34 protein-coding genes, 1 tRNA gene and 1 pseudogene are annotated in these 47,452 nt (G+C 60.3%); 13 read left to right on the forward strand and 23 right to left on the reverse strand.

Annotated features, from left to right (window positions below; all coding sequences use genetic code 11):
• Positions 1–58: 58 nt before the first annotated feature.
• The 8 genes and pseudogenes from ACROHD_RS15945 to ACROHD_RS15980 all read right to left on the reverse strand — a co-directional run bounded on the left by ACROHD_RS15945 (position 59) and on the right by ACROHD_RS15980 (position 10,633).
• Complete coding sequence (locus ACROHD_RS15945) at positions 59–319, reverse strand: hypothetical protein (protein ID WP_432679267.1); 261 nt, start codon at positions 317–319, stop codon at positions 59–61.
• Between the two features lie 71 nt (positions 320–390).
• Positions 391–1,566 (reverse strand): nucleotide sugar dehydrogenase, encoded by a 1,176-nt coding sequence (locus ACROHD_RS15950; RefSeq protein WP_432679269.1) that lies wholly within the window; start codon positions 1,564–1,566, stop codon positions 391–393.
• A 390-nt stretch (positions 1,567–1,956) separates the two neighbouring features.
• Complete coding sequence (locus ACROHD_RS15955; protein WP_432679271.1) at positions 1,957–2,937, reverse strand: glycosyltransferase family 4 protein; 981 nt, start codon at positions 2,935–2,937, stop codon at positions 1,957–1,959.
• 10 nt (positions 2,938–2,947) lie between these two features.
• On the reverse strand, positions 2,948–4,786 hold the full coding sequence (locus tag ACROHD_RS15960) for a glycosyltransferase family 2 protein (RefSeq protein ID WP_432679273.1): 1,839 nt from the start codon (positions 4,784–4,786) through the stop codon (positions 2,948–2,950).
• On the reverse strand, positions 4,783–6,903 hold the full coding sequence (locus tag ACROHD_RS15965) for a glycosyltransferase family 2 protein (RefSeq protein WP_432679274.1): 2,121 nt from the start codon (positions 6,901–6,903) through the stop codon (positions 4,783–4,785). The genes ACROHD_RS15960 and ACROHD_RS15965 overlap by 4 nt, the downstream gene beginning before the upstream one ends.
• Positions 6,904–7,527: 624 nt before the next feature.
• Complete coding sequence (locus tag ACROHD_RS15970; RefSeq protein ID WP_432679311.1) at positions 7,528–8,979, reverse strand: mannose-1-phosphate guanylyltransferase/mannose-6-phosphate isomerase; 1,452 nt, start codon at positions 8,977–8,979, stop codon at positions 7,528–7,530.
• Positions 8,980–9,290: 311 nt separating this feature from the next.
• Positions 9,291–10,162, reverse strand: a pseudogene (locus ACROHD_RS15975) (IS5 family transposase); the annotation flags it as partial.
• Positions 10,163–10,546: 384 nt separating this feature from the next.
• Positions 10,547–10,633: transfer RNA gene (locus ACROHD_RS15980), tRNA-Leu, on the reverse strand.
• A gap of 178 nt (positions 10,634–10,811) precedes the next feature.
• Between ACROHD_RS15980 and ACROHD_RS15985 the strand changes: the two genes are divergently transcribed.
• Complete coding sequence (locus ACROHD_RS15985; protein WP_432679275.1) at positions 10,812–11,798, forward strand: complex I NDUFA9 subunit family protein; 987 nt, start codon at positions 10,812–10,814, stop codon at positions 11,796–11,798.
• Here ACROHD_RS15985 and ACROHD_RS15990 read toward each other — a convergent pair.
• Together ACROHD_RS15990 and ACROHD_RS15995 are read right to left on the reverse strand one after the other, a co-directional pair.
• A complete protein-coding gene (locus ACROHD_RS15990; protein ID WP_432679277.1) occupies positions 11,795–12,598 on the reverse strand; it encodes an undecaprenyl-diphosphate phosphatase in 804 nt (267 codons plus the stop codon). The genes ACROHD_RS15985 and ACROHD_RS15990 overlap by 4 nt on opposite strands.
• Complete coding sequence (locus ACROHD_RS15995) at positions 12,595–12,750, reverse strand: hypothetical protein (protein WP_432679279.1); 156 nt, start codon at positions 12,748–12,750, stop codon at positions 12,595–12,597. The genes ACROHD_RS15990 and ACROHD_RS15995 overlap by 4 nt, the downstream gene beginning before the upstream one ends.
• 80 nt (positions 12,751–12,830) lie before the next feature.
• On the opposite strand from ACROHD_RS15995, the gene ACROHD_RS16000 reads away from it, so the two are divergent.
• The 3 genes from ACROHD_RS16000 (at position 12,831) to gltB (ending at position 19,719) form a co-directional block, all read left to right on the forward strand.
• Positions 12,831–14,264, forward strand: coding sequence for an NAD(P)-dependent oxidoreductase (locus ACROHD_RS16000; protein WP_432679280.1), 1,434 nt, complete (start codon positions 12,831–12,833; stop codon positions 14,262–14,264).
• Positions 14,265–14,390: 126 nt separating this feature from the next.
• Positions 14,391–15,116 carry a hypothetical protein gene (locus tag ACROHD_RS16005; protein WP_432679281.1) on the forward strand — a complete coding sequence of 242 codons (726 nt, stop codon included), beginning with the start codon at positions 14,391–14,393 and terminating at the stop codon, positions 15,114–15,116.
• 64 nt (positions 15,117–15,180) lie between these two features.
• Positions 15,181–19,719 carry a glutamate synthase large subunit gene (gene gltB / locus ACROHD_RS16010; RefSeq protein WP_432679282.1) on the forward strand — a complete coding sequence of 1,513 codons (4,539 nt, stop codon included), beginning with the start codon at positions 15,181–15,183 and terminating at the stop codon, positions 19,717–19,719.
• Between the two features lie 94 nt (positions 19,720–19,813).
• Here the strand turns inward: gltB and serB are convergent, their stop codons facing one another.
• Both serB and ACROHD_RS16020 read right to left on the reverse strand, forming a co-directional pair.
• Positions 19,814–20,692 carry a phosphoserine phosphatase SerB gene (gene serB, locus ACROHD_RS16015; protein ID WP_432679283.1) on the reverse strand — a complete coding sequence of 293 codons (879 nt, stop codon included), beginning with the start codon at positions 20,690–20,692 and terminating at the stop codon, positions 19,814–19,816.
• A 66-nt stretch (positions 20,693–20,758) separates the two neighbouring features.
• The gene (locus ACROHD_RS16020; protein ID WP_432679284.1) at positions 20,759–21,607 is read right to left on the reverse strand and encodes a c-type cytochrome; all 849 of its coding nucleotides are present in this window, start codon (positions 21,605–21,607) and stop codon (positions 20,759–20,761) included.
• Between the two features lie 266 nt (positions 21,608–21,873).
• Here ACROHD_RS16020 and ACROHD_RS16025 point away from each other — a divergent pair, with 266 nt between their 5' ends.
• From ACROHD_RS16025 to ACROHD_RS16040, 4 genes are all read left to right on the forward strand, one after another.
• Positions 21,874–23,028 (forward strand): phosphoserine transaminase, encoded by a 1,155-nt coding sequence (locus ACROHD_RS16025; protein WP_432679285.1) that lies wholly within the window; start codon positions 21,874–21,876, stop codon positions 23,026–23,028.
• Between the two features lie 112 nt (positions 23,029–23,140).
• Complete coding sequence (gene serA / locus ACROHD_RS16030; RefSeq protein ID WP_432679286.1) at positions 23,141–24,736, forward strand: phosphoglycerate dehydrogenase; 1,596 nt, start codon at positions 23,141–23,143, stop codon at positions 24,734–24,736.
• A gap of 96 nt (positions 24,737–24,832) precedes the next feature.
• Positions 24,833–25,279: a MarR family winged helix-turn-helix transcriptional regulator gene (locus ACROHD_RS16035; RefSeq protein WP_432679287.1), complete on the forward strand. Its 447-nt coding sequence runs from the start codon at positions 24,833–24,835 to the stop codon at positions 25,277–25,279.
• A gap of 67 nt (positions 25,280–25,346) precedes the next feature.
• The gene (locus ACROHD_RS16040; RefSeq protein ID WP_432679288.1) at positions 25,347–26,522 is read left to right on the forward strand and encodes an acetyl-CoA C-acyltransferase family protein; all 1,176 of its coding nucleotides are present in this window, start codon (positions 25,347–25,349) and stop codon (positions 26,520–26,522) included.
• 118 nt (positions 26,523–26,640) lie between these two features.
• Here the strand turns inward: ACROHD_RS16040 and ACROHD_RS16045 are convergent, their stop codons facing one another.
• From ACROHD_RS16045 to ACROHD_RS16055, 3 genes are all read right to left on the reverse strand, one after another.
• Entirely contained in the window at positions 26,641–27,021 is a 381-nt protein-coding gene (locus ACROHD_RS16045; protein WP_432679289.1) for a hypothetical protein, read from the reverse strand.
• A 181-nt stretch (positions 27,022–27,202) separates the two neighbouring features.
• Positions 27,203–29,248, reverse strand: a complete 2,046-nt coding sequence (gene pbpC / locus ACROHD_RS16050; protein WP_432679290.1) for a penicillin-binding protein 1C — start codon at positions 29,246–29,248, stop codon at positions 27,203–27,205.
• Positions 29,245–34,662, reverse strand: coding sequence for an alpha-2-macroglobulin family protein (locus ACROHD_RS16055; protein WP_432679291.1), 5,418 nt, complete (start codon positions 34,660–34,662; stop codon positions 29,245–29,247). The genes pbpC and ACROHD_RS16055 overlap by 4 nt, the downstream gene beginning before the upstream one ends.
• 158 nt (positions 34,663–34,820) lie before the next feature.
• Here ACROHD_RS16055 and ACROHD_RS16060 point away from each other — a divergent pair, with 158 nt between their 5' ends.
• Positions 34,821–36,944 (forward strand): ATP-binding protein, encoded by a 2,124-nt coding sequence (locus tag ACROHD_RS16060; protein ID WP_432679292.1) that lies wholly within the window; start codon positions 34,821–34,823, stop codon positions 36,942–36,944.
• A gap of 66 nt (positions 36,945–37,010) precedes the next feature.
• Here ACROHD_RS16060 and ACROHD_RS16065 read toward each other — a convergent pair whose 3' ends face one another.
• Positions 37,011–38,021, reverse strand: coding sequence for an asparaginase (locus ACROHD_RS16065; protein WP_432679293.1), 1,011 nt, complete (start codon positions 38,019–38,021; stop codon positions 37,011–37,013).
• 179 nt (positions 38,022–38,200) lie between these two features.
• Between ACROHD_RS16065 and ACROHD_RS16070 the strand changes: the two genes are divergently transcribed.
• Together ACROHD_RS16070 and rlmN are read left to right on the forward strand one after the other, a co-directional pair.
• The gene (locus ACROHD_RS16070; RefSeq protein WP_432679294.1) at positions 38,201–38,728 is read left to right on the forward strand and encodes an invasion associated locus B family protein; all 528 of its coding nucleotides are present in this window, start codon (positions 38,201–38,203) and stop codon (positions 38,726–38,728) included.
• A gap of 74 nt (positions 38,729–38,802) precedes the next feature.
• The gene (gene rlmN / locus ACROHD_RS16075) at positions 38,803–39,990 is read left to right on the forward strand and encodes a dual-specificity RNA methyltransferase RlmN (protein ID WP_432679295.1); all 1,188 of its coding nucleotides are present in this window, start codon (positions 38,803–38,805) and stop codon (positions 39,988–39,990) included.
• 80 nt (positions 39,991–40,070) lie between these two features.
• Here rlmN and ACROHD_RS16080 read toward each other — a convergent pair whose 3' ends face one another.
• Positions 40,071–40,250 (reverse strand): hypothetical protein, encoded by a 180-nt coding sequence (locus ACROHD_RS16080; RefSeq protein WP_432679296.1) that lies wholly within the window; start codon positions 40,248–40,250, stop codon positions 40,071–40,073.
• A gap of 152 nt (positions 40,251–40,402) precedes the next feature.
• Entirely contained in the window at positions 40,403–41,005 is a 603-nt protein-coding gene (locus tag ACROHD_RS16085) for a L,D-transpeptidase (protein WP_432679297.1), read from the reverse strand.
• 174 nt (positions 41,006–41,179) lie between these two features.
• On the opposite strand from ACROHD_RS16085, the gene dalA reads away from it, so the two are divergent.
• Positions 41,180–41,734 carry a divisome-associated lipoprotein DalA gene (gene dalA / locus ACROHD_RS16090; protein WP_432679298.1) on the forward strand — a complete coding sequence of 185 codons (555 nt, stop codon included), beginning with the start codon at positions 41,180–41,182 and terminating at the stop codon, positions 41,732–41,734.
• Between the two features lie 62 nt (positions 41,735–41,796).
• Here the strand turns inward: dalA and ACROHD_RS16095 are convergent, their stop codons facing one another.
• From ACROHD_RS16095 to arsC, 5 genes are all read right to left on the reverse strand, one after another.
• Complete coding sequence (locus ACROHD_RS16095) at positions 41,797–42,666, reverse strand: SDR family oxidoreductase (protein ID WP_432679299.1); 870 nt, start codon at positions 42,664–42,666, stop codon at positions 41,797–41,799.
• Positions 42,663–43,694: a tRNA epoxyqueuosine(34) reductase QueG gene (gene queG / locus ACROHD_RS16100; protein ID WP_432679301.1), complete on the reverse strand. Its 1,032-nt coding sequence runs from the start codon at positions 43,692–43,694 to the stop codon at positions 42,663–42,665. Before queG ends, ACROHD_RS16095 begins: the two co-directional genes overlap by 4 nt.
• Entirely contained in the window at positions 43,691–44,356 is a 666-nt protein-coding gene (gene fzlA / locus ACROHD_RS16105) for an FtsZ-binding protein FzlA (RefSeq protein ID WP_432679303.1), read from the reverse strand. Before fzlA ends, queG begins: the two co-directional genes overlap by 4 nt.
• 53 nt (positions 44,357–44,409) lie before the next feature.
• On the reverse strand, positions 44,410–45,126 hold the full coding sequence (mtgA, locus tag ACROHD_RS16110; protein ID WP_432679305.1) for a monofunctional biosynthetic peptidoglycan transglycosylase: 717 nt from the start codon (positions 45,124–45,126) through the stop codon (positions 44,410–44,412).
• Positions 45,127–45,216: 90 nt separating this feature from the next.
• The gene (gene arsC / locus ACROHD_RS16115; protein WP_432679307.1) at positions 45,217–45,567 is read right to left on the reverse strand and encodes an arsenate reductase (glutaredoxin); all 351 of its coding nucleotides are present in this window, start codon (positions 45,565–45,567) and stop codon (positions 45,217–45,219) included.
• A gap of 108 nt (positions 45,568–45,675) precedes the next feature.
• Between arsC and ade the strand changes: the two genes are divergently transcribed.
• Positions 45,676–47,452: adenine deaminase (ade, locus tag ACROHD_RS16120; RefSeq protein WP_432679309.1), on the forward strand; the 1,777-nt coding region annotated here is incomplete at its 3' end.

Raw genomic sequence — 47,452 nt, forward strand, 5'->3', positions numbered from 1 at the left:
AAACTCAATCAAGGATGAGCCAGAGCCTCCAAAACAAAACCCGCTCTGATGTCCCAAATTATCTGACGACGGACAATAAAGAAACAATCGGGCGTGTGAGCCAATCCGCTCTTCCCTGAAGAGGCAGGCTTTCCGCAAATTCAATAGCGTCTTCGATGCGATCTAATTTGCGAAGTGCATTGATCTTGACCAGCCCAAGACCAAGATGAGCCGGATGATCCAGCAGGCCCAGTTCGGCGGTCTGAAGTGCGTCGCTAAAGTTTTTTGCCTGCAGAAGAGCATTTGCCCTATCACTGAAGTCTTCCGGTTTAGTGCTCATTGATACCGTGCTCCAAAATTCGACAATGGCGTGGTTTCCTCAATCAGCATCGGCATTCAACATGTCTGTCATTAGTTGGAGCCAAAGAGATCGCGAGAGAAAACCTTGCTTGCGTCGAACTGTAGGTCCTGCGTCAACCGGTTGGCAATGATGAGATCTGCGCGCTCTGCAAAGCTGCTTAGGTCACGGCAGACCTCCGATCCAAAGAACACGTCTTCCTCCATGGCCGGTTCGAAGATGATAACCTCGATCCCCTTTGCCTTGATGCGCTTCATTACGCCTTGGATCGAGCTTTGGCGGAAGTTGGCTGATCCCTGTTTCATGATCAGGCGGTAAATCCCGACACATTTTGGGTCTCGCAGCAAAATCTGCTCTGCTATGAAGTCCTTGCGCGTTCGGTTCGCATTGACGATCGCTTCGATGAGGTTTTGCGGGATGTTGGAGTAGTTGGCCAGCAGCTGTTTGGTGTCCTTGGGCAGGCAGTATCCCCCGTATCCGAAGGACGGGTTGTTGTAGTGCGTGCCGATCCGGGAATCGAGCCCGACACCTTCAATGATCTGACGAGAGTCCAACCCATGGCTAAGGGCGTAGCTGTCCAGCTCGTTGAAATAGGCCACGCGCATGGCAAGATAGGTATTCGCGAAAAGCTTGATGGCTTCTGCTTCCGAAGAATCTGTCAAAAGCACGGGCACGTCTTCCGACAGGGCTCCGTTGCTCAGCAGGCTTGCGAATTCCCGCGCCCGGTCAGACCTTTCCCCAACGATGATCCTGCTTGGATATAGGTTGTCATAAAGGGCGCGGCCTTCGCGTAGAAATTCGGGGCTGAAGATGATCTGTTCGGTGCTGAGTTTTGACCGCAGCGACTTGGTGTAGCCAACCGGAACCGTGGATTTGATGATGATCGTCGCGGTCGAGTTCAGCGCAATTGCCTGCTTGATGACTGCTTCAACCGTCGAGGTATCGAAGAAGTTGGTTGAAGCATCATAGTTTGTCGGAGTGGCCACAATGATGAAATCGGCGTCTGCAAAGGCGATGGCGGGATCTGTTGTGGCGGTCAGATTCAGCTCTTTCTCCGCAAGATAAGTCTCGATCTCCGTATCCGAGATGGGGCTTTTTCTCTCGTTTAGCATCGTGACGCGCTTGGCGTCAATGTCGAGCGCACAAACCTCATGATCCTGTGCCAGAAGCACCGCGTTTGACAGGCCGACATAGCCAATACCGACAATAGCGATTTTCTTATCAGACATACAAAGTGCCTTCCTTACATAGCCTAGAGGACCGTGTTTGACCTTGTGTGTGCGGCAGCAGTGTCTATGCATCGCGGGCGTTTTGAAAGAGAGTCTGCCTGCATTGCGGCGCAAGGACTTCGCCGTTTTTGATAACCCATCAGACCTGCAGATTGGATCGAACCCGACCAGGCAGAGTGTCCAGTATGAATGGAAAAGATCATCATGGTCACAAAGGGTTCTTCAAAGAATTCTACACGTCCGGCTCCCCGTGCCCGCCTATCCCATCAGTGCCTTCTGTGCAATTCACAACGCGACAGGGTGGCTGCATCATGCCTACTTATCCAGCTTCGTGTTGTGCGTTTTTTGCAATGTGCCTATTGGATGGGCAGGTGTCTGTGTTTTGAATCTCTACAACGCTGCATCCGGGCCGCTCGCTCTCAGCTCTCTTGCCCGTTTTCGCGCCGCATTGCTGATGTTGTGCAATCCAATCCGCGCGCAAGAGAAAGCGAGGACAGCCCTTGTCACAGCAGCAAGATCATCCGGTGGAACCGAGAATCCGGTTTTTCCACTGACGATCAGGCTGGCTGGCGTGCCCCGATCATAGCAGATAACAGGTCGCCCGGCGGCCATGGCTTCCAATGCGGTCCGTCCGAAGGATTCCGCGAATTTGGACAGGATCAGAACCACATCTGCCTTTTCCATCGCCGCAACGGGACTGGGCGCATAGCCTGCCTTTTCGACATTTGCAGGGAGCTGCCCAAGCGCCTGAAGATCCGCACTGTCGGGGCCAATCAGAACGAATTTGCAGCGTGTGTTGTGAGGAATCCGGGCGTGTTCTTCTTCCTGGGCTACCAGCTTTGCGATTTCGATGAAGTCGCCAATGCCCTTCTTGGCAATGTTGCTGCTGACAAGCGCTATGCGCAAACTGGCCAGAGGCGAAAATTCGAGCCCGGATAGATCATCGTCGATCTCGTTCAAGCGCAATGTCACCCGGTCCGGAACGTCTAGCCAATCAGCAACTGCCGGAGAGTTGGCGATGAACCGATCCGCCTGTGCAAGAATCCTTCGGCGCAGGCCACGGGCGCTGTCCCCCAGAATCCGGCACAGCATGGGGTCTTGCGCGGGCAGTTCACGGACATGAACGACGGAGGGGCATCCCTCTGATCTTGCTGCGATCAAGGGCGCATCCAGAACCAAGGTGTTCACATGCACCTCTGCGGGTTGATAGCGGCGGATCATATTGCGAACGGCCCCTATCGTTTCCTTCGACACGTCGCGAAAGCGATGCCGCCAAAGTTGCGGCAAGATCTCGACGGCGGCGGATTTGGATCGAAATTCCTCCAGATACTCATTGTTTGCGGCTGAGGGCAGAACAGTGACGGGCGTCATTGCTACGCCATCAGTGCCGTTGTTCAGCCGATCCAGTGCGTTCAGCCCCTAAGATCTGCCGTTCCGCGGCATGGGCAAACACAAGGGCAACCGGGCGGCCCGTATCCGAAAGCGCCCCGTCAAAGCGAAACGGAAGATCTTCGGGGTCGGTGTCGGCGCGTTCCCAATCCAGCAGAGGAACCGCCTCTGCATTTAACGATTTCAGCTTTCGCCAGGCAGAGTCTGAAAACAGCGGCCCGGGATCCCGGTTCTCGCTACCTCCCGCCTTTAGATAGTGCTGAATGGGGTCTACATCGGCCGCCAGCACGTCCCTATTTCGAGTCAGATACCACAAGCCATCAAAACGCGAAGAGTTGTTGATGCTGTTGTAGTCACTGCTCTTGGTTGTCGTCTCTAATGGTCCAAGTGCATCGGGCGCCGGGAACGATCTTTGCTCCGGGAACTGCGGCATGTGCAAGGCGGCCGCTCGTGCAGATTTGTCATCTGGGTGGTCTATCTTGGACAGACATGTCTGATGCCAGTGAAGCGCAGCGTCCAGATAGGATCGTCTTGGCCCTCGAAACTGGGTCGAAAGATGTGTGGCGGAGGACATCGTAAGTGACTGAGGCGAATTGCGGCCGAAGGATAGCGGTACGCCCGGCATCTGTTCGTGCACAGCATCCGACCCATAGACCGAGATCAGACGGTGATAGTATTCTGTATCCGCATTCACCCTTACCCGGTCCCAGTATCCGAGCGTCTCTCGCACCTCCATGCGCATCATCAAGGACGACACATTGCGATAGATCCAACCTTGATCCATCCGCCAAAGTGTCATCGAAAGATCAGACCCAGCCCGAACCCAGTGGGAGGTACATGCAATAAGCTTTGAATTGGAAAGAAGCGCATTGACCTGCTGTTCGATCTTCTGTGGATGCGACCAGTCATCGGCATCATGGACGGTAAAGAACGACCCCTGCGCAACAGAAAGACCGGCATTGCGGGCAGCATAGGCACCGCTGTTCTGCGGTTGCCGGATAACGCGTATCCGAGCGTCCGCCCGCGCCGCGTCTTCAGCAACATCTGCGGTTCGATCTGTGCTTGCATCGTCAACAACGATGATCTCGAGATTCATCCAGGACTGGTCGATTAGACCGCGCAAACAGGTTGAGATCGTGGATTCAGAGTTAAACGCAGGAACGATGACGCTAACCAGTGGCCCTTTGTCTTTCGCAGAGGCAGTGCGAGAGGCCGTCAGCCTATCGAAGCGTGCATCAGTACCCGCGGACAACTCAACTGGAACCAGCTGCGATCCTTGATATGCGCGCTTCAAACAGGCGTTGAAGGCTGTGTCGGATGAACCCGCGGCCACTTCAAGATCAAGCTCTGACAGGGCAAAATCGGGATGAAAGCCAAACCGGGCTTCGGCCCTGCTTAGAATATCCTTTGCGACTGTGATCTGGCCGCAGGCTGCTGCGGCCTTGATGCCCAATAGCCAAGGCCCTTTGTGCGATACGATCGCGGTCCCGAGCGTCTCTCTCTCAAAGAACGCAAGGATGCCCGCCAGGGCCGTTTTCCAACGCGCTTTGCTTGCCGCATGACGTGCGATGATCCATCCAGCGACGGCTTTTTCTCGTGCAGTGCCATTTTTTAGAAGAAGCCGGAGCTCTACGGTGGCTTCCTTCTCGAAGCCTCGCCAAAGAAGTTGGTCAAGTTCCAGGGCGCGAACCGGTCCACCCAACCGGCCTTCTTTGTAACCATATGTCTTGTAGTGATCCCAGGGATCGACCCCGGCATCGCGCACATCGCCATAGGTGCTCAGGTACCATTGCGGGTCGAACTCGTCCTTTGAAAAAGCGGCGCTGCTCATCTGACGAGTTCCCAGGGTTTGGTATTTTCAAGCAATCGGCGGGATAACGAGGTGGCGCCAGCCTTGGACAGCCCCGACCGGACCCCGTGATTCAGCGCAAACCACTCAGCTGATCCATCAGTCAGGCGACGAAGGTTCACTTCGCAGGTTGCCGGGCTATACCTGACGAAATGGCGTCCTGTTCCGGGTAAGATGCTGACCGGCGGGCTAAACGCCAGGACGCGCGAAGTCGTTGCCTCGATCTTTGGCAGCGGGCCAGGAAGTTCAATCAAACTCTCCGGGTCCGGCACGATCAGCAAAGGGGTGGAGGCGGCTTCACCAGGGCAGATCTGAACGACGGATTCGCCATTCAGAACGTCCCGAATAGGGTTGCAGAGCCTAAAGGGCAGGTCGGAATAATCGGGCGCCAAGGGCCGCGCAAGTGGAAGCAGACCCACAGGACCATCAGCAGCGGCAATCAGTCGAATACAGAATTCCGTCACTTGGTCAGAGCGCCGAAAATCGGCCGCCAGGATCAACGATAGCGCATATGGTTCCGCTGATCTGCCTTGCATGAGTCGAGGCGCAGGAAAGGGCCTTTGCCCGGGTTGATAGCGTAAATCCGATGCATGGGCACGTCGATGATGGTTTTCCTGTGTATCCAGATAGGCGAGCCGCGCACCGGTGACATAGCCGTCGATCGCAAGGGGACCGGTGCGCACGGCTGATCCTTCCCTATCTCGGAGCATGGCGAGAGGCCCCGTTTTCAAGGATTTCACGGAGTCAGCGCCGAATACCCTACGTATCCTGCGAATAAGTTCATTGTCTGCCGCAACCCTCACCTCGTCCCAGCATCCAAAGGCATTAATCACCGGCTCGCGTCTGAAAAGAAGCGAAGCAGTGTTTTCCGTCAGGAAATGTGCTTCTGGACTGATCCTGGTCACGGAAAGGTCAGAGTGAATCCGCACATGCTCAGATGTGCAGGCGATGGCATCTTGAGACACCTTCATGAAGTCCATTTGCTTTGCGATACGCTCCGGATGGCACCAATCATCCGCATCGTGAAGCGTCACGAACTCTCCCCTTGCGATTGCCAAGCCAGCGTTTCGGGCCCCATACGCTCCGATATTTTGGGGCAACTGCAAAAGCTTGACGCGTGGGTCCGTCAAGGATGCATGTTCAACTAGTTCAGCTGTGCGATCCGAGCTGGCGTCATCAATCACCAGAATTTCCAGACTTCGCCAGCTTTGTTCCGCCATCGCCCGAATGGCTGTCTGAATCGAGTCCTCGGCCTGAAAGGCTGCAATCAAAACGGATACAAGCGGGCCCTCGACGTTTTCAGGCGCTGTCAGCGGGCCAAGTCGATCATAAGTGGTGTTGGCCGGTTCCGAGCCCAGTGTCAGAGGTGACAATTCATCAACGGCGAGGGCACGGTTGATCATGTCGAGACGAGCATCTGGTGTCGGCTCGAACGCCGCAAGGGCCAGCCAGGTATCTGCCGATATCAGCCTATTTGCGTTCCAGTCCTCCAGGCTTTCATCGGAAGGCTTGGCCTTGCCCAAGATCGCGTCCGCGATCAGCATTACCGTCAGTAACCGGCTTTGAAGCGTGGGGTCAGTCGCGTCTTTTATGGCTGCTTGGGCCCAATCGCCCGCGTTCCTCGCGCAGTCTTGCTGCCCGGTCTGCCGCCATTGTCTAAGGTACCAAAGAGCAACATCGCGCCCGGCGAACCCTGCCGGGTTACCTGAATGGTCCGTGGCAAAGTCTTGCAGCTTCTGCAATGCGGACTGCTGGCCAAAGACGTTCAACCGGGAACGCAGAATATCGCTGACCACTCGGTCAGCATCGCTGAGCGGAATCGGTTCCCGCCCCTCGGCAGCGCCATGAAACAGAAAGTGCGACAGGCCATCCATATGGCTTTCAGAAACATCGGCATAGCGCGCAAGATACGCCCGGGTGTCAAAACCTGGACCGGGATCCCGGCCCAATGGCCAACCAACAGAAAGAAAATGTTCCCAAGGGTCCTTACCGCAAAGTCCAGAAAACCCGTGTCTAGCCGTGTACCAGGCAGCATCAAACAGCCCCGAGTCTGCTAGCAAGCGCGACGGTGCCTTGGTGCTTTCTTGATCGCGGGGCATCAGACTCAGTCTCCCGTGACGAGGCCTTGGTGCCGACCCTCCGAGCTACCGTGAAGAACGTAGTGGGCGAGAGCCGGCCAACCGCCTGCTGCGACATCCGGATTGGCGTGATAATATGCACTCGTATCGAATTCCGGTCCCGGATTGTTCCCCGAAAACGCTCCTTCCTTCAGATAGTGCGCGATTGCTTTCTTTGGCCCCCCGCATTCCGGGTAGTGTTCGAAATACCAGTCACTGTCAAAGAGCGGGCTTGCAGATAGGGCCGCTGAATGCTTGCGCCGTGCAAGGCGATGGCGTAACCGCCGGACGCGCATCAGGAACCAGCGCTGTACGGTCCCGTGCAACTCGGATTCGACAACGCCATTTATGGCTTCGGCATCGGATTGGCGCAAAAGAGCTGAAATCTCAGCTTCCCGCTGAGCGAGCTCGGTTCGAAGTTCCAGTATCTCAGCCCGGAGCATCGCTTGAAGTTGTGCGTCAGTCCGGTTTTTTCAGCCTGATCCATGCGCAATACAACTCGGTTCGGTTTCAACTGGTTACTCGGGCGTTCGATCCGATAATAATCGGCCCCCACCTCGCTCTGCTAGCAGAAAAGAGGCGGAGGCCGGGAATGTCACCGACGGACTACCCTTTGGCCCCTTGTCCGCGCGAGTATACATCTTCGTAGCGAATAATGTCGTCCTCACCCAGATAGCTGCCAGTCTGAACTTCGATAAGGACCATGTCCACTTTGCCTGGGTTCTCCATCCGATGGACGGCCCCCAGGGGAATGTAGACAGACTCGTTTTCAGTCACCAGTTTGATCGTGTCATCGATTGTCACCTTTGCGGTGCCCTGCACAACGATCCAGTGCTCGGATCGATGATGGTGGCTTTGCAGGCTGAGACTGGCGCCCGGTTTCACAACGATCCGCTTAACCTGGAATCGATCGCCAAGAACGAGGGTTTCGAAATGCCCCCAGGGGCGATGGTCGATGGGAAGCGACTCCGCTTGGCGGGCTCCCTTTGCAGCCAGGCTTTTGACCGCAAGTTTCACATCTTGGGTGCGGCTTGAATCTGCCACCAGAACGGCGTCTGGCATGGCGATGGCAACGATCCCGTCCAGACCCAGCCCGACAAGTTCCAGATCCGGGTGTTCAGAGCGCAGCAGAGAGTTCTTGCAGTCAATTGTTGTGACCTGACCCGATGTTGCAACCCCATCAACGTCCAGGCCGCTTTGTTCGCGAACGGTGCTCCAGCTGCCCAGATCGCTCCAGCTGCCATGGAAGGGTACGGCGCTCAGATTGTCAGCTTTCTCCATGACCGCGTAGTCGATGGAGATATCCTGCACAGACTCCCAGGGCTCTTCAGCGAGGCGGAAGAAACCCAAATCAGGCTTGCCCTGTTCTACGGCCTCTTTGACTGGCACAACTACGCTTTCTGGCGCGTGCTGTTCGAAAGCGGCGATTATGTCTTGGGCCGTGAACAGGAAGATGCCCGCATTCCAAAGATAACTGCCGTCAGCGACCATCCGCTTGGCATCTTCCAGATCCGGTTTTTCGACAAAGCTTTCCAGCTTGCAGGCACCGTTATCAGCACTCTTTTCAAGCAGTTTCAGATAGCCATAGCCCGTTTCCGCTCGGTCGGGGGTGATCCCGAATGTCACAAGCTCACCGCTCAATGCGGCCTCGGCGGCCTTTGCCAGAGCCTCTGAAAAGGCAGTGGAATCGGGTAGGATGTGATCGGAAGGGGCCACCAATAAAAGTGCATCCGGGGAAGTCTTTGCAATGTGCAAGGCTGCGGCCAGAACCGCAGGGGCCGTGTTGCGCCCTTCGGGTTCAATCAGAATTGCACCGGGATCAACGCCCAGATCCTGAAGCTGCTCGGTTACAACGAACCGGAAGTCAGAGCCGGTCAAAATCGTCGGTGCAGCAAATTTCACGGCTCCCTGTGTGCCGGTCATTCTGGTCGCGCATTGCTGATAGAGAGAGTGTTCACCGATCAGTTTGACGAACTGTTTTGGGTAGCTCTTACGCGAAAGCGGCCAAAGCCGCGTCCCGGAGCCGCCACATAGAATGAGGGGAAAAATCTCAAACATCGTCTGCATCAAAGAAAGTCCTACTGAGTAGAGAATGAAGCCTTGCTGTCGTGAATAGCACGATCGAGCGTCGGTAAACCATAAGTGCCCTATGTTGAGAAGGGTCAAATTCGCATTCTGTCTCGCTGTCATTAGACCGGCGAAAGTATGCGCAAATGTGGAAATCAATGCCCAAATTCCCGACTGGGTAAGACCGTGTGGGCTGCGCTAAGAACATTCAGAGTTCGCAGAAGACGCTGGTTGCGCCAGAAAATCCGATTGCCTCATCCAACTGAGGAGGGAACAGAATAAGCTGTGCGCGGATAAGGTCAGATGAGGGATTGGCCGAGTAACTTGATGCAGTTCATCTTTGCCTCGACACGGCTCCGACGGTGGTATCCGCTCCAACGTCGCCACAACGTCTTTCCCAGATACTGGGACGCACGTACCGCCTCGTTTCGGGCGATGGCGCCGGTGCTTGTGGGCTTCCAGGGCTTGGCGTTTTTACGGGGTGGGATGACGGCATGTGCGCCACGTGCGGCAATCGCGTCATGGCATTTGCGCGTGTCGTAAGCTCCGTCGGCGGTAACGCTACCAATCTCCTGACCAGGCGGGATCTGGTCCAACAGTTCTGGCAGCATGGGCGCGTCACCAATGTTGCTGCCGGTGATCTCGACGGCCCGGACCTCCAGTGTTTCCTCATCGATCCCGATATGTATCTTGCGCCAGATGCGCCGCTTGGGGCCGCCGTGCTTGCGCGCGTTCCACTCGCCTTCGCCCTCGGCTTTGATGCCGGTGCTGTCCACTGCCCTGCAGGGCATCACGCAGTGATGTCCCGAGAGGGGATCAGCAGGTTCAGCGGGCCCATGCCGCAACGGTATGGGATGGCCACGTTCAACGTCCGCTGGCGGCGGCACAAGGTGCTGAAGTCCGGCACCCGCCAGTCCAGCCCGACCAGGTGCAAAAGGCTTTCGACGAACCCGGTTGTCTGTCGCAACGGCATGCCGAACAGCACCTTCATCGTCAAACACGTCTGGATCGCAGCGTCGTTGAAACTCGGCTGTCGCCCGCGCTTCCCCGTCGGCGCCGGTCTCCACACCATGTCGGGATCAAACCAGATCGTCAGCGATCCGCGTTGCCGGAGTGCTTCATTGTAAGCCGACCAGTTCGTGGTCTTGTACTTCGTAGGTGCCCAACTGCTCATGGCCTCCAGCTATCATGCTGGATTCACGCCGTGAATCCTTCACTCGATTTGTGCAACAAGGCCGTTCCGAGCAGAACATCTCTCTGGACAACATCTACAAGATTTCTGCCGCGCTGGGCACACCAGTATGTAAGTTGCTTTCCAATCCTCTTGAATAGGATCTGACAAGCGTGATCAGCCTCATGTGAAATTCCGAGCGCAATTGGCTAGCCGAGAGCGCATCTCAATGAATGCAGTCTTCGACGAAGGTCAACAGACGAGCTTGCGCACCGGGTGCGCATGAGTACCACGCCAACAAGTGTGAGATAGGGTGGACACAGGGGTGGATAGACACTTCACAATTCGTGCCAAGTATTTGAGAAAAATAAATTTTTCATGAAAACTTGGTGCCCAGGAGAGGACTCGAACCTCCACGACCTTGCGGTCACTGGCACCTGAAGCCAGCGCGTCTACCAATTCCGCCACCTGGGCAGGTGTCGTGACGGGGCAGATATCGCCACTGTCAGGGACTGTCAACGGGCCTTGATGCAAAAAGTGCATTCTTCTGTGGCGGGCGGTTCTGCCGCCCCGAGCCGGGACGAATTGCGCCTTGTCCTGCAAGGTTTGCGCGCGTATCACGGGCGCTAACTCGAGACCGGAGGGACAAGGCATGTCGAAACTCGTGACCATTTTTGGCGGGTCTGGATTCGTGGGTCGCTACATCGCGCGGCGCATGGCCAAGGAAGGCTGGCGCGTGCGCGTCGCCGTACGCCGCCCGAACGAAGCGATCTTCGTGCGTCCCTACGGTGCCGTAGGCCAGGTAGAGCCGATCCTCGCCAATATCCGCGACGATGCGTCGGTTGCCGCCGCGATTGCCGGGGCTGATGCGGTGGTGAACTGCGTCGGAGTCTTGACCGAGCGGGGCAAGAACAAGTTTGGCGCGGTTCAGACCGAAGGCGCGGCGCGCATCGCGCGATTGGCTGCCGAGGCTGGCGTTGATCAGCTGGTGCATCTGTCTGCCATTGGTGCCGATGCCGAATCCGACAGCGACTATGCCCGCAGCAAGGCCGAAGGTGAGGCCGCCGTTCAGGCGCATTTCCCCGGTGCCGTGATCTTGCGCCCCTCGGTCATTTTCGGAACCGAGGACGAATTCTTCAACCGTTTCGCCAAGATGACCAAGTTTGGCCCGGTACTGCCGCTTGTCGGCGGTAATTCGCGCTTCCAACCGGTCTATGTCGACGACGTGGCAAAGGCGGCGGTTGCCGGTGTGCTGGGTCAGGCAGAGGCAGGCATCTACGAACTGGGAGGCCCTGACGTCGAAACACTGCATGACCTCATGGTCAAGATGCTCGGCGTGATCCGCCGCCGCCGCCTTATCCTGAACCTGCCCTTCTGGGTTGGATCTGTCATGGCCTTCGGCTTTGGCGCCATGCAGGCGCTGACTGTGGGTCTGATTCACAACGGTGTTCTGACCCGTGACCAGGTGCGCCAGCTGCGCCGTGACAATGTGGTTGCTGAAGGGGCCAGGGGATTCGCCGATCTGGGGATCGAGCCCACGGATATGGACGCGGTTCTGGCTGAATACCTTTGGGTCTATCGCCCCGGCGGTCAGTATTCCGCTTTGCAGGACAGCGCCCGCAATCTTCGCAACACCTAAGTGTAGGCGATAATCAGCAAGATCACGCCAAGAATCACCCTGTAGATCACATATGGGGTGAAGCTGACGCTGCGCAGCAGTCGCATCATTAAGGCAAGCGCCGCCAGTGCTGCGACGAAGGCCATGGCGGCCGCAATCGCACCGTTCCTAGCGGCTTCCGCATCTGCCGATGCAATAACTTCGGCACCAAGCAACACGCCCGAAGCAAGGATCGTCGGGATCGACATCAGCATCGACAGACGTGCTGCATCATGGCGTTCATAACCCAGATACCTGGCTGCCGTGATGGTGATACCCGACCGCGAGGTGCCAGGAATGAGGGCAATCGCCTGCCAAAGGCCCATGATAATGGCGTGGCGCAGGCTCCAGTCCTTCGCTTCAAGCTGCTTTGTCCCCTTCTGGTCCGCCCAGTAGAGCACCAGTCCAAAGCCCAGCATCGTCCAGCCGATCACGGTCATGGAGCGCAGCGAGTCGTCCAGCCCGGTGAGTTTTAGTGCCAGCCCAAACAGAATGACGGGGATTGTCGCAATGATCAGGCCCAGCGCCAGCCGGGCCTCGACCGTGTCGCGCCGTGCTGTGGCCAGATGGCCAAGGCCAATCACCGCGGCTCGAACATCGCGCCAGAAATAGAGAACCACCGCGCCCAGTGTCCCGACGTGAACGGCCACGTCAATCACCTGCCCCTGATCTGTCATCCCGGTAAGCTCTGGCAGAAGAATCAGGTGTCCGGAGGAGGAGATCGGCAGAAATTCAGTCAGGCCTTGAATCACCGCGACGATAAATAAATGAAAGAGTGTCACAGTTGCTGCCTGTGGGTGTCGTCATAATATTCTGTGTAAGATTTTGAATAAAAACAATAAATACAAATAATAGTCAGCATTGCTGCCATATTTTGCCACTCCCTTCCTGCAATGAAGGCGCTGGGCACGCTATTTTCAGAATAATAGGTCATCATTGCTGTCTTTTCATGTCCCGAGAGCGGCGTTATAGGGGCGTTCCTAGCTGATCCCAAAGGAACCGGAAAGGCACGCCATGGCTGTTGAGAAGATGCTGAAGTTTGTCACCGTGGGCAAGTCCATGCCTGAAAAGCGCTCTGCAGACGCGCGGGCGCAGGATTTCAATGAAATCTATGGTGAATACGCTGCGGCCAAAGCCGAGGAACAGGCGAGCCGCTGTTCCCAGTGCGGCGTGCCCTATTGCCAGTCGCATTGCCCGCTGCACAACAACATCCCCGACTGGCTGCGCCTGACCGCGACGGGCCGGTTGCAGGAAGCCTACGAGATCAGCCAGGCGACCAACACCTTCCCGGAAATCTGCGGCCGAATTTGCCCGCAAGACCGACTGTGCGAAGGCAATTGCGTGATCGAGCAATCAGGCCACGGCACCGTGACCATTGGCTCGGTCGAGAAGTACATCACCGATACCGCGTGGGAACAGGGTTGGGTCAAACCGATCAGCCCGTCGCAGGAACGTCCCGAAAGCGTGGGCATCATCGGCGCGGGCCCCGGTGGCCTTGCTGCCGCCGACATGCTGCGCCGCGCTGGGCTACAGGTCACGGTCTATGACCGCTATGACCGCGCAGGTGGGCTTCTGACCTACGGCATTCCCGGCTTCAAGCTTGAAAAAGACGTGGTCATGCGCCGCAACCAGCAACTGGAAGCGGGCGGGATCACTTTCGTGATGAACTGCACAGTGGGACAGGACATCAGCTTTGCCGAGATCCGCGAAAAGCACGATTTCGTAGTTATCGCCACCGGCGTCTACAAGACACGTGAATTGCAGGGTCCGGGCTCGGGGGCCGCTGGCATCGTGCGGGCCATTGACTACCTGACCGCCTCGAACCGTCTGTCCTTTGGCGATAGCGTGCCGGAATTCGAATCCGGCGAGCTGAACGCCGAGGGCAAGAAGGTTGTCGTCATCGGTGGTGGCGATACCGCGATGGACTGTGTGCGCACCGCGATCCGTCAAGGCGCGGAAAGCGTGAAGTGCCTCTACCGTCGTGACCGCGCCAATATGCCCGGCTCTCAGCGTGAGGTTCAGAATGCCGAAGAGGAAGGCGTTGAATTCGTCTGGCTGACTGCGCCCAAGGGCTTTGCAGGTGATCCTGTGACCGGCGTCATGGTGCAGCAGATGCGCCTTGGTCAGCCCGATGCATCCGGTCGCCGCAGCCCTGAGGTTGTCGAAGGTGCCGATTATTCGGAAGAGGCCGATCTTGTCGTGAAAGCCCTGGGTTTTGAACCCGAGGATCTGCCCGCGCTGTGGAACACTCCGGAACTGGAGGTGACCCGCTGGGGCACCGTCAAGGCCGATTTCCAGACGCATGAAACCAACCTGCCGGGTGTCTATGCGGTGGGCGACATTCAGCGCGGCGCGAGCCTTGTTGTCTGGGCCATTCGCGATGGTCGCGAGGCGGCAGAAGACATCCTTTCCAAGCTGGCGGCACGTGCGGGGGTAGCAGCGGAATAAGCCAGATTTTCGGGGTGACATGCGTGCACCCCTGCGCACCGCCCGTACACCACGCGTGCAGACAGGGTAAGGTATTTGACGACAACTCGGTTTGGGACCGATCGGATTTAGGGAAGGACTGCTGATATGGTATGCTTGATCAATCGTTACCTCCTCACCACCGCGTTTACCGTTTCGGTCGCGGCGGGAGCCCTCGTTCTGACCCCCACTCCGGTTCAGGCGCAACAGGGCCCGACGGTGACTCCTCCGCCTGGATGCACTGCCTTTCTGACGACGCAATCGCGCGGCTGCGTGGTGTCGCACAACTGGACCTGCGAGGGCGATCCTGAAGGCACGCATTGGCGGCTGTCGATGGATGAGGACGGGCCGTTCTACCTGTCGTTCACCGATGCCGAATTCCGCTGGCTTCTGTCCTATGAATTGCGCAGCGGCGCGCAGAACACGCTGATCCAGCCCGAGGATGATCCGGCGTCGATCACTGACCTATTCGCGACCGGTACCGATTCCATGTCGTTCTCGACGATCCACGAGGCCGGCAGCGGCCAGCGCATTCAGCGCGACTACACCGGCTTTGACCGGCTGACTGGGGAATTGGTGGAAATTGACGGGCGCATCCTGAACCGCACTGAATTTTCCTATGAGTACGACTTGGGCGAGGGCCCCCGTCGCGTCGAGGGCAACCAGTTCGTCAGCGAAGACTGGCGGATGTTCTTTGGTGGTGTCGAGGTGACGACCCTGCCCAATGGCGAGTCCCGGGAAAGTGACAATTCCCCCATGGATTTCGCAGAGCCGGGCGAGCCGGGCTTTTTGAGCGCGACGCCGCTCTATGACTGCGGGGACATGATGTCATGATCACCCTCGCACAGCAGATTATCGGACGGGCCGCGGCCCGATCCCCCGTGAAAGGAGAGCCTCAATGACCAAATACGATGCATCTTGGGTCGCCGCCGAAGAGGCCAAGCGCAAGTGGATGGCAGAGAACGGCATGTATATCGAGGAAGAAGAACATTCTTCCTGCGGTGTTGGCCTTGTCGTGTCACTGGATGGCAAACCGACCCGTCAGGTGGTTGAAGCGGGGATTACCGCGCTCAAGGCGATCTGGCACCGGGGCGCGGTCGATGCCGATGGTAAAACCGGCGATGGCGCAGGCATCCATGTGCAGATCCCGGCCTCGTTCTTCTATGACCAGATCCGCCGTACCGGGCATGAGCCCGACATGGATGTTCTGATGGCCGTCGGTCAGGTCTTTCTGCCTCGCAGCGATTTCGGGGCACAGGAAACCTGCCGGACCATCGTGGAAAGCGAAGTTCTGCGGATGGGCTACTACATCTATGGCTGGCGCCATGTGCCGGTTGATGTGACCTGTCTGGGGGAAAAGGCCAACGCGACCCGGCCCGAGATCGAACAGATCCTGATTTCGAACTCCAAGGGCGTGGATGAGGAGACGTTCGAGCGCGAGCTGTATGTCATCCGCCGCCGGATCGAAAAGGCGGCTGCGGCTGCCGGTGTCAGCGGGCTTTACCTGTGTTCGCTGTCCTGCCGGTCGATCATCTACAAGGGTATGATGCTGGCTGAGCAGGTTTCGGAGTTCTACCCTGATCTTCAGGATGACCGCTTTGAGTCGGCCTTCGCCATCTATCACCAGCGCTATTCCACCAACACCTTCCCGCAATGGTGGCTGGCACAGCCCTTCCGCATGTTGGCCCATAACGGCGAGATCAACACGCTGAAGGGCAACCTGAACTGGATGAAAAGCCACGAGATCCGTATGGCGTCGTCCTATTTCGGGGATCTGGCAGAAGACATCAAACCGATCGTGCCCGGCGGGTCGTCCGACTCGGCGGCGCTCGATTCCGTGTTCGAAGTGCTTGTGCGAGCTGGCCGTAATGCGCCCATGGCCAAGACCATGCTGGTGCCCGAGGCCTGGTCCAAGACCTCGACCGAGCTGCCGCAGGCGTGGCAGGACATGTATGCCTATTGCAACAGCGTGATGGAGCCGTGGGACGGACCCGCCGCGCTGGCCATGACCGATGGCCGTTGGGTCTGTGCCGGGCTGGACCGGAACGGGCTGCGCCCGATGCGCTATGTGGTGACGGGCGAGGGCTTGCTCATTGCAGGGTCCGAGGCGGGCATGGTGCCGGTAAACGAGGCGAACCTGATCGAAAAAGGTGCGCTTGGGCCGGGACAGATGATTGCCGTCGATATGGCCGAGGCGAAGCTTTACCACGACACCGAAGTCAAAGACCTGCTGGCCGCCAGCCGCCCGTTTGGCGATTGGGTGGAAAAGGTCGTCGACCTTGGCGAGCAGACTGAGGGGCTGACGGAATCGGCGGCCTTCGCCGGGCATGAGCTGCGCCAGCGCCAGATCGCGGCGGGCTATAGCATCGAAGAGCTGGAACAGATCCTTGCGCCGATGGCCGAAGACGGCAAGGAAACGCTGGCCTCGATGGGCGATGATACGCCCTCTGCGGTGCTGTCCAAGCAGTACCGGCCGCTGAGCCACTTCTTCCGCCAGAACTTTAGCCAGGTGACGAACCCGCCGATTGACAGCCTTCGGGAATATCGGGTGATGAGCCTGAAGACCCGCTTCGGCAACCTAAAGAACGTGTTGGACGAGGACAGCAGCCAGACCGAGATTTTGGTGCTGGAAAGCCCCTTCGTGACCAACGCCCAGTTCGAGGCTCTTCTGAGCCAGTTTGGCGAGAGCGTGGTCAATATCGACTGTACCTTCCCGACCGGTGGCAGCCAGGGCCTGCTGCGCGAGGAACTGGCACGCATCCGGCGCGAGGCGGAAGATGCCGTGCGGTCCGGTGCAGGCCATCTGGTTCTGACCGATCGGGGCCAGAGCGAAGATCGCATTGCAATGCCGATGATCCTTGCGACCAGCGCCGTACATAGCTGGTTGACCAAGCAGGGTTTGCGCACCTTCTGTTCGCTGAACGTGCGGTCTGCGGAATGCATCGACCCGCATTACTTCGCCGTGCTGATCGGCGCGGGTGCGACCACCGTGAACGCCTATCTTGCGCAGGACAGCCTTGCCGACCGGATCGAGCGGGGCCTGCTGGATTGCAGCCTGACCGAAGCGATGGCGCGCTATCGCAATGCGATTGACCAGGGCCTGCTGAAAATCATGGCCAAGATGGGGATCTCGGTGATCTCCTCTTATCGCGGAGGTCTGAACTTCGAGGCCGTTGGCCTGTCCCGCGCCATGGTGGCGGAATATTTCCCTGGCATGATTTCCCGCATCTCGGGCATCGGTGTCAGCGGTCTTCAGCGCAAGGCCGAGGAAGTGCATGCCAAAGGCTGGCTTAGCCAGACCGACATTCTGCCCATTGGCGGCTTCTACAAGGCGCGCCGGTCGGGCGAGAAGCACGCCTGGGAAGCGCAGACGATGCATATGATGCAGATGGCCTGCAACACCGCGTCCTACGAGATGTGGAAGCAGTATTCGGCCAAGATGAAGGCGAACCCGCCCATTCATTTGCGTGACCTTCTGGACATCAAAGCGCTGGGCAAGCCGATCCCGATTGAAGAGGTGGAAAGCATCACCTCGATCCGCAAGCGGTTTGTCACGCCGGGCATGTCCCTTGGCGCGCTGAGCCCAGAGGCCCACAAGACGCTGAACGTGGCCATGAACCGGATCGGCGCGAAGTCTGACAGTGGTGAAGGCGGTGAAGATCCGGCGCATTTCGTGCCGGAACCCAATGGCGACAATCCCTCTGCCAAGATCAAGCAGGTGGCGTCGGGCCGTTTCGGCGTGACCGCCGAATACCTGAACCACTGCGAAGAGCTGGAAATCAAGGTGGCGCAAGGCGCCAAGCCCGGCGAGGGCGGCCAGTTGCCCGGCATGAAGGTCACTGACCTGATTGCAAGGCTACGCCATTCCACCAAGGGCGTGACGCTGATTTCGCCGCCGCCGCACCACGATATCTATTCCATCGAGGATCTGGCGCAGCTGATCTACGACCTCAAGCAGATCAACCCGCGCTGTAAGGTGACAGTGAAGCTGGTGGCCTCAAGCGGCGTCGGCACGATTGCTGCCGGCGTGGCAAAGGCCAAGGCAGACGTGATCCTGATCTCGGGCCACAATGGCGGTACGGGTGCATCGCCCGCAACCTCGATCAAGTTCGCGGGTCTGCCGTGGGAAATGGGCCTTACCGAGGCACATCAAGTGCTGGCGATGAACAACCTTCGGGGCCGCGTGACGCTGCGCACCGATGGCGGGCTTCGCACGGGCCGTGACATTGTCATGGCGGCGATGATGGGGGCTGAGGAATACGGCATCGGCACTGCCGCGCTGATCGCCATGGGCTGCATCATGGTGCGTCAGTGCCAGTCCAACACCTGCCCGGTGGGCGTGTGTACGCAGGATGAAAGCCTGCGCGCCAAATTCACCGGTAACGCCGACAAGGTGGTAAACCTGATCACCTTCTACGCGCAGGAAGTGCGGGAATTGCTGGCAAGCATCGGTGCACGGTCGCTGGATGACGTGATCGGCCGCGCCGATCTGCTGAGCCAGGTCAGCCGTGGGTCCGCCCATCTGGACGATCTGGACCTGAACCCGCTGCTGATCACCGTCGATGGATCGCAGAACATCGTTTACGACCGGCACAAGCCGCGCAACGCGGTGCCCGATACGCTGGACGCGCAAATCGTCAAGGATGCGCACCGCTTCCTTGAAGATGGTGAGAAGATGCAGCTGTCATACGCCGTGCAGAACACCCTGCGGACCATTGGGACGCGGACGTCGAGCCACATCGTCAAAAACTTCGGGATGCGCAACGCGCTGCAACCCGACCACCTGACGGTGAAGCTGGAAGGCTCCGCCGGGCAGTCGCTCGGGGCCTTTGCAGCGCCTGGGCTGAAGCTGGAAGTGTCGGGCGATGCCAACGACTACGTGGGCAAGGGCCTGTCTGGGGGCACGATCGTCGTGCGGCCCGCGCAGGTCAGCCCGCTTGCCGCGGATGAGAACGTGATCATCGGCAATACCGTGCTTTACGGCGCGACCGATGGGTATCTCTTTGCCGCTGGCCGGGCCGGGGAACGGTTCGGGGTGCGGAACTCTGGCGCCAAGGTGGTGATCGAGGGCTGCGGGTCCAACGGTTGTGAATACATGACCGGTGGCGTTGCTGTGATCCTTGGGTCCATCGGCGCTAATTTCGGGGCCGGGATGACGGGCGGTATGGCTTATCTTTACGATCCCGAGGGCACCGCGCTGGAGAACATGAACCTGGAAACGCTGGTGACCTGCCCGGTCACGGTGGATCACTGGGAAGACCAGCTGCATGGCCTGGTGGCGCGTCACGCCGCCGAGACCGGGTCGCGCAAGGCATCCGATATCCTTCAGCATTGGGACGAGGAGAAGGGCAACTTCCTCCAGATCTGCCCGAAAGAGATGCTGAACAAGATCACCCATCCGCTGGGGATTGAGGAGAAGGCCGTTCCGGCGGAGTAAGCTCTCAGTTCATGAACGCAAAACGGGCCCTTCGGGGCCCGTTCTTCTTTGGGGTGAAGCGAGCTGCCGGTTGCAGCCCCACTTCGTCCAGAGATCAAGCGCTGGCGAAATCGCTGTCGGCATAGCCTTGCAGGTACAAAAGCGCCGTCAGGTCGCCATGGTTCACGCGGATATCGCATTCGGCCTGAACGGATGGTTTCGCATGTAGCGCCACGCCGGTGCCTGCAAGCCCCAGCATCCCAAGGTCATTGGCCCCGTCGCCTACGGCGATCACGTCGGCGGGGGTGATGCCTAGCCGAGCGGTGATCTGGTGCAGCGCCTCGATCTTGGCTTCGCGTCCCAGAATCGGGCGGCCCACATCGCCGGTCAGATGACCGTTCTCGGCCAGCAGTGTGTTGGCGCGGTTTTCGTCAAAGCCCAGATCGGAAGCGACGCGTGCAGTAAACGCGGTGAAACCACCAGAGACGAGCGCCGCATGGGCGCCGTGGGCCTTCATGGTGGACAGCAGAACCTTGCCGCCGGGCATATGGGTGATGCGGGTTTCGAGAACGCGGGTGATCACGCTTTCGGGCAGGCCCTTCAGAAGGCCAACCCGTTCTATGAGCGCCCCTTCGAAATCCAGCTCGCCATTCATGGCGCGGGCGGTGATGTCTTTCACGCGTTCACCTACGCCCGCCTCATCGGCCAGTTCGTCAATGCATTCCTGCTGAATCATGGTGCTGTCCATGTCGGCGAGCAGCATCTTCTTGCGGCGGTCCTGGCAGGGTTGAACGACCAGGTCCACGCCTTCCGATTGCAGATTGTCCCAGACCTCCCACCTATTGGCGGGGATTGTGGGCAGGGCAAATTCAGCGGCCACATCGGGTGACAGCCACAGCGCATCGCCACCGCCCCAAGCGTTACGAAGCGATTCGACCAGTGCGCCCTCGAGTTTCGGGGTCGCGGGATTGGTCAGAAGTGTTGCGATGAACATGGGTGTGCCCCCCGTGGCCTGCGTTTGGTGCGCATAAACCACGGGGCGGCGCCGATTTCCAGAGGATCAGCCTGCGTCAGGAAGCGGCGGCAGGCTGCGCAGGTAGAGGATGATTGCGGCAAGATCGTCGCCGGTCATGTTCGCAAAGAAGCCATAGGGCATCGGCGGGAACATCGGCGTGCCATCGGGCCGCATTCCTTGCGTGATCATCGTGGCGATTTCGTCATCCGAATAGCCGGCCAGACCGTCTTCGTGGCTGGTGATGTTTGATGCAACCGAGATGCCCCACGGCCCATGGAACTCGAACCCGCCACGACCCAGATCGGTCTCAACCATCGGCCCCATCGGACCCATCGGCGTGTGGCATTCCAAGCAGTGGGCCACCGGTCCGGCGAGGTACTCGCCATATTCTACCGTCACACCTGCGGGGATGTCGGCGACGCTTTCCACAGGCGGGCCGTAGGCGGGAGGCAGGGGGATGTTATAGGCGGACTGGCCCGGGTCGTGGTCGACGCCGGGAACCGTGCGCAGATAGGCGACGATGGCTGCAAGGTCGGTGTCTGACAGGCCGCGGTAGAAGGTAAATGGCATAGGTGGGCCAATGACCGATCCATCCGGGCGAATGCCTTCGCGGATTGCGCGCGACAGTTCTGCATCGGTCCAGTCGGCAATGCGCGAGGCCGGGGTGATATTTGGGGCAATGGCGGTGAACATGTCATTGGCTTCAACCAGCCGCCCGCCAAGGTCCTGCCCTTCAATGAAACCAGTTGGGCCCATGGGCGAGTGGCAGTTGCCACAGCCTGCGGGGCCAGTCACGAGATACGCGCCACGGGCAACAAGATCATCGTTCTGGGCAGCAGCAGGCGCGGCGAGCAGAACGGTCGCGGCCAAGGCCGCCTTTGTCAGTTTGTGCATTTGGTCCTCCCGTCATTCGGCCCGTTATGACGTTTGAATTGGGCCGTGTTTCCACCTTAGCACGAAAAAGGACTGCGATGTCGAAGTGTTACCCGGATGGGTTGTGTTTCCGCACGTTTCCGATCGTGAACGCGGTTGGCGCATTATTTGCCCAAAACGACGCCTTTGCCGAATTTTCCGACTTGTGTGTCTCTGCCTCTGGACGTAATTCCGGCGGTGGGACACCCCTCCCCAACGAGGGGCGCTTATCTGGAAGGATACCAGCGATGGTAACGAACACCCCGGCTGCGCGGCCGGCTAACCCGCGTTTTTCCTCTGGCCCTTGTGCCAAACCCCCCACCTGGACTCTTGATGCATTGAAGGACGCGCCCCTGGGCCGCAGCCACCGTGCCGCTATTGGCAAGGACAAGCTGAAGGCTGCCATCGAAGGCACGCGCGAGATCCTCGGCATCCCCGCAGATTACAAGATCGGCATCGTGCCCGCATCCGACACCGGCGCCGTTGAGATGGCGCTTTGGTCGCTACTTGGCGAACGCAAGGCCACCATGATCGCCTGGGAAAGCTTTGGCTCTGGCTGGGTCACGGATGTGGTCAAGCAGCTGAAGATCGACGCAGAGGTGAAAACCGCCGACTATGGCCAGATCGTTGACATGGCGTCGGTCGATTATGACACCGACGTGGTCTTCACCTGGAACGGCACCACGTCCGGCGTGCGTGTGGCCAATGGCGGTGTGATTCCCGCAGATCGTGCCGGGCTGACGATCTGCGATGCCACAAGTGCCGCCTTCGCGATGGATCTACCCTGGGACAAGCTGGATGTGACGACGTTCAGCTGGCAGAAAGTGATGGGTGGTGAAGCCGCGCATGGGATGCTGATCCTGTCCCCCCGCGCGGTTGAGCGGCTGGAAAGCTATACACCCGCATGGCCGCTGCCCAAGATCTTCCGCCTGACCAAGGGCGGTAAGCTTATTGACGGCATCTTTACCGGTGCGACGATCAACACGCCCTCGATGCTGTGTGTGGAAGATTACCTGTTCGCGCTCGACTGGGCGCGTGAGGTTGGTGGCTTGGAAGGGCTGATCGCCCGCTCCTCCGCCAATGCCCAGGCTGTCTGGGATTTCTGCGACCGGAACGACTGGATCGCCAACCTGGCTGAGGATGATGCAACCCGGTCTAACACCAGTGTTTGCCTTAAGTTCACCGATGATCGGATCGTTGATGGCGCTGTCTTCGCCAAGGCCGTGGCCAAGCGGCTGGAGGCCGAGGGCATCGCGCTTGATATCGGTGCTTATCGTGACGCGCCCGCAGGTCTGCGGATCTGGTGCGGGGCGACGGTAGAGACCTCGGATATCGAGGCCATGCTGCCCTGGCTGGAATGGGCTTTCGAGGCCGAGATCGCCGCGCAGGCCAAAGCTGCCTGAGCCAAGACTGTCACCCCCGCGCAAGCGGGGGGCTTTTCCCATATTCCTCTGCCCTGCGAGATCCCCGTTTTCACAGGGATGACAGGCAGAACCCGACAAAGGACATAACCCAATGGCCCCCAAAGTTCTCGTATCCGACAGCCTCAGCGAAACCGCTGTCCAGATCTTCCGCGATCGTGGCATCGAGGTGGATTTCGAACCGAAACTCGGCAAGGACAAGGACGCTCTGCTTGCCCGGATCGGTGAGTATGACGGCCTTGCCATCCGCTCTGCCACCAAGGTGACGGAGAAGATCCTCGAAGCCGCCACCAACCTGAAAGTGGTTGGCCGTGCCGGGATCGGCACCGACAATATCGACAAGCCCGCCGCGTCCAAGAAGGGCGTGATCGTCATGAACACCCCGTTCGGCAACATGATCACCACCGCCGAACATGCCATCGCGATGATGTTCGCCGTGGCCCGTCAGATCCCCGAAGCCAGCGCCTCAACCCATGCCGGCAAGTGGGAGAAATCCAAGTTCATGGGGGTCGAGCTGACCGGCAAGACGCTGGGCGTCATCGGGGCCGGCAATATCGGTGGCATCGTCTGCGACCGGGCCCGTGGCCTGAAGATGAAGGTCATCGCCTATGACCCGTTCCTGTCGGAAGAAAAGGCCGACAAGATGGGTGTCGAAAAGGTGGAGCTTGAGGAGCTTCTCAAGCGCGCCGACTTCATCACCCTGCACGTGCCGCTGACCGACCAGACCCGCAATATCCTGTCTGCGGAAAATCTCGCCAAGACCAAGAAGGGCGTTCGCATCATCAACTGCGCACGCGGCGGTTTGGTCGACGAGGTCGCTCTGGCCGAGCTGCTGAAATCTGGCCATGTGGCGGGCGCGGCGTTTGACGTCTTCTCGGTTGAACCGGCCACGGAAAACCCGCTCTTCAATCTGCCCAACGTGGTCTGCACGCCCCACCTTGGCGCGGCGACGACCGAGGCGCAGGAAAACGTGGCGCTGCAAGTGGCCGAACAGATGGCAGACTATCTGCTGACCGGCGCCGTTCAGAACGCGTTGAACATGCCGTCCGTGACGGCAGAGGAAGCGAAGGTCATGGGCCCGTGGCTGAAGCTTGCGCAGCATCTGGGCAGCTTTGTGGGACAACTGACCGACGAAGCCATCGACGAGATCCGCATCACCTATAACGGGGTTGCCGGGACGATGAACCTTGAGGCGCTGAACTGTGGCGTCATCGCGGGCATCATGAAAGCGGTGAACCCGGATGTGAACATGGTGTCGGCCCCCGTCATCGCGCGCGAACGCGGGATCGAGATCTCCACCACCACGCAGGACAAATCCGGTGCGTTCGAAGGCTATATCCGGCTGGAGGTCGTGACTCCGCATCGCACCCGGTCCATCGCGGGCACGGTCTTTTCCGACGGCAAGCCGCGGTTCATTCAGATCAAGGGCATCAATATCGACGCCGAGATCGGCGAGCATATGCTCTACACCACCAACGAGGACGTGCCGGGCATCATCGGTACGCTTGGTCAGACCATGGGTGAAAACGGCGTGAACATCGCGAACTTTACCCTGGGCCGATCCGGTGCTGGCAAGGATGCCATCGCGCTGCTGTATCTCGATGCGCAGCCCCCGGCCGAAGTGTTGGAGAAACTGCGCGCAACCGGCCTGTTCCAACAGGTAGCGCCAATGCAGTTCGACGCAGCCTAAGCGGCCCGACTGTAACCCCAAAAAGCCCCGGCCAATCGCCGGGGCTTTTTCTGTTCTGACTTGCAGTACGAGCCGGTTTCGCCCCATCCTTGGAGCATGAACACCAAGAAGCCCTTCGTTTTGGATGATTTCCTGCCCTATCAGCTGGCTGTGGTCGCCGAGCGGATCAGCCGCCAGTTCGCCCGCCACTACCGGGAAATGTTTGGCCTGTCCCGATCCGAATGGCGTGTTGTTGCGCATCTGAGCCAGCAAACCGCCGTATCCGTCAGGGAAATTGCAGCGCAGGCGGAACTGGACAAATCCAAGGTCAGCCGCGCCGTGTCGCGGTTGGAGGAGATGGGGTATATCACCAAAACCGCCTCTCCCGCCGATCGGCGACTGGTGGTTCTGGCGCTGACCGACAGTGGCCGCGCTATGGTCGATGCGCTGACACCGATTGCAGAAAGCTATCAGGACGAAGTTCTGCATTCCCTCGCGTCAGATGCGGACGGATTCCAAAGCGCGCTGAAACGGCTCATGGCGGACCCCGCGCAGCGCGGGTAAAACAGCGTTCAGGGGAATTTGACACACGGCCCGCCGCAGGGCGGGTTACAGTCTTTGGAGGACTATAATGACCGATATCGTGATCCTGTCCGGTGCCCGGACAGCTATTGGCACGTTTGGCGGGTCTCTGGCTGCGACACCCCCGATTGAGCTAGGCACCATGGCTGCCAAGGCTGCGCTGGAACGGGCCGGTGTGGACGGCAAGCAGATCGGCCATGTGGCCTTTGGCCATGTGATCAACACCGAACCACGCGACATGTACCTGTCCCGCGTGGCAGCGATGCAGGCCGGTATTCCCGACACCACGCCCGCAATGAACGTGAACCGCCTGTGTGGGTCCGGGTTGCAGGCCATCGTGTCGGTCATGCAGAACCTGATGCTGGGCGACGCCGAGTTTGGCCTTGCAGGTGGTGCCGAAAGCATGAGCCGCGGGCCCTACATTGTGCCTGCCATTCGTTGGGGCCAGAAGATGGGCGATATGAACGGCACCGACATGATGGTCGGCGCACTGAACTGCCCCTTTGGCACCGGTCATATGGGGGTGACGGCAGAAAACGTCGCAGAAGAACATGACATCACGCGTGAGCAGATGGATGCCTTCGCCGTGGAAAGCCAGAAGCGGGCGCTTGCCGCGATTGAAGCGGGTTATTTCAAAGACCAGATCGCCCCGGTCGAGGTGAAGGTAAAGCGCGATATGGTGCCTTTCGACACCGATGAGCATCCCAAGGCGTCCACCATGGAAACGCTGGCCGGGCTGCGGGCGGTGTTCAAAAAGGACGGGCGCGTAACAGCGGGCAATGCATCGGGCATCAATGACGGTGCCGGTGCGCTGGTCCTGGCCCGCGCCGATGCGGCTGAGGCTGCGGGCCTGAAGCCCCGCGCGCGGATCATCGGTTATGCCCATGCCGGCGTGCGTCCCGAGGTGATGGGCATCGGGCCGGTGCCTGCGGTTCAGAACCTGCTGGCGCGCACGGGCCTGTCTGTCACCGATTTCGATGTGATCGAATCGAACGAGGCTTTTGCCGCACAGGCGCTGGCGGTGAATAAGGGTCTGGGGCTCGACCCCGCCAAGGTGAACCCCAATGGTGGCGCGATTGCACTGGGCCATCCCGTTGGCGCGACCGGCGCGATCATCACCGTCAAGGCCCTGCACGAGCTGGAACGCACCGGCGGCAGCAAGGCGCTGATCACCATGTGCATTGGCGGCGGTCAGGGCATCGCGATTGCGATCGAACGCATCTGATCTTGCAAGCAAAACATGAAAAACCCCCGGCGCCACATCGGCATCGGGGGTTTTTTGTTGGAACCGGCGGGATGGGGAGAGGGGCACCCTGCCGGTTCCGGCCCGTGAGTGATGGGCATTAGTCTTCGAAGCGCGTTTCTTCGGCCAGTTCGGCGAAGATGCGGGCTGCGACGTCGTTGTGGCCGAAGCTCTGGGTCGAGATCACCTCGGTGCCGCTGTTGTTCAGGTAGGCGACGAGGGCGTGCTCATCATCTTCTGCGGCATTGCGGATGCGGGCGTCGAAGGCAATCGAGCCGTCAACCGGGCCAGCGCCGCCGTTCAGGATAAAGGCCACCTCGGCATGATCGTTGTCAGACAGGGCCTGGCTCAGGCGAACAAGCTCAGAGGTTGAATAGACGCCGGGTTCAACACCAAGCGATGCGGCAAGGTTGTCGGATGCGAAAGCGGCGGGGGCGGCCAGAGCGGCGGTGAGGGCGGTTGCAAGTGCGATGGTTTTCATGGGTCTTTCCTTTCAGGTGTCATTTGTTGTGCATGTGCGGTTGAAGGCGTTGTGCCTCCGATGACACTCAACTTAGGGCGCCTGTTTCGGTGTTTGAACCAACGAAGGCGAGATAATCGCGTGATAATGGTGCGCTAGTGCACATACGACTCCGCGAGTCAGCCCAGACCGTCACGCCCGGTTACGGGCCCGTGATTTCCAGAAACACTGTGGCCACCCGTCCGCCTGAATCGATCACGGTCAGGTCAACAAAGCCTGCATCGGGTGTTCCAAGGTCAACCTCTCGGTCATGCGCCCCGATTTCCACCGGGCGGCCGTTCCAAAGCCACGTATAGGGCGGCGTGCCCCGGTCCACCCGCGCCACCAGGGGCAGTCCTGGCTGACTGGCCAAAACCGCACCATCGGGGGGAAACGTGATTTCGGGCGCATTTGGATCGGTGGTGGCGGCGGCGCGGCTTGCAAAGCGTTGCAGAGGTGCCGGCAGTTCTGAATGGCTGACGGTCAGCGCACCAGGCGGCGGCGCTGGCAGCGGTGTCAGGCGCGGGGCGACGCGGGCAAAGGCCTCGAACAGCAGCGGCGCGGCCACATCGGCCCCGAAGGCACCGGGGACCGAGGCCCCGTCGGCGCGCCCAAGCCAAACCCCCACCACATGCCGCCCGTCATAGCCAAAGGCCCACGCATCGCGATGGCCGTAGCTGGTGCCGGTCTTGTAGGCCAGCCCGTTGCGCGGCGCGTTAGGGGGCGGGATCATGTCGGACAGGATGTCACCCACATACCAGCTGGCCACAGGCGACAGCACCTGCACCGGTTCGCCCGCGCGGTCGCCCTGCCGGTAGTGCAGGGGCACATAGGCCCCGCCCGAGGCCAGCGCACCATACATGCGCATCAGGTCTTCCATCGTCACGCCGACACCACCAAGCGCCACCGCCAGCCCCGGTTGCCCGGCGGGCAGTTCCGGGTTCATGCCCGCGCGACGCATACGGTTCATCAGCTCTGCCGGGCCCAGTTCCTCCAGCAGGGACGCGACGGGGATATTAAGCGAGGCTTGCAGCGCGCGACGTACGGATAGTTCGCCCCGGAATGCACGGTCGAAATTCAGCGGGGCGTAGCTGCCGAACCGCGTGGGGCGGTCCTCGATCAGGCTTTCGGGGTGGATCAATCCTGCCTCGAACCCCAGCCCGTAGATCAGCGGCTTTAGGGTAGAGCCGGGACTGCGCAAGGCTTGTGTCATATCGACGAAACCTTGCAACGGGTTGTCGGAATATTCGGCGGACCCGACCGAGGCCAGAACCTCGCCCGTCTGGTGATCCATCACCATGATCGCGGCGTTCAGCCGGTTGCCCTGACCGCGCACAGCTTCCAGCGCCAGCGCCTCCATCTGTGCCTGCAAGGTCGCGTTGATCGTTAGCCGATGCTGGCCGGTGGGGTCTTGGGCCAGCATTCGGTCCGAAAGGTGCGGCGCCAGAAGTGGAAAATCGCGGCGTTCGGTTGGCAGGGCTTCGGCCATGGCCCATGTCACCTCCTCCTCCGACAACACACCAAAGGTCAGGGCGCGGGCCAGCACCCTGTCGCGGGCGACATGGGCATTGTCCGGGTGACGGTCGGGGCGGCGGCTGTTTGGGGCCTGCGGAATGGCCACCAGCAGCGCAGCCTCGGCGGTGGTCAACTGCCCCGGTTCCTGTCCGAACCAAGTGAGCGTTGCGGCGCGAATGCCCTCGATATTGCCGCCATAGGGTGCGAGATGCAGGTAGAGAGTCAGAATCTGATCCTTGCTCAGCTGACGTTCCAGCGCCAGCGCCAAACGGATCTGCCGCAGCTTGCCGCGCCACGATCCTGTGCCGCTGTCTTCAAGAAGCCGAGCAACCTGCATGGTGATGGTGGAGGCGCCCGAGACAATGCGCCCGTTGGTGAGCGCCTGCCACCCGGCCCGCGCCATGGCCCGCCAATCGACTCCGGCGTGATCGTAGAAGCGGCGATCCTCGAAGTTCAGCAGCAGTTCGATGAATTCCGGGTCCACCTCGGCCAGAGACACGGGTAGCCGCCAACGCCCATCCTCAACCGTGTAGGCGCGCAAAAGCGTGCCGTCGCGATCCAGAACCTCAACCGAAGTGACAGGCACCAGTGGTGGAATGACGGTCGCCTCAATCCACGCATCGAACCGGTTCCAGGCCAGTCCGATTACCAGCAGCAGCGCCGCCAGCCAGAAGAATGGCCTTGCCCGGATCACTCGGTAATCACCACATGGCCGGACGCCGTCTGTGCCCGGAAGGCGGGGCGGTACATGTCTTCGACCGAGGCGGCCGGGTGGTGGAAACTGCCGGGCGTGACCGCGCGCACGATATAGGCCAGCCGCATCAGATCACCCCTTGTGTGCGTCACTGCGGCAAGGAACCTGTCCTGCCGAAACTCCGTATGATCGGTGAAGTCGGTCACGTCCAGATCGCTGAGCGACCCGATATCGCCAGCGCGCAGCAAGTTGGGATTGTCGATCTCGAACCCTGCTGGCAATGGGTCGTTCACCATCAGCCGCGCGGTGCGGTCGGTGAAGCCCAGGACATTCAGCACCACGACCAGCCTTGTCCCGACAGTGACCTCGGACGGGTCGGCGGGCAGGCCATCCAGAGTCATGTAACTGCGGGTGATGCTGTAGCCATTGCCGCCCGCCTGCGTGTCGCCCTCGGCCTGACCATAACGGGTCAGCGTCAGGGTTTCCGGTCGGTCGCCGGTGTTGGTCAGCGTCCGGGTGGTGGTATCACTTGCTTCCAGCACTTCGATCAGCGGACCATCGACCTCTGTTCCGTTCAGGGTCAGAGACGACAGTCCCTCCATGTCAATCAGCGCATCGGCGGCCAGAAGGCTCCACACCGCTTCCTGGGTAGAGACATTGGCACTGGGTGCTGGCAATGCAGCCGCCAACGCATCCAGCGGGATCGCCTGCGACCCGGCACCAGCAGCGAGCGTCAACAACGCCGTGGCATCCCGTCGTCTGGTGCCGAAATCCGACCGCCATCCGGTCCGCTCTGACACGATGCTTTGGGTGATCAGCAGTTCATAGCCCCGACGGAACATCGCGTCGGCCCGTGGTTGATCTCCATACATCGCCAGCGCAGCCCCAAGCTGCCCAAGCGCCAGCGGGGTGGCGAAGGCATCGGCCTTTACGTCTGCATAGTAGCGCAGGTCGCCTATGGCTGCCGCGCCTTCCCGCGCCAAAACCATCAGCGAATAGGCGATGGATTCACCCCCTTCCTCAAAATCAGGGGCGGTGGCGACATGGTTGCGCAGCGCGTCCAGCGCGGATTGGAAGGCGAGGTCGGGAACCACATAGCCCTCGGCCCGTGCGCGCGAAAGGAAGTCGGTGACATAGGCATCGAGCCATGGATCGCCGGAATAGGCGCCCCACAATCCGAAACCGCCATTCGCGGCCTGATTGACCAGCACCGCGTCGATGGCCTGCTGGATGCGGGTTGCCAGATCGCCGGCATGGTCAAGATCCAGCGCCTCGGCCACGTCTGCCATGTACAGCAACGGCATCGCCTGACTGGTCACCTGTTCGGTGCAGCCATAGGGGTAGCGGTCGAGCATCTGTAAAAGGCCCGGTGCATCGAAGCGGGCGAGGGGCCCTGCGGACAGGGTCGCGCGGCCCGTGCCGGGGCGCAGACCCGCGAGAACAGACGCATCGAAATCAAGGCTGTCGCCCGGCGCCAGCGTGAAGCGAGAGGTCACAGCGGTGACGGGGTCGTTCGACTGAACCACCAGCCTCAGCGTCCTAGACAGGCGTTGCCCGTCCGGGGTGACAAGCGTCACGTCCACCTGTTGCTCGCCAAGCTGGTCCAGCGCAAAGAGCGGCACGCGCAGGCGTTCGGTCTCACCCTCCTCCAGCGTCACGGCAGAGAGGATAGAGCCGATGTTCAGCCCATCAGATGTCTCGATCTCGATTGGCATCAGGCCGGTGGGGCCCTCTGCATGGGTCACTTCCAGCAACAACCGCGCGGTGTCGCCGGGTGCCATGAAGCGGGGCATGGAGGCGGTGACAACCACCGGATCGCGAACCAGAACATCGGCCTCTGCCTGACCAATCCCCGCCCCGTTCCACGCCATCGCCATCACGCGCACGGTGCCATTAAAGCTGGGGATGTCAAAGCTGACACGCGCCAGCCCGTCCGCATCCACCGTGACGGGGCCAGAATGGAAGGCAACCAGCGCCTCGGTCGGGGGTGGGGCCTGCATCCGCATCCCGGCATTGGCATCGCCGCCTTGCCGGATCGCCCCGGGGTCTCCGCCGCCGGAGATCAGCCGTCCGTAGAGGTCGCGGATGCCGACGCCAAGGCGACGCTGACCAAAGAAATGTCCCATCGGGTCGGGGGACTGGAAACCGGTCAGGTTCAGGATACCCAGATCAACGGCCGCGATGCTGGCATATACCGTATCGCCCTGTTCGGCATTGCCAACGCGCAGCGCCACCTCCAGCGGGCCACGGGGGGCGGAGGTGATCGGGGCTTCCATCACCACGTCCAGCGCGCGCGGGCCGGGGTTGACCGTCGCATGGACCAGCCCGAGCGACCGGGCGGGCATCTGTGCAGGCAATCCTTCCAGCGGGCGCAGCAGGGTGGCGGTGACATATGCGCCGTTGCCCCAGTCCTCGGTTACGGCCAGCGGGAAGGTGTCAGGGTCATCGCCGATGGTGACAAGTTCCTGATGGATTAGCCGGTTCGACATGACCCGGACCAGGACCAGCCCGCCGGATCGCGGAACGATACGCAGCCGCGCCTCGTCGCCTATGTCATAGCTTTCGGAATCGAGTGAGACCTCCAGCAGATCGGGTGTGCCGGTGCTGTCGCCCTCACCATACCAACCGGCGCGGAACCCTATCGAAGACGCGGTATAGAGACCATCGGTGCTTTCCACCCGCAGTTCATAACGCCCCCAATCGGCAGGCGCGCCAATCTCTAACGGGTCAGCTCCAAGCACCGCGTCACCGGTTGCGATCCGGGTACGGGTTGTGACTGGTTCCCAGTTCCAGCGCCCGTTCTGAGTGTACCATTGATAGCGCCGTTCGACCCTGTTCAGTGTCCAGCGCACCGGCAATTCCTCTGCCCCAACAGCGATCAGGTGAAACTGCGCCTCGGTGCCTTCGGGAAGGGTGCCGTCAAAGAGCTGGCGAATGCCGATCAACGTGCCTGTGGGTTCAAGCGCACGGGTAATCTGGCGTTCCACCGGACGGCCAGAGCCTTCGGTCACACGGGCGACGATGGTCACTTCGCGCGGGTGCGGGGTGCCGGTGAGCTCGGGCAGGCTTAGCTCCAGCCGGGCCGCACCGGATGCATCGGTGCGTTCGCTGTCGGGCAGGCCGCTCAGGGATGTTCCGACCGGGTTATCATGGCGGCCAAAGCGGTAGCCGGGATAACCCGCGAGTGTCGAAACACCCCGCAGAATGCGTTCGCCCTCGATCGGCAGATCGCCCGCAGGGGCACCGAACAGGTAATCCGCCTGTAGGTCCAGAAGGATGGGACGGTTCGCGGGCAGGGGCCCGTCTGGCAGGGACAGATCGACATCGATCCGTTCAGGCAGGAAATCCTCGACCAGCAGGGTGCGGCTGGCAAGCGGCTGCGCATCCGGGTCTGCATGGATGGCCAGCCGCCAGGTGCCGCGCGGCACATTCGGGCCAAGGGGCATCTGCCAGACGAAGCCGCCCGCGCCGGTCTCGCTCAGCACCATTCGGCTGTATTCGACTCCATCTGCCCGGGTCAGGATCGCGGTCAATGGCAAGCCAGACAGGGCGCGCGACTGCCCGTCGCGGGCCAGCGCGGTGGCGTGAATGGTCTCTCCTGCGCGGTACGCACCACGCTCGGTGGTCAGAAACAGGTCAATCGGTGGCGCGGCGGGTCGGCCTTCGACGCCCCGGTCGGACAGGTCGAACTCTGCTTCGCGCAATGAGAGGAAGGCGAAGTCCTCGGCCTGTTCCACGGTGATCATCGCAGGAGTGGCCCCGGCGCGCCCTGCGGTCAGATCGGCAGGGAAATGCACGCGGCCCTGCCGGTCGCTTTCCAGTTCCGCCAACACCCGGTTTGATTCAGAAACCAGCCGTACAACCGCACCCTCTACGCCTGAAGTATCGGCCAAAGATCGCAGGATCACATGAACGCCATCTGTGCCGGATACGGCAGAAATCCCCAGGTCAGAGACGAAAAACCACTGTGTTGCCGTGGGTAGGTCACGTCCCTCGGGCCCGTCGATCCGGGCCTCTAGCGCATAGAGGCCGGGGTCGAGATTGGCCATGACCTCGCCCATGGGCAAGCTGGTGGTGACGTCCTGATTCAGCCGGTTAGAGACCTCTCCAACCCCTTCCCAGACAGTTTCAGCCAACTCTGTCGAAAACCGGCTTACTTCCCACTGGTTCAGGGGGCGCCCGAAATAGTCGTCCTGAAGCGTTCGCACGATGTTGCGATCCGTGACTGAATAAAGTCGAAGCGCGACCTCGTCGGTGTTCACCGTCACAATGGGCAACGACCCACCCGCAAGGCGCGGCAACACATAAGCCCGACCGGGAAAGCGTAGGGCAGGCGACCGATCACGCACATAAAGCCGCAGTGTGGCGGGGTTGCGCAGGGTCTCGCCCGAGGCGGAGGGCAGGCCCGCGCGCAGGGTGAATTCATAGCGCTGCCCGTGTTGCACACCGGAGATGCAGAATTGCCGGTCCTCAGCTTCGACCGACAGTCCGTTCACGGTGGTTTGCAGAAAATCGGCATGGGTGACACCGCCTGCAATGTCTTCCGAGAAGATTGCGCAAATGCGCGGCTCGGCGGCATCGTTCTCAACCCTCGTGCTGGTGACACGGAAGCCATAAAGCCCGATCGCGCGGTCAAGCTCTGCCTCCAATGCGTCTGACGGGGCCTCGGCAATCGCTAGCCGCAGAGCGAAGATCATGTCGCGGCCACGGTTGCTGTCTTCCAGCGCGCGGGCGATCAGCGCGGCAGCATCAGACAGGTCCTGTCCGGGATCGGCCCGCAGGGCGGCATTGATACCCGCGCGCAGGGCGGTGCGGGTCAGATTCCTCTGTTCGGATCGGCTGGAAGTCTCAATCTCTAGCGCCAGGCGGGCATATTCCAGCCAGTGCGCGGGATCGTCGGTGATGGTGATGGCAGAGCCATAAAGCCGCATGGCGCGCAGAAACTCGCCCTCTTCCAGACGCTGAAGGGCGGTGTCCAGAATACGGTCTGCCGTCCATGTTCCGGCATAGTGCCGGTTGGCCAGGGTCGTGGCCTGAGCACGGGCGTTGGACAGATCCTCCGCCGTCAGGAACCCCAGTTGGTCCAGCCGCGCCTCCAGTCGGGCCAGAACGACAGGGTCGGTGTTGCGCACTGTGGCGGACATGGCGCCGTCAAAAGACTCCATCGCCAAGACGGCAGTTTTTGGAAAACAGACACTGTTTAGGCTGTTGTAGGTAAAGGCCACGCAGTTCGGATCGGCCATGCACGCACGAGAGCAGGTCTCGAACGTTGTGTCATAGATCGGCGTAATGTCTGCGCCGGGAAAATCGGTGTCTTGCGTGATTGCAAAGAAACGCTCGGCAACCGGCCCGTTCTGGGCGGTGGCGACAAGCGGAAGCAAGGACATCAAACCAGCCACGACCAATGCGCGCATGGGAACCTCCTGATCAGAAATTGTATCAATAAAAAATCTTTCAGCCATGCTGCCACGGTCAGCCGCCTTAGTCCATGCCGCCCCGTTTTCCTTAAGACGATGGTAAGGAAACCGGCGTCATTCTGCCGGTTCAGGTTTGGATTCGCGAGAGACAGGGCATGGACGGCACCAGCTTCGACGACCGTTTGGCGCGGGAACGCCGGGCGCGGCTGGCCGCTGAACGCCTGCTTGTCCAAAAGCAAGAGGAACTGTTCGCCGCCAACCGAAAGCTGGCGCAGCAGGCCGACAGGCTGTCCGATCAGGTGATCGAGCAGCGCGAAGAAAACGCCGAACTGGTCGGTGAAACCACCCGCGCCCGCGCCGATCTGGAAGTTGCGACTGAAAAGGCAGAACGGGCAGAGCGTCGGCTTTGGGACTCTCTCGATATCATCGAAGATGGCTTTGCCATCTATGACCGGTCCGGCAGGCTGGTGGCCGCCAATGGGGCCTTTCTGAATATCTTCGAGGGCATGGTCGAGGTTGGGCCTGGGGCCAGCTACAATTCGATCCTTCGCATTGCTGTGGACGAGGGGTTGGTTGATCTGGAGGGTTCACATCCTGACGATTGGGTGGATGACCTGACCGCCCGGTGGGAACAAGATCCGATCCCGGAACGCACCGTCAAACTGTGGAATGGTGGCTATATCAAGCTGGTCGACAAACGCGCGCCCGGTGGCGACATGGTTAGCCTGATGTTGAACATCACCCAATCCATTCGCCGCGAACGTGATCTGTTGGAAGCCCGCGATCAGGCAGAAGCGGCGAACCGCGCAAAGTCTGCCTTCCTCGCGAATATGAGCCACGAGATTCGCACCCCGATGAACGGCGTGGTCGCCATGGCCGAGCTGCTGCGCGAAACCGATTTGGACGAGGATCAGCGCCAATGCGCCGACACGATCCGCAACTCCGGAGAGGCGCTGCTGGAGATCATCAACGACGTCCTCGATTTTTCGAAGATCGAGGCCGACAAGCTCGTTCTGCATTCCGAAGCCTTCGATCTGGAGGATCTGATCCGTGAGATCTTCCGCCTGCTGCGGCCGTCCATTCAAGGGCGCGATCTGCGGTTGTTGTTGGATTATGATATCTTCCTGCCCGAAACCCTTGTGGGCGACCGGGGGCGGGTGCGACAGGTGCTGACCAACCTGATCGGCAATGCCGTCAAATTCACCGATGCTGGCCATGTCCTTGTGCGGGTCATGGGCGAAGTGGTGGAAAGCGATCAGGTCACTCTGGTGATCGCGGTGGAAGATACCGGTATCGGCATCGCGGCTGATAAACAGGCGCATGTGTTTGGGGAGTTCAACCAGGTCGAGGATCAGGCGAATCGCAAGTATGAGGGCACCGGGCTGGGTCTGGCGATTACGCACCAGCTGGTGCAGATGATGGGTGGTGACATCTGGTTGGAATCGGAACTGGGACAGGGTGCAACCTTTGCCTTCCGCCTGATCCTGCCGGTGGCCGAAGGAGAGGTTCCCTGCCCGGTGTCGCCTCTGCCACCAGAGCTGGCAAATGTTGCGCTCATCGGCCCGGACACGGGCGCGCGGCGCTTGGTTGCGCGGCAGTTCCTCAAGCTGAAAACAGAGGTTCAGGTCGCAGAGAGAGCGGAGCAGATTACCGGAACCCCGAACCTGATGATCCTGACCGAAGACGCGGATGACGACCGGCTTGGCGCCGCCCCGTGGCCGGTGATCCGCTGCCTGTCCGACCGTCGTGCCGACCCGTCGGCTGCGATCCCCGAGATCACTTTGGAAGTGCCCTTGCGCGAGTTCAGGCAAGCAGTTCTGGATATGGTGGACAAGATCCCTCCTCGGCCAGAGCCTTTTCGGCAAGACGCACCGCGAAAGCTGCGGTTGCTGGCAGCGGAGGACAACAAGACCAACCAGATGATCTTTCGCAAGATGATCAAGGCGCTTGATCTTGAGTTGGTGCTTTCGAACAATGGGCTGGAAGCCTGGGAAGCCTATCGCGCGGAACGGCCAGACCTGCTGTTCACTGATATTTCCATGCCCGAGATGGACGGGCTGGAACTGACCCGCCGGATTCGAGCGGATGAGCAGGAGAGGGGGCTCTCGTGTTTGCCCATTGTTGCGATGACCGCGCACGCGATGGATGATCACGAGGCAGAGATTGTCGCCGCGGGGGTGGATTATTACCTGACCAAACCGCTGAAAAAGGCCGAAATTATCGGCAAGCTGGAAATGCTCCGCCCAGAAGGGGTTCGTCCGCTGCGGGAGGAGAGCTGAATGTCACTGGATGTCGCCGTCTGACGGTGTCGGCCCCAGAAATACATGCATCAGACGGACGCTTGGTCAGAGCGTCCAATCTGCAAACGACCCCGACAGCCGGTATTCCCCGGTCACGATATCCCGCCGGTTGCGGATCGGGCCGTGGGTGTAGGTGCGGGCCGCCGGGTGATGTGCGTCAAGAACACCAAGTCTGGTCAGGATGTGGGTAATTGCCGCTTCGGACCCTCGGGTTGTCCCGTCTTCGATCTTCAGGGCAACGCCGATGCGCCGTTCCGGCACAATCGCGATGAATACGGCCTCGGCCCCGGTTTTGACCGATGCGCGCCCGCCCATGGCGCGCATAAGGGCGGTACAGGACTTTCCTTCGCCGGCCACCAGGACCGGATGTGCGGCCATTGCGCGGGTCAGCCGGTGCATGGCGCGGTCGCGTGCATCACCTTCGCCCGTGGCCGCCGCGAAACGCCCCATGGCGCGGGCCAGTCCGGTGACGGACGTGGCGAAGTTGGGGGCGGAACAGCCGTCGATGCCGAAACCGGGCGTATCCTCGCCCGTGACCTCTTCGAACGCGGCTTTCACGGCCAGTTGAACCGGATGGTCAGGATCAACGTATTCCGGCCCGGCCCCCAGATGTTTTGCCAGCGTCAGAAACCCGGAATGCTTGCCGGAACAGTTGTTGTGGATCTGGCAGGGCGAAGTATCGGTCTTGATCAGCGCGGTCCGTGCGTCAGGGTCGCCCGGCATCTGCGGCCCGCACCGCAAGGCTGTCTCGGGGTCAATCCCCAGGCCCCCCAACCACTCCGTCACCATATTCGTGTGGATCGCCGCCCCGTTATGGGATGCGCAGGACAGGGCCAGTTGTGCCTCCGACAGGCCAAACGCCTCTGCCGCGCCGCTTTCGATGAGCGGAAGCGCCTGGATCATCTTGCAGGACGACCGGGGCAGGATCACAGCATCGGGGTTTCCCCAGCTGGCGAGAACGCCATCGTCGGCGCCCCACACAACCGCATGGCCACGATGGATGCTTTCGCGGAACGGTCCGCGCCAGACCTCGACCAGTGTTTCCGCTTCAGCCATGCAGTTTTCCTCCGTCCAATCAGGGGTTCCGGCAATTTTCCGCTACCGGGGCTTTTCCCCAAAAGGATTTTCAGGTTAATCTCCGCTCGCAGTTAGAAGTGGGCGGGGTTCGAGTGCAAGACCTGACGAACAGGCCGGACCCCAAACCAGAGGCAGAGACGGCTGGAGGCTGGATCAAGATGAAGAATTGGGTTGCTGGATTGGTGATCGCACTGGCGTTTTCGACGCCGTCGTTTGCCCAGGACACCGAGGAATCCGAAAACCGCGTAAATGCGGAGACGGATTGGAGCGTGTTCGTCGAGGATGACCCGACACAGTGCTGGGTCGTATCCGCGCCGCGTGAAACCGTGAACACCCGCGATGGCCGTGTTGTGGCCGTGCGCCGGTCGGAAATTCTGCTGTTTGTCAGCTACTGGCCGTCCGAAAGCCGGATGGGTGAGGTTTCCTTTACCGGCGGATATCCGTTTGCAGATGATTCCACCGTGACGATGGAGATTGGCAACTCGACCTTTGAACTGTTTACCGACGGCGAATTGGCTTGGGCTGCGTCCGAACAGGAAGACGCCCGGATCATCACGGCCATGAAGCGTGGCTCCGAAGCGGTGCTGACCGCCCGGTCGGCACGAGGCACGCAGACGGTTGATACGTTCTCGCTGCTTGGCTTCACTGCTGCGGTTGAGGATGCGGAAACCCGCTGCGGCGGCTGATTTTCTGCAAATACAAGGTTTGCCTTGAGGGGCGGATGCTTATATGTGTCCGCATCCCATCTCGGAGCTATGCCATGTCCGCCAGCGCCCCCATCACGCAGGATGTCCTGACCATTCCGCGCAAACTGCCCGACGGCCCCACGAATATTGTGGGTCTGACGCGGGATCAATTGCGCGCGGCGCTGATCGCGGCAGGCACGCCTGAAAAGCAGGCCAAGATGCGGGTCAACCAGATTTGGCAGTGGGTTTACCACTGGGGCGTGCGCGATTTTGACGTGATGACGAACCTCGCCAAAAGCTATCGGGCCGATCTGGCCGCGCATTTCGTGATCGAAGTGCCAGAGGTGGTCAGCCGCAATGTCAGCGCTGATGGCACCCGAAAATATCTGGTGCGGATCGCGGGTGGGCACGAAGTAGAGGTCGTCTATATCCCTGAAACTGATCGCGGGACGCTGTGCATCTCTTCCCAGGTTGGCTGCACTCTGACCTGTTCCTTCTGCCATACGGGTACTCAGAAACTGGTGCGTAACCTGACGGCTGGTGAGATTGTTGGTCAGGTGATGGTGGCGCGTGACGATCTGGGCGAATGGCCGGAACCGGGCGAGGGCACCGGCGACAACGGCCCGCGTCTGTTGTCGAACATCGTGCTGATGGGCATGGGCGAGCCGCTTTATAACTTCGAGAACGTGCGTGACGCGATGAAGATCGCAATGGATCCCGAGGGCATTTCGCTGTCGCGCCGTCGGATCACCCTATCAACATCGGGCGTGGTGCCCGAGATCGCCCGCACCGCAGAAGAAATCGGCTGCATGTTGGCCATTTCCTTCCACGCGACCGAGGATCAGACCCGCGACAAGCTGGTGCCGATCAACAAGCGCTGGCCGATCGCAGAGCTGCTGGACGCGCTGCGCGCCTATCCCAAACTGTCGAACTCTGAGCGAATCACATTTGAATATGTGATGCTTAAGGATGTGAACGACACGGATGAAGATGCCCGCAGGCTGGTCAAGCTGATCAAGGGCATTCCGGCCAAGATCAATTTGATTCCGTTCAACGAATGGCCCGGTGCGCCCTATGAGCGATCGGACTGGGAACGGATCGAGAAGTTTGCCGACATCATCTACAAGGCGGGCTATGCCAGCCCCATTCGCACCCCGCGGGGCGAGGACATCATGGCCGCTTGCGGGCAGCTGAAATCCGCTACGGAACGGGCGCGGAAAAGCCGGGCTCAGATCGCGGCAGAGGCCGGGCTGCCTGAGTAAGCCCTGTTTTTACAGCACCAAAACGTGAAAAAGGCGGCCGATGAAGGCCGCCTTCTTCTATTCTGTAGTCGGTGACTGAATTAGTCAGCCATTGCAGCTGCGATCAGGATGATTGCCAGCAGGGGAACCAGGACGCCACCAGCGGAGGACGAGGTGTCTTCCACGATTACGACGGGTTCCAGAACAGGCTCCACGTAGCCGCTAGCAAAAGCGGAGGTGGCGGCAACGGACAGAGCGGCTGCGAGTGCGAGTTTTTTCATAGTATCCTCCAAGATACGCCCCAAAATTTTTCGCGCGGTATTACGCATAGCAGGGCACCCAAGACTGTACCTCGTAACTAGGTTTAAGCAGCAAAGCCTTGGGATTGCAATGCTGGGAAATCGCCCCGAACCCCAAGATCGCAAATTTGTGGTCAAATAAGCAACACTTGGGTGCCAACACGGGCCAGTTCGAACAAATCTGCGATATGTTCGTTGTAAAGGCCAATGCATCCGTTCGAACTGCGCCGCCCGATCTTGCGTGTGTCGTGGGTGCCGTGGATGCGGTAATAGGTCCAACCGAGATAAAGCGCATGGGTGCCCAATGGGTTATCTGGGCCCGGGGCGACATATTCGGGCCATTCCGGGTTGCGTTCGCGCATCGCCGGTGTCGGGCGCCATTCAGGGCCTTCGACCTTGCGGACAACGCTTGTCCGACCCCGGCGAGTCAGGTCTTCGGTGGCAGGAACCGAGGTGGGATACAGGCGATAAACTGTCTCCTCCGGGTTCCAATAGTGGAGTGCGCGAGAGGTGATATCGACCAGAATCGCGCCGTTGTTCAGGTTGTCGAAATAGTCCCGCCATTCCAGCGTGCGAAAGCTGGAAATGTTGTGCCGCACGGTCTGGCTGACATCGCGTTCCAGTTCCGTGCTGTCTTCATAGGTGGTGTCCTGTGCCAGTGCAGGGGTGGCGAGAGTCACGGCTGCCGCGCCTAGAAACAGGCGCCGGTTCAGATGTGGGATCTTCGGGTCGCTCATTGTTCGACCTCCGTAGGGAACTGCCTCTGGCGCGCAAAATAACGGCAATGGCGGCCTACGTCCATTGATGCACTGATCACAATACATGAAAAGACACCCGTTCTGTTTGATCGGATGGGACCGGGGCGTTATTGATCTAGGCAACAAACAGCAAAACAGGCCCGAAACCTACCCATGCTGAGACGCACCTTTCTGATGACAACGGCCCTTGGCTCGCTTTCAGCGTGCATGGCAACGACCTCTCCGCGGCTTGGGGCGGACGGGCGTCCGCTGCCGACTGTGTATCGAATCAATCCGCGTGACGAAGCAGCCATTCAGTTTCGCGTCCTGGACAGTGTGAATGCCCTGCGTCGCGCCGCAGGAGCACCCGATCTGGCCCTGAACGCCGAACTCAACGCCGCTGCTGCCACCCATTCCCGCGACATGAGCCTGCAGAACCGCCCCTGGCATTTCGGGTCGGATGGGTCATCGCCCATCGACCGGGCGCAGCGGGCCGGGTATTCCGGGCGGCTATTGGGCGAAAACATCTCGGAAACATATGAATCGGAATTGGAAACCGTCGCCGCCTGGATGCAACAAGCCGATACGCGCGACGTGATCACCGACCCCGATGCGCGGGATCTGGGCTTTTCCTTCTATCAGGAAGAAACCGGTAAGATCTGGTGGACCATGGTAACCGGCGATGGTGGCACTACAGGTCAGGGCCTGCCTGCAAATCGCAGCAGCTAGTCCCATTGCGGACAGATGCTGATCGGTGTGCCGCGCACTGAGTGCGAGCACCGCCGCCGGGGCTATCCCTTTGCCTGCTCGGCAGCAAAGAGCGCATCCAGCCCTGCCTTGTAGGTCGGATAACGCAGCTTCACCATCAGTTCACGCTTCATCAGACTGTTATCCACCCGCTTAGATTCCGCGTAGAAACTGCGTGCCATTGGTGTCAGGTCGGCCTCTTCAAAGGGCACGGCAGGGGGCAGATCGACGCCGAGCAGTTCCGCCGCATAGGTCAGAACGTCCTGCGGCGGGGCCGGATCATCATCGCAGATATTATAGATCGCACCGGGCCGCGGCCGTTTCATCGAGGCCAAAAGTGCCTGTGCGATGTCCTCTACATGGATGCGGCTGAACACCTGTCCCTGCTTGATGATCCGCCGTGCTGTGCCGTTCCTGACCTTTTCAAAAGGCCCACGGCCCGGCCCGTAAATTCCGGGCAGGCGAAAGATGTGCAACGGCAAGCCCTTCAGCCGGAAAAGCTCGGTCCATTCCGCTTCGGTCTGTACCCGCGCGCGGCCCCGGCGCGTTGCCGGCGTCAGCGGCGCGGTTTCATCCACCCATCCGCCCTGATGGTCGCCATAGACGCCTGTGGTGGACAGATAGCCAACCCATTCGAAACTGCTGGCAAGCTCCTCGAACACCGGGCGCAGATGTTTCAACACCGGATCAGCGCCATCTTCCGGCCCTGCGGTGATCAGCACATGGGTTGCCGTTTCCAGATCGGCGCGCATATCGGTGCCTGGAAAAACGCGGGCATGGATGCCGGATTTCCCCAGCACCTCGGCCTTCTGCGCGGATCGCGTGGTGCCGATGACGGTTCCCGCACGATAAGGGCGCATCGCCTGAACCAGCGCCGCCGCCGAAAAGCCCATGCCGAAAATCACCAGCTTCATGTCAGCCTCTCCACTGCCCACCTTGCCGCATCGGCCACGGTCGGGTCGTCATCTTCTGTCAGCGCCCGCGCAGCCCCGATCAGCGCTGCCTCGCCGCTGTTGCCAATCGCATACATCACATTGCGCACGAACCGCCCCCGCCCGATCCGCTTTATGGGCGACCCGCTGAACATGGCGCGAAACGCGGCGTCATCAAGCCCCGCGAGGTCCGCCAGCCCTGGGCTTTGCAGCTCCGCCCGCCCGGCATAGCGCATCTCGGTTGCGGTTACGGCGAACTTGTTCCACGGGCACACGGCAAGGCAATCGTCACATCCATAGATGCGGTTTCCCAACAGCGGGCGAAGGTCTTCATCAACCGGGCCGTGATGTTCGATCGTCAGATAGGAAATGCAGCGACGCGCATCCAGCTGAAAAGGCGCGGGGAAGGCGTTGGTCGGGCAGATGTCGAGGCAGGCGGTGCAGTTGCCGCAATGCTCGCTTTCGGGTGCATCGGGCTCCAGCTCAACCGTGGTGAAGATCGATCCGAGAAAGAACCAGTTTCCCAGATCGCGTGCCAGCAGGTTCGTGTGCTTGCCTTGCCAGCCTAGCCCAGATGCCTGGCCAAGCGGTTTTTCCATTACCGGGGCGGTATCCACAAAGACCTTGATCGCTTCACCTGGTGCCTGATCCAGCAGCCAGCGACCCACCCGTTTCAGCCGTTTCTTGACCAGATCGTGATAGTCGCGATTCTGCGCATAGACGCTGATCGTTGCGCAATCGCGCTTCTCCAGGGCCTCCAACGGATCCATCTTTGGCGTGTAGGGTTCTGCCAGCACGATCACCGACCGGGCCTCTGGCCACAGCGCGGCAGGGTTTCCGCGCCAGTTCATCCGCTCGGCCATCCAGCCCATCTGGCCATGGCGCCCGGCATCTACGAACGCAGCCAACCGCCCGGCGGCCTCAGGGATCGCATCGGGCCGACAGACGCGCATCTTCGCAAAGCTCTCTTCCAAGGCCTTTGCCTCCAGCGCCGGTTTCAGCCCGGTCAAAAGTCCAGGTTCGCGTAGTGGGGCGGCTGGATGAAACCGGGGATCTGGTCAGCGAGGATCGACCGGAAGGCCGGGCGCGACTTGATCTTGGCGTACCAATCCTTGACCACGGCGGACCGGTTCCAATCCACGTCCGAGATATAATCCAGACAGGACAGATGCGCCGCGGCGGTAAAGTCGGCAAGGCTAAGGCTGTCGCCCGCCAGCCAGCGGCGATGGTCAAGAAGCCATGTCATGTAGTCGAGGTGGAATTTGATCTTTTGCGCGCCGGTCTTGACCGCCTTGCCATCGGGATAGCCGCCGCGCATCACCTTCTTGTTCACCCGTTCATAGACAAGGTTCGCCGTCACTTCGTGATGGAACTTGTCGTCGAACCAGAAACACAGCCGCCGCACTTCCGCCCGAGCAGCAGGATCGCGGGGCATCAGGGCGGGTTCGGGATGGGTTTCTTCGATATATTCGCAGATCGCCTGACTCTCTGTCAGCAGCATCCCATCGATCTTTAGCACCGGCACCTTGGCCGCCGGATTGCGGCGCAGGAATTCACCGGACGGTTCCCAATAGCGTTCGTCGATCAACTCCACGTCGATCTTCTTCTCGGCCAGAACCAGCCGGACCTTGCGGCAGAAGGGGGAGAGGGCGAAGTGATAAAGGCGGGTCATGATCTGCTCTTTTTTGGCCTATACCTTCTCTTTGCCTTGGGCCGTGGCCAAATTCAACGCGCAAAACAGGCGTCTCGTCCATCAGTGCGTATAGTTGCCGCCCCATCTGCGATCCGCGCGGCCCGTTCGCGCAAAGCCGCCGTAGGGGACGAGGCAGAGCGTTCGCGGGGGTTGGGCAGAACAGCGGCCAGCCGCGCCGCCTGGGTTGGGTTCAGATCGGCGGCGGAAATTCCGAAGTAATGCTGCGCGGCGGCCTCTGCGCCAAAAATGCCCTCGTCGAACTCAACGATATTAAGGTAAACCTCCAAGACACGGCGCTTGGTCCAGATCAGCTCCATCACCGGGGTCATCACCCCCTCCAGCGCCTTGCGCGCCCAAGATCGCCCCTGCCAGAGGAAGGCGTTCTTCACCACCTGTTGGCTGATCGTGGACCCGCCACGCGACATGCCCTCGGCTATCGCGGCGCGAATGGCATCCATGTCAAAGCCCGAATGCAGGCAGAAGTTTGCGTCTTCGGCGGCCACTACGGCGCGCGCAAGATGCGGAGATATCTCCTCCATCGGTCGCCAGACCTGTTCCACCGCCCGGTCCAGCCTGCGCCCTTCGCTCAGCATATAGGGTGTGGTTGGCGGTGCCACGACGGCATAAAGCGCAATCCACGCTGTGCCCAGAACTATGACCAGGGCGGTACCCCGAAACAGCCAGCGCAGCACGAACCGCAGCAGCGGCCGCCGTTTCGCCTTGCCTGTCTTGCGGCTGGCTCTGGCCAAATCGCATCTCCTGTCTTCTTCTTGGTCCGAATACTCCCGCCGGAGGCGTCGACGCTTTGCAAAAGCGCCCTCCCTAGAAACGGGACAGGATCACCCCTTGTCCAGCAAATCGCTCACCCGTTCGGGCGGACGGCAGATTGCCGCCTGATTGCCAACCACCACGATGGGTCGTTCCACAAGCACCGGGTGCGTGATCATAGCGGCCAGAATGGTGGCGTCATCCGCCTTGGTCAGTCCAAGCTCTGGCGCAGGGGCCTGCTTGGCCCGCAATGCTTCGCGCGCCGGGATTTCGGCCTTGGCGAACAGGTCTTTCAGCAGCGCCTCGGTCCAGCCGATTTTCAAGTACTCTACAATCTCTGGCTCTATCCCTGCCTCACGGATGAGCTCCAGCGTCTGGCGCGATTTGCTGCATCTGGGATTGTGGTAGATCGTTACGGTCATCGCGGGTCTCCGGCTTGGGTCTGTGCACCGTAAGCAGGAAGCAAGCGATTGAAAACCTGTCATGAAAATGTGGCTTGAAGCCGGAAAAATCCGGTGCCAGATTGGAGCATGGAAAAACAATATTCATTCAAATCATGGGCCGAATCTGCGGCCCGGCTCGTGGCCATTGCGGCTGGGCGTGAACCAGCCGATCTGGTTCTTCGCAATCTGAAACTCGTCAATGTTCAAAGCCGAGAGGTTCTGGACGGCTGGCAGGTGGCCGTCGCAGATGGCCGCTTTACCTATGTCGGCCCGGATGCCAGCCATTGCATCGGCGCAGGCACCGAGGTTGTGGACGGCAATGGCCGCTACCTGATCCCTGGCCTTTGCGATGGGCATATGCATATCGAATCGGGGATGCTGACGCCCGCTGAATTCGCCCGTGCGGTTATCCCTCATGGCACCACCACCATGTTCACCGATCCCCATGAGATCGCCAATGTGATGGGGTTGGAAGGCGTGCGGCTGATGCATGATGAGGCGCTGATGCAGCCCGTCAATATTTACACCCAAATGCCCTCCTGTGCGCCGTCGGCGCCAGGGCTGGAAACGACGGGCTATGAGATTGGGCCAGAGGATGTGGCCGAAGCGATGACATGGCCCGGTATCATCGGGCTGGGAGAGATGATGAATTTCCCCGGCGTTGTGAACGGCGATCCGCAGATGCTTGCGGAGATGGCCGCAACGATGAATGCGGGCAAGACCGTGGGCGGCCATTACGCCAGCCCCGATCGTGGCCCCGCCTTTCACGCCTATGCGGCGGGCGGTCCGGCGGACGATCACGAAGGCACCCGCGAAAGCGACGCGATTGATCGGGTGCGTCAGGGGATGCGGTCGATGCTGCGGCTGGGCTCCGCCTGGTATGATGTGGAAAGCCAGATCACGGCGGTGACGGAAAAGGGCCTCGATCCGCGCAACTTCATCCTTTGCACGGATGATTGCCATTCCGGCACCCTTGTTCACGATGGCCACATGAACCGGGTGTTGCGCCATGCCATCGACTGTGGCTGCGATCCTCTGGTGGCAATCCAGATGTGCACCGTGAACACCGCCACCCATTTCGGGCTGGAGCGTGAGCTCGGCTCCATCGCGCCGGGTCGTCGCGCCGACATGATCCTGACAAGCGACCTCCGCAGCCTGCCCATTGAAGTGGTTTACGGGCGCGGCGTGAAGCTGGCCGAGAACGGGGAAATCCTTGTCGAGTGCCCGCATCTCGACTGGCCTGCCAAGGCACGGAACACCGTTCATCTGGGCAAAGACCTGACCGCGCAGGATTTCGAAATCAAGGCCCCCACAGGCGCCAATTCCGCCCATGTCAAAGTGATCGGGGTGGTAGAAAACCAGGCCCCGACCGAGGCGCTGACTGCCGAATTGCCGGTTGTTGACGGGCTGGTCGAGGGCGAAGGCGATGTCTGTCAGATCGCCCTTGTCGAACGGCATCAGGCCACAGGCGGCGTGGTCAACGCCTTCGTGTCCGGCTTCGGCTACAAAGGTCCGATGGCGATGGCCTCGACCGTGGCCCATGACAGCCACCACATGATCGTCGTTGGCACCGACCGGGACAATATGGCCAAGGCCGCCATGCGCCTGGCCCAGGTCGGTGGCGGTGTCAGCGTCTTCAAGGATGGAGAGGAACTGGCGCTTGTGAAATTGCCGATCGCCGGATTGATGAGCGACGATCACGCCACTCGTGTGGCCGACAAGGCGCAGGGTATCGTGGCCGCGATGGCCGAGTGCGGATGTACGCTCAACAACGCTTATATGCAGCATTCCCTTCTGGCGCTTGTGGTCATTCCGTCCTTGCGTATCTCCGATCTCGGGTTGGTGGACGTGACCACGTTCGAAC

It is taken from the genome of Nioella aestuarii (assembly GCF_050896395.1).
GTDB classification, from domain to species: Bacteria; Pseudomonadota; Alphaproteobacteria; order Rhodobacterales; family Rhodobacteraceae; genus Nioella; species Nioella aestuarii.

What these genes read in the sequence shown, in the direction of transcription:
- ACROHD_RS15945 (WP_432679267.1), bottom strand. Translation starts at nt 319, where the DNA reads ATGAGCACTAAACCGGAAGACTTCAGTGATAGGGCAAATGCTCTTCTG.
- ACROHD_RS15950 (WP_432679269.1), bottom strand. Translation starts at nt 1,566, where the DNA reads ATGTCTGATAAGAAAATCGCTATTGTCGGTATTGGCTATGTCGGCCTG.
- ACROHD_RS15955 (WP_432679271.1), bottom strand. Translation starts at nt 2,937, where the DNA reads ATGACGCCCGTCACTGTTCTGCCCTCAGCCGCAAACAATGAGTATCTG.
- ACROHD_RS15960 (WP_432679273.1), bottom strand. Translation starts at nt 4,786, where the DNA reads ATGAGCAGCGCCGCTTTTTCAAAGGACGAGTTCGACCCGCAATGGTAC.
- ACROHD_RS15965 (WP_432679274.1), bottom strand. Translation starts at nt 6,903, where the DNA reads ATGCCCCGCGATCAAGAAAGCACCAAGGCACCGTCGCGCTTGCTAGCA.
- ACROHD_RS15970 (WP_432679311.1), bottom strand. Translation starts at nt 8,979, where the DNA reads ATGTTTGAGATTTTTCCCCTCATTCTATGTGGCGGCTCCGGGACGCGG.
- ACROHD_RS15985 (WP_432679275.1), top strand. Translation starts at nt 10,812, where the DNA reads ATGTCGAAACTCGTGACCATTTTTGGCGGGTCTGGATTCGTGGGTCGC.
- ACROHD_RS15995 (WP_432679279.1), bottom strand. Translation starts at nt 12,750, where the DNA reads ATGACCTATTATTCTGAAAATAGCGTGCCCAGCGCCTTCATTGCAGGA.
- ACROHD_RS16000 (WP_432679280.1), top strand. Translation starts at nt 12,831, where the DNA reads ATGGCTGTTGAGAAGATGCTGAAGTTTGTCACCGTGGGCAAGTCCATG.
- ACROHD_RS16005 (WP_432679281.1), top strand. Translation starts at nt 14,391, where the DNA reads ATGGTATGCTTGATCAATCGTTACCTCCTCACCACCGCGTTTACCGTT.
- gltB (WP_432679282.1), top strand. Translation starts at nt 15,181, where the DNA reads ATGACCAAATACGATGCATCTTGGGTCGCCGCCGAAGAGGCCAAGCGC.
- serB (WP_432679283.1), bottom strand. Translation starts at nt 20,692, where the DNA reads ATGTTCATCGCAACACTTCTGACCAATCCCGCGACCCCGAAACTCGAG.
- ACROHD_RS16020 (WP_432679284.1), bottom strand. Translation starts at nt 21,607, where the DNA reads ATGCACAAACTGACAAAGGCGGCCTTGGCCGCGACCGTTCTGCTCGCC.
- ACROHD_RS16025 (WP_432679285.1), top strand. Translation starts at nt 21,874, where the DNA reads ATGGTAACGAACACCCCGGCTGCGCGGCCGGCTAACCCGCGTTTTTCC.
- serA (WP_432679286.1), top strand. Translation starts at nt 23,141, where the DNA reads ATGGCCCCCAAAGTTCTCGTATCCGACAGCCTCAGCGAAACCGCTGTC.
- ACROHD_RS16035 (WP_432679287.1), top strand. Translation starts at nt 24,833, where the DNA reads ATGAACACCAAGAAGCCCTTCGTTTTGGATGATTTCCTGCCCTATCAG.
- ACROHD_RS16040 (WP_432679288.1), top strand. Translation starts at nt 25,347, where the DNA reads ATGACCGATATCGTGATCCTGTCCGGTGCCCGGACAGCTATTGGCACG.
- ACROHD_RS16045 (WP_432679289.1), bottom strand. Translation starts at nt 27,021, where the DNA reads ATGAAAACCATCGCACTTGCAACCGCCCTCACCGCCGCTCTGGCCGCC.
- ACROHD_RS16055 (WP_432679291.1), bottom strand. Translation starts at nt 34,662, where the DNA reads ATGCGCGCATTGGTCGTGGCTGGTTTGATGTCCTTGCTTCCGCTTGTC.
- ACROHD_RS16060 (WP_432679292.1), top strand. Translation starts at nt 34,821, where the DNA reads ATGGACGGCACCAGCTTCGACGACCGTTTGGCGCGGGAACGCCGGGCG.
- ACROHD_RS16065 (WP_432679293.1), bottom strand. Translation starts at nt 38,021, where the DNA reads ATGGCTGAAGCGGAAACACTGGTCGAGGTCTGGCGCGGACCGTTCCGC.
- ACROHD_RS16070 (WP_432679294.1), top strand. Translation starts at nt 38,201, where the DNA reads ATGAAGAATTGGGTTGCTGGATTGGTGATCGCACTGGCGTTTTCGACG.
- rlmN (WP_432679295.1), top strand. Translation starts at nt 38,803, where the DNA reads ATGTCCGCCAGCGCCCCCATCACGCAGGATGTCCTGACCATTCCGCGC.
- ACROHD_RS16080 (WP_432679296.1), bottom strand. Translation starts at nt 40,250, where the DNA reads ATGAAAAAACTCGCACTCGCAGCCGCTCTGTCCGTTGCCGCCACCTCC.
- ACROHD_RS16085 (WP_432679297.1), bottom strand. Translation starts at nt 41,005, where the DNA reads ATGAGCGACCCGAAGATCCCACATCTGAACCGGCGCCTGTTTCTAGGC.
- dalA (WP_432679298.1), top strand. Translation starts at nt 41,180, where the DNA reads ATGCTGAGACGCACCTTTCTGATGACAACGGCCCTTGGCTCGCTTTCA.
- ACROHD_RS16095 (WP_432679299.1), bottom strand. Translation starts at nt 42,666, where the DNA reads ATGAAGCTGGTGATTTTCGGCATGGGCTTTTCGGCGGCGGCGCTGGTT.
- fzlA (WP_432679303.1), bottom strand. Translation starts at nt 44,356, where the DNA reads ATGACCCGCCTTTATCACTTCGCCCTCTCCCCCTTCTGCCGCAAGGTC.
- arsC (WP_432679307.1), bottom strand. Translation starts at nt 45,567, where the DNA reads ATGACCGTAACGATCTACCACAATCCCAGATGCAGCAAATCGCGCCAG.